The following is a 56,467-nucleotide window of genomic DNA, read 5'->3' on the forward strand; positions in this document are numbered from 1 at the left end:
GCCGCCGCACGGGCGGGCGCCGGGGCGTCCGGGCCGGAGGCGTCGGGCACCGCCGTACCCCGGCCGGCCGACGGTGGCGGCTCGGGTGCCGGACCCGGCGCCGACGCGGACCCGTACGCCGGTCAGGACGCCGGTCAGGACGCCGGACGCGCCGTCGGCGGGCAAGGGGTGGAAGGCGGTACCGGTGGGCACGGTGACGCCCCCGCCGGGGCCGCGGGGCTGGTACCCGGGCAGCCGGACCCGGTCGGGACCGCGGGGCTCGTACCCGGACCGCCGGACCCGGTCGGGACCGCGCGGCGCGAAGGCGACCGGCTGCGGTTCGTGGGTGCGGCGACACGGCGGATCGCGCGGGGCATCGACCTGGACGAGATCGTGCTGGGGCTGTGCCGGGCGACGGTGCCGACGTTCGCCGACGCGATCCTGGTGTACCTCCGCGACCCGCTGCCCGTCGGCGACGAGCGGCCCGTCGACCCGTTCGTACTGCGCCTGCGCCGTACGGACCGGCTGCGGCTGACCGACGACGACACCCAGGACCTGAGCCTGCTCACGTCCGGCCCGGTGGCGGCGCCGGACGCCGCCGACCAGAGCCCGGCCGCCGAGCTCTGCGAGGTCCGCCCCGGCGGCCCGCTCGCGGAGGTGCTGCGCGGGGTCCGGCCGGTGTTCGGCGACTCCGCGGCCGCCCGCGCCGCGCTGCCCGAGCTGCTCGGCGACGGACGCTCCGTACCGTCCGGGCACCGCGCGATCCTCGCGCCGCTCCGCGGCCGCCGCCGGGTCATCGGCGCCGCGGTCTTCCTGCGCCGCCCGGACCGTGCCTCGTTCGAACCGAACGACCTGCTGGTGGCGGCGCAGTTGGCGACGCACACGGCGCTCGGCATCGACAAGGCGGTGCTGTACGGGCGTGAGGCGTACATCGCGGACGAGCTGCAGCGCACGATGCTGCCGGAGAACCTGCCGCAGCCGACCGGTGTGAAGCTGGCGTCCCGCTACCTGCCGGCCGCCGAGACGGCGCGGGTCGGGGGCGACTGGTACGACGCGATCCCGCTGCCCGGCAGCCGGGTCGCCCTCGTCGTGGGCGATGTGATGGGCCACTCCATGACCTCGGCCGCGATCATGGGGCAGCTGCGGACGACCGCGCAGACGCTCGCCGGGCTCGACCTGCCGCCGCAGGAGGTGCTGCACCACCTCGACGAGCAGGCCCAGCGGCTCGGCGAGAACCGCATGGCGACCTGCCTCTACGCGGTGTACGACCCGGTCGCGCACCGCATCACCATCGCCAACGCCGGTCACCCGCCGCCGATACTGCTTCACCTGGGCGGCCGGGCCGAGGTGCTGCGTGTCCCGCCGGGCGCGCCGATCGGCGTGGGCGGCGTGGACTTCGAGGCCGTGGAGCTGGACGCCCCGGCGGGCGCCACGCTGCTCCTGTACACCGACGGGCTCGTCGAGTCGCGGCTGCGGGACGTGTGGACCGGGATAGAGCAGCTGCGCGAGCGCCTCGCGGCGACCGCCCAGCTGACCGGCCCCGACCACTCGCCGCCGCTGGAGGCGCTCTGCGACGACGTGCTGGACATGCTGGGTCCGGGCGACCGGGACGACGACATCGCGCTGCTGGCCGCACGGTTCGACGGGATCACGCCGAGCGACGTGGCGTACTGGTTCCTGGAGCCGGAGGACGCGGCGCCGGGACGGGCGCGCCGGCTGGCCCGCAGGGCGCTGACCCGCTGGGGCCTGGAGGAGCTGACGGACTCGGTGGAGCTGCTCGTCAGCGAGGTGGTGACCAACGCCGTACGGTACGCGTCGCGGCCGGTCACGCTGCGGCTGCTCCGTACGGAGGTGCTGCGCTGCGAGGTCGGTGACGACTCTCCGCAGCTGCCGCGGCAGCGCAGGGCCCGGGACACCGACGAGGGCGGGCGCGGCCTGTTCCTGGTGAACCGGCTCGCACGGCGCTGGGGCGCGACACGGCTGTCGACGGGCAAGGTCGTCTGGTTCGAGCTGCCGACGCCCGTCTGAGCGCCCGCCGCGGAAGAAGGAAGACGAAGAAAGGAAGGTGGCCGGACCCCTCTGCGGGGGTCCGGCCACCTTCCGTTCTCGTGCCGCTGCCTCAGTGCCGCTCTACGGCCCTACGGCCATACCGCTTTACCGCTTTACCGCTGTACGGCTACGGCTGGAGCGGCTTCTCGTTGTTCGTACCGGTCTCCGTGGCCGGGTCCGTTCCCGTGCCGTCGCCGTCGCCCGGGTCCGTGCTGTTCGAGGGCGAGGGCGGCGGCGTCGAGGTGGGCGGGGTCGACGGGCTGGCCGGCGGGCTGGACGAGGACGGGCTGGCCGGCGGCGTCGAGGACGGCTCGTTCGACGGCCCGGACGGCTCGCCGCTGGGCGACGTGGAAGGCGACGCGCTTGTGGACGGCGACGTGCTGGGCTCCGGCTCGGGAGGGGCGACCTCGGCGACGTCGAGGTCGAACTCGGCGTCGGAGCCGCCGCCGAGGGCGTCCAGCGTGTAGTCGGCCCAGATGCGGGCGGGGAAACCGCCGCCGCTGGCGCGGCCGGAGTTGGCCGTACCGGTCAGGGTGACCTGGGTGCCCTTCTCGGCGTCCTCACCGAACAGGGCGACCACGGTGGCCAGTTCGGGCGTGTACCCGGCGAACCAGGCGGACTTGTTGTTCTCGGAGGTGCCGGTCTTGCCCGCCGCCTCGTAGGCCGAGGTGTTGGCCGCGCGCCCGGAGCCGTTTCTGACGACGCCGGTCAGCACGGAGGTGACGGTGTCGGCGGTCTCGCGGCTGACGGCCTGCGGGCCGATCGGATCGGGCAGCTCGACCGTGCGGCTCTTGTGCTCGGCGGACTTCACGATCGACGGCGTGACCTTCTTGCCGTGGCTGTCGAGCGTGGCGTACACGCCGGCCATGTCCCAGGTGGAGGCGCCCATGGTGCCGAGCGACATCGCGGGCTGCTCGACGAACCCGTCGCCGTCCTTCATGCCGAGGTCGAGGGCGGTCTTCTTCACCTTGTCCGGGCCGACGTCGACGATCATCTGGGCGAAGACCGAGTTGATCGACTTGTTCATGGCACGCTGGACGGTCACCGGGCCGTAGCTGACGTCGTCCTCGTTCTCCGGGGCGAACGGGGTGTCGCTGCCCTCGACGGGACGCTTGCTGCGGCCGTCGTAGCGGGTGTTGACGCCGATCCGCCGGCCTTCCTGGGTCTCGGAGCCGTTCTCCAGGGCGGAGGCGAAGACGAGCGGCTTGAAGGTGGAGGCGGGCTGGTAGTCGCGGCGCGTGGCGTTGGACATCCAGTGCTCGGTGGCGCCGACGCCGCCGTACAGCGCGACGACATGGCCGGTCTTGGGGTCCACGGAGGTGGCGCCGGCCTGGACGGTCGAGTCGACCTTGTTGCCCTTGCGGTCGAGCTCGCTCTCCAACTGCTTGTCGACCGCCTCGACGAGCTCCTTCTGCCGCTTCTTGTCGATGTTGAGCGTGATGGTCCAGCCGCCGGCCTTGATGTCCTCCTCCTTGACGCCCTGGCGCATCAGCTCCTGGTTGGCGGCCTCGACGAGGTAGCCGGTCTGGCCCTCCATGCCGGGTGCGGGCTTGGGTGCCTGCGGTTCCTGGAACGTGAGCGTGGCGCGCTTGGCGGGGTCGAGCCAGTTCTCCTCGACCATGTTGTTCAGGACGTAGTTCCAGCGTGCCAGGACGAGCTTGCGGCTCGTGGGGGACGCGGAGGTCCAGTCGTACTGGCTGGGGGCCTGGAGGAGCGCGGCGAGATAGGCGCCCTGCTCGACGGTCAGCTTGCTCGCGTCGACGCCGTAGTAGGCCTGGGCGGCGGCCTGGATGCCGTACGCGCCGCGACCGTAGTAGCTGGTGTTGAGGTACCCGGCGAGGATGTCCTCCTTGCTCTTGCGCTGGTCGACCTTGAGGGCGATGACCAGTTCCTTGAGCTTCCGGGTGACGGTCTGACTCTGGTCCAGGTAGTAGTTCTTGACGTACTGCTGGGTGATGGTCGAGCCGCCCTGCTTGCCCTGGCCGGTGATGGTGTTGACGACGCCGCGGGCGGTGCCCTTGAAGTCAACGCCGGAGTCCTCGTAGAAGGTCTTGTTCTCGGCGGCGACGAATGCCTTCTCGACCGGGTCGGGGATCTTGTCGAGGCCGATGATGGAGCGGTTGACCTTGCCACTGCGGGCGAGGATCGAGCCGTCGCTGTACTTGTAGACGTTGCTCTGCAGCTCCGCCTCGGCGTTGGCGGTGGGGACCGGGACGAGCAGGTAGACGGTGTAGAAGCCGCCCATGGCGAGCAGGCAGAACACGAAGAAGGTGCCCAGCAGCTTCCGCCAGGTGAAGAAGCGGCGTATGCCTCCGCCGTCTCCCTTCGCCCGGCGCGCCCCGCGCTGCCGGGTCCGACGCGCATCCGCTCGGCCCATGGCTCCGTCGCTCCCGTTGGTCGATGTGTCGTCCGTCGTGTTTCGGTCACCTACGTCCGGATCAGCTCAGCAAGCTAACCCGTCAGAGTCGACATAGACCAACGGATCCTGTCTTTTCCGGACGTGACAATGAGCACCCGTCCACAAGGAACCGACTCACCAGGGGTGCGCAAGGTTGCGAGACGCGCTAAAGTGTTATCACTTTGCTTCATCTGAGAGAGCATAGAAACGGGGGAACCATGTCCACGCCCATGTCCAGGACCGGGACCATCACGGCCGTCGACACCACCACCGCCGACGGGGGCGGCGGGCGCGCGGAGGGGGCGGCACCCGAGCCGCCGCGGCCGCAGGTAAGGGAGTTCACGGCGTACAGCGTCGGCGGCGGGCTCGCGCTGCTGTCCGGGCTGCTGGGGGTCGTCGCGGGCGGCGGCCTCGTCGCCGCGGGGATCGGTGTCGCGGCGGACATGTCGGCCGGCGCGCGGGCGGCACTGATCGTGCTCGGCGCACTGGTGGCACTCGCCTCACTGTTCGCGATGTGCGGGCTCAACATGGTCGCGCCGGGCGAGGCCCGGGTCGTCCAGCTGTTCGGCCGCTACCGGGGCACGGTCCGCGCGGACGGGCTGCGCTGGGTGAACCCGCTCACCTCACGGGTGGCGATCTCGACGCGGGTGCGGAACCACGAGACGGCCGTCCTGAAGGTCAACGACGCGTACGGCAACCCGATCGAACTCGCCGCGGTCGTCGTCTGGAGGGTCGAGGACACCGCGCAGGCCATGTTCGAGGTCGACGACTTCGAGCAGTTCGTCTCCACACAGACGGAGGCGGCGGTCCGGCACATCGCGATCGAGTACCCGTACGACTCCCACGACGAGGGTGGTCTGTCGCTGCGCGGCGACGCCGAGGAGATCACCGAGAAGCTGGCCGCCGAGCTGCACGCGCGCGTGGCGGCGGCGGGTGTCCGCATCATCGAGTCCCGCTTCACCCACCTCGCGTACGCTCCGGAGATCGCCTCGGCCATGCTCCAGCGGCAGCAGGCCGGCGCGATGGTGGCGGCACGCCAGAAGATCGTGGAGGGCGCGGTCGGTATGGTCGAGGCCGCGCTGGAGCGGATCGCGGAGCGGGACATAGTGGAGCTGGACCCGGAGCGGAAGGCGGCGATGGTCTCCAACCTGATGGTGGTGCTGTGCGGTGACCGCTCGGCCCAGCCGGTCCTCAACACGGGCACGCTCTACCAGTGACCCCCCGCCGCGAGCGCAAGCAGGCGCTGCTCCGTCTCGACCCCGGGGTGTACGAGGCGCTGGCGCGCTGGGCCTCGGACGAGCTGCGCAGCACCAATTCGCAGATCGAGTTCCTGCTGCGCAAGGCCCTGTCCGACGCGGGGCGGCTGCCGTCGTCGCCGGCACCCCTCCCCCGCCGTGGGCGTCCGCCGAAGCGGCAACCGCCTTCCGAACCCCAGGAGTAGCCGGGAACGGGCCGACGAGGAACCGGGCGGGCGGGACGGCGCGTCACCGTTCGATGTGAACAGAGGTACGACGGTGACGGACGCCGAGGACGAACCCGGCCGCGGTACGCGGTGGGGGCGGGACGCCCGCGGGCGGTCGGCGTGGGCGCGGGGACGGGTCCTCGCCGGGGTCGCCGCACTGGTCGCATGGCTGATCGTGTTCCATGCGGCCGTCCCGGACCTGCCGGGGCGGCCGGGCAGCCTGCTGGAGGCGTTCCTGCCCTGGCTGGGGCTGGCCGTGCCCGTGCTGGTGGCGGCCGCCCTGGTGCGCCGGTCCGCGACCGCGCTGCTCGCCTCGCTGCTGCCGGTCATGGCGTGGCTCGGGCACTTCGGCGTACTCCTGATGCCCGGCCCCGTGGTGCCGCACGACCTGACGGTGGTACAGCACAACGTCAGCGACGAGAACACCGACGCGGCCGGCACGGCCCGGGTGCTGATGGCGGTCCGGCCGGACCTGATCGCGCTTCAGGAGGTGACCGCGGCCGCGCTGCCCGCGTACCGGGCGGCCCTCGCGGAGCGCTACCCGCACCACGAGGTGCGTGGCACGGTCGGGCTCTGGTCGGCGCACCCGCTGACCGATGTGCGGGCGCTGGACATCAGGCCCGACGGGATCGATCCCGGGTGGCAGCGCGGACTGCGCGCGACCGCGGTGACCCCGCGCGGCGACATCGCGGTGTACGTGGCGCACCTGCCCTCCGTACGGCTCACTCCGGCGCGCGGCTTCGACTCGGTCCGCCGGGACGAGAGCGCCGCGATGCTGGGCGGCGCTCTGGCCGCCGAGCGGCTGGACCGGGTGGTGCTGCTCGGCGACCTGAACGGCACCGTGGACGACCGGGGGCTCGGCCCGCTGACCTCCCGTCTCGACACGGCCGCCTCCGGCCTGGCCTTCAGCTGGCCGGCGTCGGCGCCGGTGGCCCGTATCGACCAGGTCATGGCCCGCCGCGCCGAGGTCACCCGCGTCTGGACGCTGCCCAGGACGGGCTCGGACCATCTGCCGGTGGCGGCGCACCTCACATACTGAGCATCTGGAGGCCGATCTCGCCCCTCGTGGGGCGTGTGCACGAACCGGTCCGGGAAGGGCCCCGCCCAGGGGTCCGGGTGCCCGGAGGGTGGCGGCGGCGAGTCAGCTCGCGTCCGGCGGGAGGACGCGTACCGGGAGGGGGGCAAGGGCCTCGCGCAACGCCTCCGCCAGGGTGTGGAACTCGGCGTGGCGGGCCGCGCCCGTGCGCATGGCGAGGGCGATGCGTCGCGACGGGGCCGGGTCGGCGAACTGCCCGGTCACGAGGCTCGGGTTGCGGCCCGTCTCGACCTTGACCGCCGTCCGGGGCAGCAGCGTCACCCCCAGGCCGCCGGCCACCAGCTGCACCAGCGTCGACAGCCCCGCCGCCGTCGTGGTGACCGCGGCACCCTCCGTGCGCCCGGCCTCGCGGCAGATGTCGAGGGCCTGGTCGCGCAGACAGTGGCCCTCGTCCAGGAGCAGGAGGTGCAGTTCGCGCAGCGCGTCGCGCGGGATGCCGGTGCGCCCGCCCAGCCAGTGGTCGTCGGGCGTGACCAGCACGAAGTCCTCGTCGAACAGCGGCAGTTCGGTGACGCCCGGCACACCCAGCGGCACCGCGAGCAGCAGCAGGTCGAGCCGCCCCGCGGCCAGCCCTTCGAGCAGCGAGTACGTCTGCTCCTCGTGGACCTGGAGGTCCAGGTCCGGGTAGCGCTCATGGGCGAGGCGCAGCACGGTCGGCAGCAGATACGGCGCCACCGTCGGGATCACCCCGAGCCGCAGCACTCCCGTGAAGGGCGCCTGGACCGCCTCGGCCTCCTCCATCAGCTCGCCCACCGCGTCCAGCACCGCCTTCGCGCGGACCGCGAGCCGCTCCCCCGCCGGCGAGAGCAGCACCTTCCGCGTCGTACGCTCGAGGAGCTGGACACCGAGCACCTCTTCGAGAGTCGAAACCGCGCCCGAGAGCGCCGGCTGGCTCATCCCGATCGCGGCCGCCGCGTCCCGGAAGTGCAGATGCTCGGCCACCGCCGCGAACGCGCGGAGCTGCGCCAGGCTGGGCTGTTTACCCTTTTGTACGGACTGTACCGGCGAGACCACTGATAACCACCTTCAATCAACACGACCCAGTCTAGCTATTTCACTGATCAATGCACGCCGTGCCATGCTGGCGACCGTCCAACCCCCACGGATGACCCCACAAGGGAAATCCCCGCCACTAGGAGAGCGTGTGCTCACTGTCGGTGACCAGTTCCCCACGTACGACCTGACCGCCTGCGTGTCGCTCGAGAGCGGCAAGGAGTTCGAGCAGATCGACCACAAGTCCTACGAGGGCAAGTGGCGCGTGGTGTTCTTCTGGCCGAAGGACTTCACCTTCGTCTGCCCCACCGAGATCGCCGCGTTCGGCAAGCTGAACGACGAGTTCGAGGACCGCGACGCCCAGATCCTCGGCGTCTCCGGCGACTCGGAGTTCGTCCACCACGCCTGGCGCAAGGACCACGCCGACCTGCGTGACCTGCCCTTCCCGATGCTCGCCGACTCGAAGCACGAGCTGATGCGGGACTGCGGCGTCGAGGGCGAGGACGGCTTCGCGCAGCGCGCCGTCTTCATCGTCGACCCGAACAACGAGATCCAGTTCGCCATGGTGACCGCCGGCTCCGTCGGCCGTAACCCCAAGGAGGTCCTGCGGGTCCTGGACGCCCTGCAGACCGACGAGCTGTGCCCCTGCAACTGGACCAAGGGCGAGGACACCCTCGACCCGGTCAAGCTGCTGTCCGGCGAGTGACCAACCGGAACGAGTGAATCACCATGTCTCTTGACGCCCTGAAGTCCGCCATACCGGACTACGCGAAGGACCTGAAGCTGAACCTCGGCTCGGTCATCGGCAACAGCGACCTCCCGCAGCAACAGCTGTGGGGGACCGTCCTGGCCTGCGCGATCGCCTCGCGTTCGCCGAAGGTGCTGGCGGAGCTGGAGCCGGAGGCGAGGGAGAACCTCAAGCCCGAGGCGTACACCGCGGCCAAGTCCGCCGCCGCCGTCATGGCGATGAACAACGTCTTCTACCGGACGCGCCACCTGCTCTCCGACCCGGAGTACGGCACGATGCGCGCCGGTCTGCGGATGAACGTCATCGGCAACCCGGGCGTGGAGAAGGTCGACTTCGAGCTGTGGTCGCTCGCCGTCTCCGCCATCAACGGCTGCGGCCAGTGCCTGGACTCGCACGAGCAGGTCCTCCGCAAGGCGGGCGTGGACCGCGAGACGATCCAGGAGGCGTTCAAGATCGCCGCAGTGATCCAGGCGGTCGGCGCGACGCTGGACGCGGAAGCGGTGCTCGCCGAGTAGCCGAAGGATCGGCTGTACGCGTACGAAGGGGCCTCCCGGCGGAACCCGCCGGGAGGCCCCTTCTTCGCGTTCAGCCGGACGTGGGCGACGCCGACGGCGAGGGTGGGGACGCCGGCGGCGAGGGGGGCGTCGGCGAGGGCGCCGTCCTGAGCCGCCGCATCAGCGTCTTCATGTCCTCCACCATGAATTCCCGCACCCCGGCCAGCGCCGCGACCGCCGCGTCGTCCGGCCCCTGGGCCTCGTCCGTCGTGTGGTCGTACTCGTAGTACACGTTGACGGACATCGCGAGCACGGCCTGTCCGTCGAGGACGACGAGCTCGGGGTAGATTCCGCCGCCCTGGCTGAAGTACGCCCTCTCGCCCAGCCCCGGCAGCGGGCTCGGCGACGGACCGTCGCCGAGCAGGGGCTCACCCTCACGCGCCTCGAACTCCGCGTCGGGGTCGGTCTTCTTGTGGAGCTCGTAGCGGAGGGCCACCTCGTATGTCGCCGGGCCCTCTCCGAGCTGCACCGAGCAGTACCCCCGGCTGAGCGCGTCGTGGTCGGTGGTGTCGTCGTAGCTCGTCGCGCCCCGCTTGCCGAGGGTGGTGACGAGCGCGGTCAGCGGCGCCTCCGCGCACAAGGCCTCGGTGGTGCGGTAACCGTCCAGGTCGGGGCCGAGCGTCCGGTACGTGGAAAGACCGGCCGCCCACAGGACGGAGGCGCCCAGTGCGCCGCCGAGCGCCCAGAGCCGGCGCCGACGGCCCCACCGGTTCCCGGCACCCGCGGGGACGCCGCCCGTCACATCGCCGCGGTCCCGGCCGTCCCGGCCGTCCCGGCCGTACGCGTTACCCCCGTCGCCCCCGTTGTCCCCGTCGTTCCCGTCGCCGGGGAACCGACCGTCCGGCCGGGCCCCGGTTGCGCCGATGCGTACCGGTTCGCCGTCGTCGCCGATCAGCTCCGGCTCGGATATCACCTGGGCTCCTGCCGTTCGGTGCGGCCGGGCGCGGGCGTGGGCGCGATGGCGTAGGCGGTCGCACCGTGCGGCGGGGGCGTCCGGCGCAGGGCCTGTTCCTCGCTGTACGCGCGCAGATAGCCGACGACCGTGTTGGTGACCGCGACCAGCGGTACGGCGACGACCGCGCCGCCGATGCCCGCGACGAGGCCGCCGGCGGCGACCGTCAGGACGACGGCCAGCGGGTGCACCCGTACGGCCCGGCCGAGGATGAACGGCTGCAGCACATGGCCTTCGATCTGCTGCACGGCCAGCACCACGACGAGCACCATCAGCGCGGTGAACAGCCCGTTCGTGACGAGGGCGACGACGACCGCGAGGGCGCCCGAGATGACCGCGCCGACGAGCGGGATGAAGGCGAACAGGAAGATGAAGACGGCGAGCGGCACCGCCAGCGGCACATCGAGGAAGTAGATGCCGAGCCCGATGAAGATCGCGTCGATGAGGGCGACGATCACCGTGCCGCGTACATAGGCGGTGAGGGTGCGCCAGGCGCGCGGCCCGGCGCCCGCGACGCCCGGCCTGGCCTGGCCGGGCACCAGTTTCAGCCACCACTGCCAGACCTTCTTCCCGTCGTACAGCAGGAAGAGCGTCGAGAACATCGCGAGCAGTATCCCGGTCATCACCTCGACCATGACGGTGACGCCGGTCAGGCCCGCGGAGGTGATCTCTTCGGTGTTGGTGCCGATGGTGTCGCTGAGGTTCTTCGCGATGTCGTTGATCTGGCTCTCGGTCACATGGAACGGACTGTCCAGCGCCCAGCGCTTCAGTTCCTCGATGCCGTCCCGGACGCGCGCCGAGACATTGTCGAGGTTGTCCATGACCTGCCACACCACGAACCAGCCGACCAGTCCAATGACGACGAAGCCGAGGACGGCGGTGACGGCGGTGGCGAGGCCGCGTGGCAGCCCGAGCCGCTTCAGCCGGCTCACGGCGGGCTGCAGCAGGGCGGTGATGAGAAGCGCGGCGACGAAGGCGAGCACCACCAGCTGGACCGCGCTGATGATCTTCATCGCCACCCAGAGCGTCCCGGCCAGGACGAGCAGGCGCCAGCCGGCCTCGGCCGCGACGCGCATGCCCCACGGTACGGCGGCGGCCGGATCGGGCTTGGCGGCGACGGCGGGTGCGTACGCCGGGGGCGCGGGGATGTGGTCGGGCGCCGCGCTCTCAGCGCCCGGCGCGCCCTTCATGGGGGCGGCGGCCGGTTCCGGCCCGGGGGCCGCGGCCGGGGAGGGCTGCCCTGACGGGGGCACCGCGGGGGGTCCGGTCGGGGGTACGCCGACCCCGGCGGCGGCCTCGGCCTCGGCCTCCGCCTGTGCGCGGCGCTCTTCCAGGCGCTGCCCCATCCGGCTCAGTCCGGCTCCCAGCCGGCCCAGCCACCCTGGCACTCTCGACATGCTCTTCCCTCTTCCCCCGCCACTCCTTCCGGAGTTCCGGCCCCCCGAAGGTACACGCACGGAACCCCCCACCGTAGGACGGTGGGGGGCTCCGGAAAGTTGAGCGCGGGGCTCAGTACCACTTGTTGGCCTGCCAGAACGACCAGGCGCCGCAGGGGCTGCCGTACCGCTCGTTCATGTAGTTCAGGCCCCACTTGATCTGGGTGGCCGGGTTGGTCCGCCAGTCGTCGCCCGCGGACGCCATCTTGGAGCCCGGGAGGGCCTGGACCAGGCCGTATGCGCCGGAGGAGGGGTTCTGGGCGCGGTAGTTCCAGCTGGACTCGTGGTCCACTATGTTGCTGAAGCACTGGAACTGGTCGCCCGGCACCATCTGCCGGGCCATCGCCTGTACCTCGGCGACCGAGTACGAGGACTGGGCGGCGAAGCTCGAGGCGTCGCGCACCGCGTTGCGGCTGGCGCGCTCCCGCTCCTTGCGCTCCTGCTCGGCCTTCTCCTCCGCGGCGGCCTTCTTCGCCTCGGCATCCTTGGCCGCCTGGACACGCGCGGCCTCCCAGGCGGACTGCTGGGCAGCCGAATCGGCTGCGGCAGCCTGCGCCTCGGCCTGCTGCGTCAGCGACGCGACCTGCACCTGGGCGTGCTCACCGACGGGTATGTCCGCCAGGAGCGTCGCGTCGGATGCGGTCGCCTCGAACTTCTCGTCCGTCGCCTGCGGATTGCCCGCGGCGACACCGACGACGGCGCCCACAGTGGTGACCGCGGTGGCGGACGCCACCGCGAATCCCCGGACCGAGATCCGGCTCACACGGTTTCCTTCCAGCACCGCCCGCACAGGTGACCTCGCGGGCGCGATCGTGCCCCTGACACTGGTCCCCCCACTCGCTGGGTCACGGGGGACACGGGCCCGGTCGGCAACTCCCCTGCGGGAGCACCGCGTGGTGCTTCGGGCGGCATACGGCGGACGACTGTTGAGTTGTGACTGCCACGGGTCCGTGAGGATGTGGCTCTGCCGCATGCGGGGCCTGACGGAAGCAAGACTCTGCCGGAAGGCGACAGCGCAAGGCAATTCCTGGTTACGTGTGAAAGCTCACACCTCGCCTGTCACAGGAGTTTTGACGAAACAGGCGCGCGACACGACGCCGCCCGGCTAAGCTCTCACGCTTCGCCGGGCGGCACCAACTCCGTTATGCACCTTCTGTTTGGACCGGGCTAGATATGCCCCTCCTCGAGCATTTCGGTCACGAGTGCGGCGATCTGAGAGCGCTCGGAGCGGTTGAGCGTGACGTGTGCGAAGAGCGGATGCCCCTTCAGCTTCTCGACGACCGCGACGACTCCGTCGTACCGCCCCACCCGCAGGTTGTCGCGCTGCGCGACATCATGCGTGAGGACAACTCGGGAATCCGCCCCGATCCTGGACAACACGGTCAGCAGCACATTGCGTTCGAGGGACTGCGACTCGTCGACGATGACGAACGCGTCGTGGAGGGAGCGGCCCCGGATATGGGTGAGCGGGAGGACCTCCAGCATGTTGCGGGCCGTGATCTCCTCGATGACCTCGCGGGACGTGACCGCGGACAGCGTGTCGAACACCGCCTGCGCCCAGGGGTTCATCTTCTCGGCCTCGGTGCCCGGCAGATAGCCGAGCTCCTGGCCGCCCACCGCGTACAGCGGCCGGAACACCATGACCTTCCGGTGCTGGCGGCGCTCGAGTACGGCTTCGAGGCCGGCGCAGAGCGCGAGCGCGGACTTGCCGGTGCCGGCCCGGCCGCCCAGCGACACGATGCCCACGTCCGGGTCGAGCAGCAGGTCCAGCGCGATGCGCTGCTCGGCGCTGCGGCCGCGGATGCCGAACGCCTCCCGGTCGCCGCGCACCAGCCGTACGGTGCCGTCGGGGGTGACCCGGCCGAGGGCCTTGCCGCGCTCGGACTGGAGCACGAGGCCGGTGTGCACCGGCAGGTCGGCCGCCTCCGGTACGTACAGCGTCTCCTCACTGAACAGCAGGTCCACCTGTTCGGCGGAGAGCGGCACCTCGCACATGCCGGTCCAGCCGGACTCGGTGATGGCGAGCTCGGCGCGGTACTCCTCGGCGAGGAGGCCGACGGAGGACGCCTTGATACGGAGCGGCAGGTCCTTGGAGACGACGGTGACGTCGTACCCCTCGGCCTGGAGGTTGCGCGCGACGGCGAGGATGCGCGAGTCGTTGTCGCCGAGGCGGTAGCCCACCGGGAGGACACCCGGGTCCGAGTGGTTGAGCTCCACGCGCAGGGTCCCACCGAGGTCGCCGACGGTGATGGGAGCGTCGAGGCGCCCGTAGCGGACGCGCATGTCGTCCAGCAGACGGAGTGCCTGCCGGGCGAAGTACCCGAGCTCCGGGTGGTGCCTCTTGGCCTCCAGTTCCGTCACCACGACGATGGGCAGCACGACCTCGTGCTCCTCGAAGCGGGTCAGGGCGTTGGGGTCGGCCAGCAGGACGCTGGTGTCGAGAACGTAGGTGCGCCGGTCGTTCATGCGGCGCTTAGTGCTGGTCACCACGGTAGGGACAGACCCCCTCTATGGATGCGCATGAGGTTGGTGTGCGACTGCGACGCCGTCGCGGGGGGATGGACCGGGGTCGGGCTCGATGCGCAGGCCGCGGCACCGGCCCTCCGCTTCGGCCGTACGCCTGTCTCTGCACGGTCGTCCTGGTGCAAAGGGCCTCCCGGGCGAGCGGGCTCCGTACCGCTCACTCTTGAAGGGGGTATGCCCGCGATGACGCACGGCCATGCCCGGAACGCCGATGGCATATGACACCCCGTCGGATGCCCCCGCCCGGACGGCGGGGACGGCATCTTCTCGCGGCGGGGTCCTGGGAGGTGCCCTGGTCAGGTGCCGTAGCGGCGGTGGCGGGCGGCGTAGTCGCGGAGGGCCCGGAGGAAGTCGACCTTACGGAAGGCCGGCCAGTGGACCTCGCAGAAGTAGTACTCCGAGTGCGCGCTCTGCCAGAGCATGAAGCCCGACAGGCGCTGTTCACCGCTCGTGCGGATCACGAGGTCCGGGTCCGGCTGCCCCCGCGTGTACAGGTGTTCGGAGATCAGATCGATGTCGACGACCTCCGCCAGCTCCTCGAAGGTCGTGCCCTTCTCGGCGTGGTCCAGCAGCAGGGAGCGGACCGCGTCCGCGATCTCCTGGCGGCCGCCGTACCCCACGGCCACGTTGACGAGTATCCCGTCGATGTGGCGGGTCGACTCCTCCGCCTCCTTGAGGACCCTCTGGGTGCGCGCGGGCAGCAGGTCGGGGGTGCCCACGTGGTGCACCCGCCAGCGGCCGTCCGCGGCGATGGTCCGGACCGCGTCCTCGATGATGCCGAGGAGCGGGACGAGCTGCTTCTCGGGCCGGTTCAGATTGTCCGTGGAGAGCATCCAGAGCGTGACGACCTCGACGTCCGTCTCCGTGCACCAGCCGAGCATTTCCATGATCTTGCTGGCCCCGGCCTTGTGGCCCTGCTCGGGCGTGCCGCCGGACGCCTTCGCCCAGCGCCGGTTGCCGTCGAGGATGACGCCGATGTGCTTGGGCACCTGGGCGTGGTCGAGGCGGCCCTCCACCCGGCGCGCGTAGAGCCTGTACACCAGGTCGCGCAAGTTCACCGATCTCACCTCTCGCCTTCGGGGCCGCGGCCGTCCCCGAGGCCCGCCACATTACTGGGCCCGGGCGGTGGCGGCCCAACCCGGGATGTCACAGGTCCGTGATAGGGAAAACGGCATGCCTGATTCCCCGATGTCTTCCCTCTACAGCGCCGCCGACGACCGGTACGACTCGATGGAGTACCGCCGTACCGGCCGCAGCGGCCTCAAGCTGCCCGCCATTTCGCTGGGCCTCTGGCACAACTTCGGCGACGACCGCACCCTGTCGTCGCAGCGCGCCATTCTGCGCCGCGCCTTCGATCTGGGCGTGACCCATTTCGACCTGGCGAACAACTACGGCCCGCCGCCCGGCTCCGCCGAGCTGAACTTCGGCAAGATCTTCGCGCAGGACTTCCGGCCCTACCGGGACGAGATGGTCGTATCCACCAAGGCCGGCTATCTGATGCATCCCGGGCCCTACGGCGAGTGGGGGTCCCGCAAGTATCTGCTGTCGTCGCTCGACGCGTCCCTGAAGCGGATGGGCGTCGACTACGTCGACATCTTCTATTCGCACCGCTTCGACCGGAACACCCCGCTCGAGGAGACGATGGGCGCGCTGGCGTCCGCCGTGCGGCAGGGCAAGGCGCTGTACGTGGGCGTGTCGTCGTACAGCAGCGAGCAGACCGCCGAGGCGGCGCGGCTGCTCCGTGAGATGGGCGTCCCGGCGCTGATCCACCAGCCGTCCTACTCGATGATCAACCGGTGGACGGAGGAGGACGCCCTCCTCGACACGCTGGAGGCGGAGGGCATGGGCTGCATCTCCTTCGCGCCGCTCGCCCAGGGCCTGCTCACCGACAAGTACCTGAAGGGCGTCCCGGAGGGCTCGCGGGCCTCGCTGGGCAAGTCGCTGGACCCGAACCTCCTGTCGGAGGACGTCGTACGGCGGCTGCACGGCCTCGACGAGATCGCGCGGCGCCGGGGCCAGTCGCTGGCACAGCTGGCGCTGACGTGGGTGCTGCGGGACGAGCGGATGACATCGGCGCTGATCGGCGCGTCCAGCGTGCGGCAGCTGGAGCAGAACGTCGCCGCGCTGGGCGGATCGCCGCTGACCGAGGAGGAGTTGAAGGAGATCGACACCTTCGCCGTGGACACCGCCGGGACGAACATCTGGGCCGCGCGGAGCTGACCGGCGGGAACGGCTGGAATCCGGCACAGAGAAAACGGGCCGGTCCGTGGGGGGGGATACGGACCGGCCCGAGGGGGGGGTTTCCACCATAACCCTTCGTAAGTGATGCTGGGTGCCACGACATGCCGTCGTTACGCTCCGAAAGTGCGCGACTGCGGTGCGAACACGGATTCCGGCCCCCCGGCGGCCGCGGCGGTGTCCTCCCCAGGAGGGACCCCGGAGCCGAGGCTCAAGGTTGACGCGAGGGGTGGCGGGCGGCTAGGAGCCGGCGAGCGCTCCGAGGAGCAGGCCGAGCAGGGTGCCGCACATCATGAACGGCCCGAACGGGATCACGCTCTTGCGGGTCGCGCGCCGCAGGACGACGAGCCCGAGGCCGTACGCCGCGCCGAACAGGAATCCGGCGAAGGCGCCCACGAGGAGCACACCCCAGCCGTACCAGCCGAGCGCCGCGCCCAGGGAGAGGGCGAGCTTCACGTCGCCGAAGCCCATGCCGTTCGGGTTGACGAGGAAGAGCAGGAAGTAGGCGCCGCCCAGGGCGAGCCCGCCCAGCACGGCGAGCCGCCAGGAGCCGGCGTGCCCGGGAAGAAGCGCGGCGGCGCCCAGCAGGAGCGGGGCCGCGGCGGCGAGCGACAGGGTGAGACGGTCGGGCAGCCGGTGCACACGCCGGTCGACGACCGCGAGGAGCAGTGCCACCGGCGCGAGGAGCAGCCACACGGCCAGTTCGGGGCGGGGGCCGGTGGCAGCGGCGAGTACGGCGCACACGGCCGCACCGAGCAGCGGCACGGCCGCGGCACGGGCGGCGGGCGCGCAGCCGGTACAGCGCGCGGGCCCCAGCCAGCCACGCGCCCCCGGTACGTAGCCGTGACCGGCGGGGCAGGCGTCACGCCACCCCTCCCCCGGTTCCACGGCGAGCCGATACGCGGCCCGCGGCACAAGCGTCCCGGCTGCGGCACCCCAGAGGGCGGCGACGGCGATCAAGGTGACGTACACAGCGCAGACCTTAGGAGGGCACGGCGGGCAGGTCATGGGCCCGGGGGCCCAAAAGCGGGGTGCGGTGGGGCGGGGCAGGCCGGGTGTCGGGGCCAGGCGGGGCGGGAGGTCCGGGGCAGGCGGACCCGGGCCCGGGTAAAGGTGGGGCAAGGAGCGGCGGGCGGACCGTGGGGCGGTCTAGCGTGCCCGGTATGAAGTGGCGGAACGGGATCGGGACACTGAGAGTCGCGGACGGTCGCGACGGCATCCCGGTGGAGGTCGCCGCCTCGTACCGAGCGCGGGCGCGGGGGCTGCTCGGGCGGGACGGGCTCGACGGGGCGATGCTGCTGACGCCGTGCGGGAGTGTGCACACGTTCCGGATGCGGTTCGCGATCGACGTGGCTTACCTGGGCCGGGACTTGACGGTGCTCACGGTCGTACGGGCAATGCGGCCCGGGCGGCTCGGGCTGCCGCGGCCGCGCGCCCGTCATGTGCTGGAGGCGGAGGCCGGGGCGATGGAGCGGTGGGGGGTGCGGCCGGGCGTCCGGCTCGCCGTGGACGTACCGGTCACGGCGGGCCCGGACCGAGGAGCGTGAAGGCCCCGTACGCGGCGGACGCCAGGGCGAGGACGGCGAGTACCACGGCGACGTACCGGTCGCGGAGCCGCGCGAGGGCGGCGGCCGCCGGGAGCAGCAGCGGGAAAGCGGGCATGATCAGCCGGGGCCGGGAGCCGAAGTACGCGGCGCCGACGAGCGACACGGCGACGACACCGAGCGTGTAGACCGACACGGGCAGCGGCGGACGTCGCCGTACGCAGAGCCACACCGCCCAGCCGAGGATGCCGAAGGCGGCGAGGAGCCCCGCCCCGGCGAGCGGCGACGGCCCGGTGAGCTGCGCCCACACGAAGCGGGCGAGGGCCGCGCCGCCGTCGATGCTGTTGCCCCAGGCTGCCTGGACGTCGAAGTACGCGGTGGGGCTGCCCTCGCGCACGGCGACGAACACGACATACCCCAGCCAGCCCAGCGGGGCCAGCAGCGTTCCCGCGGCGACCGGCGCGGTGACCCGCCGCTCCTTCACGACGGTGGCCAGCGCCGCGGCACCGACCGCCGCGACGAGCGCGACGGCGGAGGGCCGGGTGAGCCCGGCGAGTACGCAGAGCGCGCCCGCCGCCGTCCAGCGGCCGCGGAGGACCGCGTACAGGGACCAGGCGGCGAAGGCGGTGAAGAGGCTCTCCGTGTACGCCATCGACTGTACGAACGCGGTCGGGTACACGCCCCACAGCACGGCGAGGACGGTCCCGGTGCGCCGCCCGGCGATCTCCGTGCCGACCGCGTGGATACCCCAGGCGGCGGCGAGCGAGGCCACCCAGGCGACGGCGAGGCCGGCGGTGGCGGCGCTGACGGGCAGGGCTTCGGAGAGCCCGCGCTCAAGGGCGGGGAGAAGGGGGAAGAAGGCGAGGTCGGAGTGGACGGCCCCGTCGGGGAGGGTGACTTCGTACCCGTACCCGTGCTCGGCGACGCGGACGTACCAGACGGCGTCCCAGCGGCCCATGAGCCGGTGCCACGCGTCCTCCCCGGCCGCGGCGGCGGCGACGAGGAGGACGGCGAGGCCGGTGAGGCGTGCCGCCGCGTAGCCGATGAGGGCGGGGGCGGCGGACGCCAGGGCGTGGGGCTCGTCCGTTCGTTCGATTCGGTCCAGGAGCACCGGCTGATTATGTACCGGCTCCGGTCAGGACAGTGCGGTGAGGTACATCCCGGATGTGCCGGAGCCGGGGGTGTTGCGGCAGGCGTGGTGGCCGGTGGGCCTGGCCTGGACGAGGGCGAGGCAGCGGCCCTGGCCGAGCTGGCCGTAGTGGTTGGGGTGCATGGACTCCTGGACGGGGCCCTGGGTCCCGTTGCTGTCGATCCAGCGGGCCCATTCGCTGACCGTGGCGGAGGGCGGCTGCGTGGAGGTGACCAGGCGGCTGGCGGTGGCGCACACCTCGCGGCCCTGGAGCATGTCGCGCAGGTCGAGGAACTGGGCGCCCTTGGCGTCGGCGACCGCGCGGAGGCGGTCGGCGAGCTGCGGGACGAGGGAGTCGCGGGCCCAGTCGGAGTCCTTGTCCCAGAACGGACAGCCGCCGGTGCTGACGCGTGACCAGCCGCTCTCGCTGTAGCGGTTCTCCGCGCCGCGCGGAATGGGCGAGGGGTACGACTGGAGGACGACGCGGTAGGAGGCGGGGCCGTGGCCGGCGGCGGACATGACGGCCCGGATCTCGTCGATGGCCTTGGCGACGTCCGCCATGACGGTGTTGATCTTCGAGTCGACGAGGACCTGCTGGTCGTCGTGGCAGTAGGAGTACCAGACGATGTAGTCCGTGGCGCACTTCCGGATGATCGAGGCGAAGCCGAGGTCGTTGCCGCCGATCGAGAGGGCGATCAGCTTGACGTCGTGGGTGGCGGCGATGGCGGCGAGCTGGTCGGCCTGCGGGGCTTCGCCCTTGTAGGACTGGCCGCCGCTGGAGGCGCGGAAGACATTGCGGGTGGTGGCGCCGGAGCAGGCGATGTTGATGAGCGCGTCGGCGGTGCCGGCGGTGCCGGTGACCTCGGCGGAGTCGGAGCGGTGACAGCCGTTGGCGGCGGTGTCCCCGTACACGAGGGAGGGGTTGTAGGAGTAGCCGGTCCAGGCCCGGTCGGTGCCGTTGCGACTGCCGCTGTTGGTGAGGCTGTTGCCACGCCAGCGGCCGGCTTCGCCGGAGATGTAGCTGTCACCCATGGAGACGACGGCGGTGGGCCCGGAGTCGGGACTGGCGGCGGCGGGGGCGGTACCGGCGGCGGTGACACCGATGAGGGTGGCGAGGGCCAGGGCGGCGGAGGTGAGGGTACGTCTTGGGGTGCGGCGGGCGGTACCGAATCCGGACACGGCGAACTCCATCGTTCGGCCACGCCAAGGACGCGAACAGGACACGTCCCATGGCGCTGTGGCGCGTGGGTGAGGGGTTGGACCGCCGGCCGGTGGCATGCGGGAATGTGGCATGCCGCGACTTGTTACCGCTAGGTAGCGTCGGGTTTCTTTTCGGTCACGGAGAGGGCCGAATTACGCGCCTCACCGCAGCGAAATTGCGCCACGGGAGCACTCCCCATGGGCCGTCGGCTCACCGGCCGGGCCGGGTCTCACCGTGGGCGCGGGCACTGGAGCTGTTCTGACGGTTGATGAGAGTCGCCGACATCATGGCCGGCGTCCACGTCTGCTGGACTCCGCCGGACACCGCCCCGGGCGGCGGGCTCTCGGACCTCCAGGCGCCCACGCACCCGGCGGTCCCCGGGCTCGCCGACGACCCCGGTTCGTGTGCCCGGCCGCTGCGCGAGCGGGCACAGAAGTCGGGGCGGTTCACGCCGCGGTGAGCGGCACCCGCGACACTCTGACCGCGGGCCCTGGGTCATGTGCACCGACGGCCGCCGCCCCTGGGCGGCCGCCACCCCTAGCCGCTCGTGGGGAACGAGACCTCCACTCGGCGGTTCTTCCTGCGGCCCTCTTCCGTGGTGTTGTCCGCGATCGGATACTGCTCGCCGTAGCCGCGGATCTCGTAGGTGATGTTCGACGAGGCCAGGAGCGGGGACAGGACGCCGTGGACCGCGTCCGCGCGCTGCTTGGAGAGGACGTCACCGTGCGCGGCGGAGCCGAGGTTGTCCGTGAAGCCGAAGATACGGATCTTGGTGGCGTTCTGCTTCTTGACCTCCGCGGCGATCACCGCGATACGGGCGTTCGCCTCCGGGGTCAGCTTGGCGCTGTCCTTGCCGAACAGAACCTCCGCCTGGAGCGCGAACTTCAGGCTGGAGCTGGTCTCCTCGCGGCGCTCCTCGCCGCCCTCGGACTCCACGATGGAGACGATGGGCAGCACCTTCGCGGCCGCGAGGGTGGCCCCGTCACGCATCCTGAGACCGGGCGCGTCGGGGTCGATCTCGGGCGGCGGCGCCGTCGACTCCGTGCCGGGCGGCACACTGGGCGTCTCGTCGGCGTACGCGGTGGCGGGGGCGGTGAGGTGGACGCCGGCGAGGAGCACGAGCGCGGCGAGGAGGGTGGTCGCGGGGCGGCGGGCGGGTGTGGTCATGGGGGGCATCACGAGAGCTCGATCGTCGCGACGGGCATGGTCGGGAACTGGATGTCGACCTGCGAGACGTTGGCGGGAGGCGCCGGGAACTGGGCGAAGATCGAGACCGACTCCTCGGCCTTCATGGAGTTGATGCCCGTCGTCGTCAACGGGTGGCCCTCCGTGTCTCGGAGAACGTAGTAGCGCTTCTTCTCCACCTTGTCGACGAGAGTGACCCCGGCGAACGACGGGCCGGTCCTCTGGACCTGGATCTCCTGGCCGCTCCACTGGGGCGGGGTGATGACCAGCTTCGACGTCGTGTTCTTCAGCGTTCCGCTCACGGTGAGGAAGCCGCCCTGCTCGCGCACGGCGCTGTGGATGACGATCTGGAGGCCGTTGCCGCCGTTGATGGTCGCCAGCGTCCTGCTCGTGTCCGGAACGGTCGGGCCGCTTTCCTCCGGGGGCTTGTTCTGGTCGGCAGGCGCCGAGCTGACGCTGCCGGCCTTCTGGGGTTCTTCGCCCTTGGCCTCGTCGCTTCCGCCGTCGCCGCCGCAGGCTGTCAGCAGAGCCGCCAGCGCGGCGGCCGCGGCGGCTACCCGAACCGCGCGTGCGGTCACTCCGTACTGCGTCACCATGCGTGTCATTCCTCTGCGTTCCTTCGCGGTCAGTCCTCGGTCAGCCGGACCTTGAAGAGGTCGGACATGTCCGGGAGGTCGTCTGGATCCAGGTCCAGGTCCGTGCCCTCGCAGTCCAGCGACCCCGGGGACGGCGCGTCTTTGTCGTCGGCGGGCTCGAAGGTGCACCGGGGAACGACGACGGCGGTGGCTGTGGCGACCGCGTGTCGGTCTTCGGTTCCCGGCAGGACGGTGTCACCCACCGGCTTCGTGGACCGAACGGTCACGCGGAAGCCCCACCGGCCGTCGCCCAGCATGACGCAGCCCTCGCCCGCGACCGCGGCGCCGTTGCGGGCGGCGTAGTGCCCGCTCGCCGTACAGCCGTCCTCGCCCATCAGGTCCCCATCGAAGAGGTCCTCCCAGCCGGCGAGGTCGAGGTCGTCCAGCAGGAACCGGTCCCTGGACTCCTTGGCCGCGGCCAACGCCGCCGCGTCCGCCGCCGACTGTGCGCCGTTACGTGTCGCGCCGGCCTGACCGACCGCGAAGAACGCGAGCGCGAGAAAGAGCAGGCTCGCCACCATGAACACATACAGCGGCGAAGCCTGCCCCAAGTCCCGCTCGCGGCCCTCGGTCCCCGTCAGCCGCCCACGATCGCGGTGACACGGGCTACCAGGTTCGTGGCGATGGTCGAGCCCACGCCCGAGCCGACGACGGCGGCGATGATCACGCCGACCAGGATGATCACACCCACGTACTCGACAGCCCCCTGCCCCCCGTCCCCCCGCCGTTTCAGCGCGTCCGCCGTGGTTTTCGCCCAGGTGCCCACGTACACCTTGGCCTGAGTCAGGGCCTTCAGCGCGATGTTCGACATGGCGGTCCCCTCCGGGGTCGGGATCGTTCGAGTCTTCGGTGCCGTGCGCGCGTGGTGGGGCTTGCCCCTCCAGGATCACGCGGGTGGCAGCGTGACCGTACGCAGGGTAAGCCCCCTTCATCATGGGCCCCCGGGCCCAACTGCGGGCCCAAATCGGCAACTGGGGCCCGATTCGATGGTCAGCCATGCCCCGTCCCGCCCCCTTTGCCCTGGCTGTGCCAGATCGCGATCGCCTGGCCGCGGCTCTCCGCGTGCAGTTTGGCGAAGATCCGGTTGATGTGGTTCTTCACGGTCTTCTGGCTGATGAAGCAGGCGGCGGCGATCTGCTGGTTCGTCATGCCCGACGCGATCAGGTCCATCACCTCCACCTCCCGTTGACTCAGCAACGAATGTCCCACATCCGCTTGCGGAAGCGAAGAGGCTTCTGCAAATTCAGGCAGGGCGCATAACGCTTCATTGGGGCGCTGCCGCACGGATGTTGGGGCGTTCACTCTGACGTTCAGCGTTGGATCATATGCGGATGCAGACGGAACCAGCGGCTCCTGGCGGACTCTCGCCAGCAGTGCGTCCGACGCCGTCCGCGTGAAGTGTGCCTTGCCCCGGCGCACGTCCCGGACGGCCGCCGCCAGGTCGTCCGGCGTGAACTCGCCGTGGACCAGGTAGCCGCCCGCGCCGAGCCGCAGCGCCTCGTGGACGACGTCCGGTTCACCGCTGTACGTCGTCATCAGGACCGGGGCGAGCGCGGCCAGGTGGGGCAGGGCCGACAGGCCGTCCACGCCGGGCATGCGGACGTCCAGCAGGATCACGTCCGGGCGGTGCCGTACCGCCGCGTCGTACGCCTCCCGGCCGTCCCGCGCCTCCGCGACCACCTCGATGTCGTCCCGGTCCGACAGCAGCACCGTCAGGCCCGCCCGTACCACCGGGTTGTCGTCCGCGACCAGGACCCGCATGAGCGGCTCCGGCGCCGTTCGGGCGGGTGGTGCCGGTGGGGAGCTCTCTGGCGTCGGGTGCGGTGAGGTGTGCTGGGACGGCTCGTGGGGGTGCTGCTCCATGCTCGATCTCATCGCGGGGTCGCCGCCCGTCGGGGCTGTGCGGGGATCGTCGACAGCGGTTGCTGCGGCTGAGGCGGCTCCAGCGGCTGAGGCGGCTGACGCCGCGGGCCCATGGCGGCGCTCACCGGGAGCTCCACCCGCACCTCCGTGCCCTTCGCCGCCCTCCCCCGACCGATCCTGATCCGTGCCCCGATCAGCGCCGCACGCTCCACCATGCCCACCAGTCCGAAGTGACCCGTCCGCCGCAGGTCCTCCAGGGTCGTGCCGGGCGGCAGGCCCTCGCCGTCGTCGTACACGCTGATCCGGAGGACCTCGCCCACAACGCCCGACGACACGTCCACACAGCTCGCCCTCGCGTGCCGGTGCGCGTTCTCCATCGCCTCCGACGCGATCGTCAGGAGGTGTCTCGCCGGCTCTCCCGGGAGCGGCGGCGGTGCCGTTCCCCCGTCCAGGGGGCGGTACGACGTCCGCAGGCCGGTGCGGTCGCCGAAGCGGTCGGTACGGGAGGCCAGTTCCGACTGTAAGTCCACGACCTCCCCTCCTTCCGCGCGCAGGTCCGCGAGCAGCTCCCGCGACTCCGCCGCCGCCCTGCGTGCCGCCCGGGCAAGCGCCTCCGCCCGGTGCCGGACCGTCTGCGGGTCCATCCGGTCCGCGCCCGCCGCCAGGCCGTCCGCCGCCAGGGCCAGGCCGTGCAGGGTCTTGGCGACCGAGTCGTGCATCTCGCGGGCCAGGCGGGAGCGCTCCGCCCGCACCGCCTCGGCCACCGCCGGCCCGGCACGCACCTCCGTCAGTGCCTGGCTCGCGGCGCCGAAGCCCAGAATCAGGTTCCGCAGCGTCGAGCCGACCGCGCCGGCGATCACGCACAGGCCGACGAACAGCAGCGCCGACGTGTCCAGGCGGGCCTTCGAGCTCACGCCGTACGACAGGAGCAGCAACAGCGACTGCGCCACCGCGAAGAAGGCCGCGCCCCGCCAGCCGTACAGCAGGCCCGCCAGCAGCGGCGTGCAGATCGTGACGTACGCCAGGACCGACTCCGGGGACGCCGTCGCCAGCAGCAGAGCGCCGAACAGCATGTCGCCGGCCAGGACCACCGGGTGGCGCAGGAGCACCGGGCCGAAGCGCTCCCAGTCGCGCAGCAGGACGTACGCCACCATGAAGGTGACCAGCACCGCCGCCCCCACCAGCCATGTGCCGAGGCCGGGCGCGGCGCCGTCCAGGGCGAAGGGCGCCGCCAGCACGACCATCGCCAGGCGGAAGCCGAACACCTGGCGGCCCATGGCCTGGAGGGCGTTGACCTGGAGGGAGAGGGAGGGGTTCGCACCGGGGTGGCCGCCCGGGACCGCCGGGACCGGCCGGGCCGCCGGGACCGGCGGGGCCGGCCGGGCAGCCTCGCCGCCCGCGAGCGTGGCCTGTCTCGCGTGCGCGCCGTGCGTCACGTTCACCCGTCGCCTCCCTAACCGCCCAGCAGGTCCGTCAGGTCGACGCCCGAGCCGTAGTAGAAGCTGAGCGCGATCAGGATCATCGTCGCCGGGAGCATCACCAGCGTCACCACGAGCGTGGTCTTCGGTACCGCCTTGGCCGCGGCGCGACGGGCGTTCTGCGCGTCCGTCCGGCGCATGTCGTTGGCGATCTGTATCAACGTGTCGACGATCGGCGCGCCCAGCTCCTCGCCCTGCTGGAGCGCGGTGACGAACATCGAGACCTGCTCGGAGGCGTTCCGCTTGCGAAGCTGGTCGAACGCCTCCCTGCGGCTGACGCCCACGTCCATCTGGCGGAGTGTGATGCGGAGTTCGTCCGCCCACGGGCCGGAGTACTTCTCCGCCACCCGTTCCAGCGCCTGGCGGAAGCCCAGCCCCGCGGACACGACGACCGCCAGGACGTCCAGGAAGTCCGGCAGCGTGCGCTCGATGTCGTCCCTGCGGCGCCTGATCGCGATACGGAGCAGTACGTCGGTCCAGGTCAGGCCATACGCGAGGACGATCGCCGCCACGACGACCTGGCCGCGCAGCAGCATCGCCAGCGCCGCGAGCACGCCGAGGAAGCCGTACACGGCGCGCCTGGCCGCGTACCGGTCGACGGTCAGGCCACCGGGGTTGCCCGCCATGTCGAGGCGTCGGCGCAGCGCGTCGACCCGCTTGGGGCCCATCATGCGCTGCACGGCCGGGGCGTAGCGCATGCCCAGCCGGTCGACGCCCGAGGCGACGGCGGTGGTGCGTGTGGCGCCCACTTCAAGGGCGACGGCCAGGTCGCCGGGCAGCTTGGCGTCCGCCCGGTACAGGCGTACACCGTGGAAGACGCCGTACACGGCCAGACCCGTCAACAAAGCCAGTACGAGACCCATTTCCGCTTCCCCTCCCCCGTCAGATCCTCATGGCTCATGGCGCATGGCTCATGTCTCATGCTTCAGAACCGCACCCGGGACAGGCGGCGGATGATCACGAAACCCGCCGTGTACAGCGCGAACGCGATCACCGAGCCGACCTGTCCCACGAACGACCCCGTCATCTTGTCCAGGGCTCCCGGATTCATTCCGTTGATCATGAGGAGGAAACCCAGGCCGAGGAGGGGCAGGGCGAAGGCGGTCACCTTCACCTGGGAGAGAAGGGTCGTCACCTCACGCCTTGTCTCCTTGCGCTCGTCGAGCGTGCCTGTGAGGTTGCGGAGGGAGCTGACGACCTGGCCGCCTGCCCGGTTCGACAGCACCAGGGTCGTGACGAGGACGACGAGTTCGCGTGAGGGCAGCCGGTCGGCCAGGTCGCCGAGCGCGTCGTCCAGGCTGTGGCCCACGGCCAGCTGGTCGGCGACCTTGCGGAGTTCCTCGCCCGCCGGGTCGTCCAGCTCGTCGGCGGCCATGGCGATGGCGGTACGGAGGGCGAGGCCGGCCTGGGTGGCGTTGGCCAGGACGCGGGTCAGCTCGGGGAGCTGGTTGATGAACGCCTCGGTACGGCGCTGGCGCTGCCAGTTGAGGAACGCGTCGGCGCCCCACAGTCCGGCCAGGGCCGCGAGGACGCCGAAGAACGGGGCGAAGACGGCGGCGACGGTGAGGTAGAGGGCGAGGAGGGTGGCCAGGGCGTAGACGACGTACTCGGCGGGGGTGACGTCGAGGCCGGTCACGGCCAGCTTCCGTTCGATACGGCGGCCCGGCTTCGTCGTCCGCAGCCGCCGGTCCAGGCCGGCGAACCTGCGGCGCCTGCCGCCCGCGGCCGGTACGTGGCCCGCCCGGGTCATCCGCGCCACGAGCGCCTTCTGCTGTGCCCTGCCCGCGGCGTAGCTGTGCACGCCCACGACGGCCAGGAGGCCGGCCAGGAGGGTGCCGCCGAGCGTCAGGAGCGGGAGGTTGTCCATCGGGTCGTCAATCCGTCGATTCCGGTTCGGGGGGAGGGGGAGGAGGGAGGGGGAGGAGGGAGGGGGAGGGGGATCTGTGAGGGGTGCGAGGGGGGCTTTACGCCGCTGTGCCGCGCAGTGCCAGCTGTGCGTCGCTGTGCGCCACCCCGAACGCCGCCGGTGTCGCCTCGTTGTGCATGTACAGCCGTTCGGCGACCCGCCTCGGCAGCGGGTAGTGGGCGAACGTGCCGTGCACCCTGCCGTCCGGGGTCATCGGCTGGGCGTCGAACCGGCAGACCGTCACGATCCGGTACTCCTCGCGGCCGTGCGAGTCGACGATCGCGATCTCCGTGATCCTGCGGGCGCCGTCGGCGTGCCTGGTGAGCTGGACCATGACGTCGACCGCGCTGTTGATCTGGTCCTTGATGGCCGCGAACGGCACCTCCACCTCCGACATCGACGCCAGGGTCTGGAGGCGCATCAGGGCGTCCTCGGCGCTGTTGGCGTGGACGGTGGCGAGGGAGCCGTCGTGGCCGGTGGACATGGCCTGGAGCATGTCGAGGGTCTCGCCGCCGCGGACCTCGCCGACGACGATGCGGTCGGGGCGCATGCGCAGGGAGTTGCGGACGAGGTCGCGGATGGTGATGCGGCCCTTGCCCTCGACGTTCGCGGGGCGGGACTCCAGGGTGATGACGTGGGACTGCTGGAGCTGGAGTTCCGCGGAGTCCTCGATGGTGACGATGCGCTCACCGTCCGGGATGAGGCCGGAGAGGGCGTTGAGGAGGGTGGTCTTGCCGGTGCCGGTGGCGCCGGAGACGATCACGTTGAACTTGGCGCGGACCAGCCCGGCGAGCAGCATCACCATGTGCTCGTCCAGCGATCCCAGGGCGACCATCTCGTGGAGCGTGAAGGCGCGCGGGAAGCGGCGGATGGTGAGGACCGGGCCGTTGAGGGAGAGCGGCGGGATGATGACGTTGACGCGTTCGCCGGAGGGGAGGCGCGCGTCGACCATCGGGTTCGACTCGTCGACGCGGCGGTTGACCGTGGAGACGATGCGCTCGATGGTCTGCATGAGCTGCTCGGCGGAGGAGAAGCGCATGGGGAGGCGTTCCAGGCGGCCGTGCCGCTCCACGTACACCTGCTCCGGGCCGTTGACCATGATCTCGCTGATCGAGGCGTCCTCCAGGAGGGGTTCGAGGATGCCCAGCCCGAGCGCCTCGTCGACGACGCGGCGGATGAGCTGGGAGCGCTCGGCGGAGGAGAGGACGGGGCCCTCGCGGCTGATGATGTGGCCGAGGACGCGTTCGAGGCGGGCGCGGCGGTCGGCGGCGGCCAGCGCGGACATCTCCGCGAGGTCGATCTCCTCCAGGAGCTTGGCCCGGTAGACGCCGACGAGGTGGTTCTCCTCGCCGCTCCTCCCGCCGGCGGGCTCGGGGTGGTGGATGCGGGCCCGCAGGCTCATGGGGTCCCTCCCTCGCTGGTCGTGACGGGCATGGTGGTGGTCCTGGTGACCGGGTCGAAACTGAGGAGGGGCAGTACGGCGGGGATGCTGACGGTGACGGTGGCCGTGACGTCGTCGGGGCCGGGCGGGGCGCTGACCGTGGCGCCGTCGGCGAGCCAGCCGCTCATGGCGCCGAGGCCGGCGGACTCGCCGTTGCCGCCCTGCGAGGCCACGCGGGCGGCGGCGCGTGAGGCGGTGCCGGCCTGTTGTACCGCGTAGGCGACGATGCCGAGTTGGACGGCCGCGAGGGCGGCGAGGATCAGGACGGCCGCCCAGCCGGCGAACTCGACCGCGGCTTGGCCCTGGTCCGGGCGGCCGCGGCGGAGCCCGGGCGGGGTGCCGTGCTGTTCTTGGCGGGTGCCCGAGGTCCTGGGCGGGGTGCCGTCCCGGTCCTGCCGGGTGCCCGAAGCCCTGGGCGGGGTGCCGTCCCGGTACGGGCCCGTCCCGGAGCCTCTGGACGACGTGCCGTGCCCTCCTGGCCCTGTGACGTCGTGTCCGTACGCGCTCGACATGGTCCTCACTCCCCCCGCTCGTTCGCCGCCGCCGCGTGGGCCTGGACCGTGAAGGGGAGGGTCACGCCCGGGAAGAGGACCGGGACACCCAGGGACACGTCGGCCGTGACGAGGTCGCCGGACCGGGCGCAGGACGCCGTGGCCGTCCAGGCGCCGGACAGCCGGGACTGGGCGGCCGCCTGGCAGTCGCCACCGACCGCGCCCGCGCGGGCGGCCTCGTCCGCGGCGTTGCCGGCGAGGGCGTAGGTGTAGCCGATGAGCGTGGCCTGCCAGAGCAGCAGCAGCGTGCCGAGTACGACCGGGACCAGGCCGGTGAACTCCACGGCCACCTGGCCCCGGTCGTCGCGTGTCCTCATCGCCGGCCCCTCCTCTCCGCTACTTCCTGCGCGCCCGGCGCAGGCCGACCGAGCCGCGGTCTCCCCGGAACCTGCCCTGCCGGTCGCCGCCCGACTCCGTTGCCTTGACGAGGGCCAGTTCGCCCGCGAGCGCCCACAGGGACTGCTTGACGGCCGACTTGGCCTCCAGGTCCTGCATACGGCCCGCGTCGACGGACGGCTGGAGGTCCTTGAAGGCGGCGGGTACGGCGGTGCGGGCGACGTGGGTACCGGTGATCTTCTCCACGAGGGCGGGCTGGATCTCCGTATGGCGGCTGTGGCGGTTGACGACCGTCGTGGTCTCCTCCGCCTTGCGGATCTGGAGGCGGTCCCAGAGGCGGACCTGGCGTTTGGCGGCGCGCACCGCGATCACGTCCGGGGTGACGACGAGCAGAGCGGTGTCGGCCATCTCCACGGCCGCGGCGTTCGCGGAGTTCATCTGCGTGCCGCAGTCGACGACGACGACCTCGTAGCGATGGCGAAGGGCGCTGACGATCTGGCGGGCGGAGCGGTCGGTGACCTCCTCGGCGCGTTCGCCCTCCGCGGGGGCCAGGAGCAGGGCCATGCCGGTGGCGTGCGTGTACAGGACGTCCTGCAGGACGCGTGGCGTGATGTCCTGGATGGCGGCGAGGTCGACGGCGGAGCGCCGGAACTGCACGTCCAGGTAGGAGGCGACGTCGCCGGACTGGAGGTCCAGGTCGACGAGGGCGACGGTGCGGCCGGAGGCGCGGGCGGCGAGAGCGAGTTGTACTGCGGTGACGGTCGTACCGACGCCGCCCTTCGCACCGGTCACCGTGACGACCGTGCCGCCGGGACCGGTGAGGGCGTCGCCGGTCCGGCCGAGGTGCCGGCGGACGCCGGTGGCCCAGGCGGCGGCGGACTGGACGCGGTGGGCGAGCTCCTCGTACGAGAGGGGGAAGCCGACGAGGCCCCTGGCGCCGGAGTCCATGGCGGCCGAGTACAGGCCGGGGCTCGTGTCGGCGGTGACCAGGACGACCCCGACGGCGGGGAAGCGGAGGGCGACCTCCCGGATGAGGTCGAGGGCGGGGACGGGACCGATCCGCTCGTGGACGAGGACGACCTCGGGGAGTTCGTCGACGGACTCGGCGGCGAGCCGGGCGAGGGTGTCGATGAGCGTGGTCGAGTCGCCGGCCGGGGCGGCGGTCGCCGGTTCGGCGTCGGGCAGCTGGCCGAGCAGCGTGGTGATGGCGCGGGCGGCGTCGGGGTCGCCGACGGCGGGGAGGATGCGAGTGGTCATCCTGCTGCCTGTCCCCTCACTTGTCACTTGTCTCTTGTTCCTGTGCTTCTTGTTCCTGTGCTTCTTGTTCCTGTTGCCTGCCGCTTTTCACGTGCCTACTTGTTCTTGTCCTCGTCGAGCGTGTATGTCGATTCCCCGGGTTTCAGGGCGGCCGGTCCGTCCTTGGGCAGCAGCGCGAGGCGTACGTGCTCGGCGAACGACTCGGCGTAGGCGACGCGCTGGGCGTCGGCGGTGGTGAGGGCGAACGTGATGGGCACGGCCTCACGGACGCCGGTGCCTCTGTTGTCGCTCTGCCGCTGGTCGAGCGGGGTCAGCTTGCCCACGTCGAGGACGCGCGCCCCGGCGACGATGAGCCGGGACTCGGCGACGGCGTCCTTGCCGCGTCCCTCGTCGTCGAAGGTGGCGAAGATGTTCACCCGCGCCCCGGCGGTGATCTTGCCGGCGACGCCGGTGGCGGCGTCGATCATGATGGCGATCTCCTGCTCGCCGCTCGCCAGGGCGGGCCGGTCGGCGACCATGTCCTTCTGGAGCAGGGAGCCCTTCTTGAGGTCCGTGACCGCGATCTTGCCCTGGACGGCGGAGAGGTCCGTGACGGCGTTGGCGGACAGCCAGCGCTCCGGCATCGTGATCTTCTCGAACTGGCCGGGCTGAAGGGCCGCGTAGGCCGGTACGTCCGCCTTGACGCGGTACGCCGCGACCTCCGGTCCCACCTTCGCCTGGACGTCGCTGACGACCACGACGACACCGGCGAACGCGCCGAGGGCGCACAGGACGGACAGGACGAGCAGGATGACACCACGGCGCTGGCGTGCGTTCATGGGCGGGAGAACCTCGTGGGGTGGCGGGCGGAGGAGCGGGGGCGACGGGGCAGGGGCCGGGCCCGGGGGCGGTGTCCCGGTCGGGGCGGGGGACGCGGCCGGGTTCTCCTCACGACGCGTGCCGCATCGGTGTTCCCGGGGGCAGGGCGGCCATGGCGCGGCCGTACGCGCGGGGCGCGGCCTGCTGAGGCGGGGCCAGCGGGGCGGAGCAGAAGCCGCAGCGGTCCCCGAGGAGTTCGATCCCGCACCAGGAGCAGGTCTCCCGGCGTACGGACGAGACGAGCTGGTGGAGCACCGGCAGGTCGGGCAGGTACGCGGCGAACTCGACGAGCTTCGCGGTGCCCCACCACGCGGCCGACCCGGCCGGCAGCGGGGCCTCGTCCACTCCTTGGACACGCCAGGCGGGAGCGAGGGTGCCGGTGACCCAGTCGGTGGCGAGCTGGCCGCGGGCGACGACCAGGCGGGTGGCGAAGTCGGGCCCGGGGAGCGGGCGCTCACTCTGGGCGCCGAGCCTGGTCAGCCGGGTTTCGGGGTTGGCGAGCACGGCGAACTGCGAGCCGGGTACCCAGGATTTGGCGTGGGCCTTGAGCGTCACGGGGACGCGGTCGAGGCGGGCGACGGAGTTGAGTACGGCGCCGGCGTGGATGTAGTGGGCGAGCAGCCGGGCAGCGGTGGCGAGGACGCCGGGGCCGAAGTCGCAGACGGAGAGCAGGCGGAGCTGGCGTACGAGGACGGCGACGCCGAGCGGCGGCAGGTCCAGGGGCACCAGGGCGATCCGGTCGCTCTCCAGGAGGGCGCGGACGGTGTGCAGCCGGCGTATGTGGGCGGCGGGCACGGAGGCCGGGTAGAGGGCGATGACGTGGCCGTACTGCTCGACGAGGACCTGGAGGTGGGCGAGCGCGGCGTCCAGGGGCTGTGCGTCGGGCGGTGGGAGTACGGCCGCGGTGGGGGTGTGCTGGTCGGTCGGTGGTAGCACCAGGTCGGCACTGGTGACGGCAATCGCGGTCGGCACGCTGGTTCCCCGTTCGCTCCGGCCACCGGTGTTCCCCGGCGAATCGCAGTCGCCTGCGATACCTGCTGCTCCGTGTGTGCTCCTGACCCCGCACTTTATCGGCGGGAAGGGGACTGGAGAACAGCTTTCGGACTCCTCGTGGTGGAGCATGTGCCGCGCGTGCGCGTCCAAATCGGGCGAAGGGGACAGGAGTTGACTCGCGCCCCGGTTCCGGGCGCGGTGCGGGCCGCCCGGGCTCCCGGCAGCCTTGACAAGAAGATTGGTCTGGACCAGCTTGTACGGACGCAGACCGCGGTGACCACCGTCTCGCACGGTCTCCTCCCCACTCCCCAACCCCCACTCCCCCACTCCCCCACTCCCCCACTGGAGGCAGCAAGTGGACCGCACCAGATCACTCGTCGGCGGCGCCCTCGCGCTCGCCGTCGCGTCCGGGCTCGTCCTGGCCGGCGGCGCGGGCAGCGCGCAGGCCGTCGAGGACCGGAACGTCGCCAGGAACGCCGGGTTCGAGTCGGGCCTGGCCGACTGGACCTGCTCCGCGAACAGCGGCACCACCGTCGCGTCGCCCGTGCACGGCGGCGCCGCCGCGCTGAAGGCCACGCCCGCCGGACTGGACAACGCCAAGTGCGTCCAGACCGTGGCCGTGCTGCCGAACTCCACGTACCAGCTGAGCGCGTGGGTCCAGGGCGGGTACGCCTACCTGGGCGCGACCGGCACGGGCACCACCGACGTGTCGACCTGGACGCCCGGCTCGGGCACCTGGCAGCAGCTCACCACGAGTTTCACCACCGGCCCGAACACCACGTCCGTCACCGTCTACACGCACGGCTGGTACGGGCAGGCCGCCTACCACGCCGACGACGTCTCGGTCTTCGGCCCCGACGACGGCGGGAACGGCGACCCCGACCCTGTCGTGCCCGCACCCCCGTCCGGCCTCGCCGCAGGGGCGGTCACGGCCTCGTCCGTGGCCCTGAGCTGGGGCGCGGTGAGCGGGGCGACCGGCTACCACGTGTACCGGGACGGCACGCGCGTCCAGTCGGTGTCCGGTACGTCGGCGACGGTGACCGGGCTGGCCGCCGACACGTCGTACGGCTTCCAGGTGTCCGCCGCCAACGCCGTCGGCGAGTCCACCAGGTCGGCGCCCGTCACCGCGCGGACCGCGCCGCGCGGCACCGACCCGAACCCGTCGGTACCGAAGCACGCCGTCACCGGCTACTGGCAGAACTTCGACAACGGCGCGACCGTGCAGAAGCTGCGCGACGTCCAGGCGCAGTACGACATCATCGCCGTGTCGTTCGCCGACTCCACGGCCACGCCCGGCGAGATCACCTTCGACCTGGACCCGGCCGTCGGCTACGCCTCGGTCGCCGGCTTCAAGGCCGACATCGCCGCGAAGAAGTCCGCCGGCAAGTCGGTGATCCTCTCCGTGGGCGGCGAGAAGGGCAATGTCACCATCGACAGCGACGCGTCGGCGACGGCCTTCGCGAACAGCGCGTACGCCCTGATGCGGGAGTACGGCTTCAGCGGGATCGACATCGACCTGGAACACGGCATCGACTCCACGTATCTGACGAAGGCACTGCGGCAGCTGTCGGCGCAGGCCGGTCCCGAGATGGTGCTGACCATGGCGCCGCAGACCATCGACATGCAGAACACCGGCACGGAGTACTTCAAGACCGCACTGGCCGTGAAGGACATCCTGACGGTGGTCAACATGCAGTACTACAACAGCGGGTCGATGCTGGGCTGCGACGGCAAGGTGTACGCGCAGGGGTCTGTGGACTTTCTGACCGCGCTGGCCTGCATCCAGCTGGAGGGCGGCCTCGACCCGTCGCAGGTCGGCCTCGGGGTGCCGGCGTCGCCGCGCGGGGCGGGCAGCGGTTACGTCGACCCGTCGGTGGTGAAGAACGCCCTGGACTGCCTGACCCGGGGCACCGGGTGCGGCTCCTTCAAGCCGTCCAGGACGTGGCCGTCGCTGCGGGGCGCGATGACGTGGTCCACCAACTGGGACGCCATGGCGGGCGACACCTGGTCCAACGCGGTCGGACCGCACGTCCACAACCTTCCGTGACCCCTGTCCGCCGCTTTCACCAGGGCAGTTCGCGGACCTGCTCCACACACAGGACCAGGAACAGAACACCCGCCGCGCCCAGCACTCCGTTGCTGAGCCAGCTGTTGCGCCACTCCGCGGGTGTGCGGGAGGAGTTGAGGAGCCACAGCAGCGTCAGGGCCAGGAACGGCATGAAGAAGGCGCCGATCACGCCGTAGACGATCACCAGGCCGAACGGCTTGTCCAGGAACAGCAGGGCCATGGGCGGGAACGTCAGCCACAGGACGTACGCCCGGAACGGGAGCGACTTCTCGGTGGGGCCGGCCTCCCGGCCGGCCCCACCGTCCGTCTTCCGCAGGCGCGCCACGAAGTCCGCGAACAGCAGGCTCACCCCGTGCCATACGCCGATCAGGGAGGTGAAGGACGCGGCGAAGAACCCGACGAGGAACAGCTTCGCGGTGGCCTCCCCGTACCGGTCCTCCAGGATCGCGCCCAGGTCGATCAGGCCCTTGTCACCCTTGGCGAGGGCGACGCCCGAGGAGTGCAGCAGCTCGGCGCCGACGATCAGCATGGCGATCACGAAGATGCCGGTCGTCAGGTACGCGACGCGGTTGTCCAGGCGCATGACCCGCATCCAGCCCGCGTCGCGCCAGCCCTTGGCGTTCACCCAGTAGCCGTACGCGGCGAGGGTGACCGTGCCGCCGACGCCGCCGATCAGGCCGAGGGTGTAGACGAGGGAGCCGTCGGGGAGGACCGGGACGAGCCCGGCGAACGCGTCACCGAGGTGGGGGGTGACGCGCACGGCCAGGTACACGGTGACCAGGAACATGACGCCGACGAGGACCGTCATCGCCTTCTCCAGCACCGCGTACCGGTTGAACCAGACGAACGCCAGGCCCGCCAGCCCGCACAGGATCGCCCACCACTTCAGCCCCATGGCGTCCGGGAACAGCGCGGCCAGCGGCAGGGCGCTGGCGGACATCGCGGCGGCGCCGTAGACGAAACCCCACACCACGACGTACCCGGCGAAGTAGACCGTCGTCCACGGGCCGAGGCTGCGCCAGCCGTCGAAGAGGGTGCGGCCGGTGGCCAGATGCCAGCGCCCGGCGGCCTCCGCGAGGGAGATCTTGATCAGGCAGCCGACGACGGCGGCCCACAGCAGGGTGTAGCCGAACTTGCTGCCCGCGACCAGCGTGGCCACGAGGTCCCCGGCGCCGACGCCGGTCGCCGCGACCACGATGCCGGGGCCGATGTACCGCCAGTCGGCCTTGCGCAGCGCGGGAGTACGCTCCCCGCCGCCGTCTCCGCAACCGCCGTCGCCGCTGCCGCTGCCGCCGCCACTGCCACCGCCGCCCTGAGTGGTGTCCGCGGTGTCTGCCATGAGCCGTCCGCCTTCCCCTCGTCCACTCGTGCGCACGTCACGAAAGCGGGTGTGCGGTGATCGCGCAAGAGGGTAGACCTTCCGGCCGTGACCGAAGAGCCTTCTTGACGCGGTCATGCCATGTGCGCATTCTGCGACGCACGGGGCACCGCCCCCGACCCCCCACCCAGGAGACAGCATGCGACTACGCATCAGAGGCGGACGGTCCGTCACCCTCACGGCCGCTCTCGCCCTCGCCGTCGTGGCACCGCTCACCGCCGCCGCCGCGACCACCCCCGGCGCACCGGCCTCCCCCGCCGCGTCCACCGCCCCGGCCGGCGCGGCCGCCGCGACCGAGGAGGTTATCCGCCAGTACGAGATCCACGGCCCGTCCACCCCCGCCGAGCGCGCCGCCCTCGCCGCCACCGGTGTGTCGATCGACGAGGTGGACGGCCACGCGGTCGTCGTCAGCGCCAACGCCGAACAGGCCCGACGGCTCCGCGCCCTCGGCCACGAGCTGGAGGAACTGCCCGCGCCGCCGGCCCGTGCGAACGGCACGGCCGCGTCGGTGAAGGACTTCCCGCCCGCCGACTCCCGCTACCACAACTACGCGGAGATGACCGCGGAGATCGACCAGCGGCTCCGGCAGTACCCGGCCATCATGAGCAAGCGCGTGATCGGCACGTCGTACCAGGGCCGCGACATCGTCGCGATCAAGATCAGCGACAACGTGGCGACCGACGAGAACGAGCCCGAGGTGCTCTTCACCCACCACCAGCACGCCCGCGAGCACCTCACCGTCGAGATGGCCCTCTACCTGCTGCGCGAGTTCGGCGCGGGGTACGGCTCCGACTCCCGGATCACCGACACCGTCGACAGCCGCGAGATCTGGATCGTGCCCGACCTCAATCCGGACGGCGGCGAGTACGACATCGCCTCCGGCAACTACCGCAGCTGGCGCAAGAACCGGCAGCCCAACCCCGGCTCCTCGTACGTCGGCACCGACATGAACCGCAACTGGGACTACAAGTGGGGCTGCTGCGGCGGCTCCTCCGGCTCGTACGGCTCCGCCACCTACCGCGGCGGCGCGCCGGAGTCGGCCCCCGAGGTCAAGGTCGTCGCCGACTTCGTCCGCTCCCGGATCGTCGGCGGCAAGCAGCAGATCCGGGCGGCCATCGACTTCCACACCTACAGCGAGCTGGTTCTCTGGCCGTTCGGCTACACCTACTCCGACACCGCCCCCGGTATGACCCGGGACGACCGGGACGCGTTCGCGACCGTCGGCCGCAAGATGGCCGCGAGCAACGGCTACACGCCCGAGCAGTCCAGCGACCTGTACGTCACGGACGGCTCGATCGACGACTGGCTCTGGGGCGACCAGCGCATCTTCGGCTACACCTTCGAGATGTACCCGCGCAGCGCGTCCGGCGGCGGCTTCTACCCGCCCGACGAGGTGATCGAGCGCGAGACGGCCAGGAACCGCGACGCGGTGCTCCAGCTCCTGGAGAACGCCGACTGCATGTACCGGTCGATCGGCAAGGAACAGCAGTACTGCGCCGCCTCCTGAGGCGCTGCCGTCCCGGCAGTCGCTGCGGACGCGGTGCCGAATCGTTCCCGCGGTGGCACGGGATTCGTGTCACCGCGGGGACGTGCAACAACTGCTGTCAACGGCTGGGTTGACGGCTACCCTGCTGGCGGGGGCACCGCAGGAGGGGGCGGCGGTATGACGGGGGACGGAACGCGGCTTCGGCCACTGAGTGGCGACGACCCGGCCGTACTCGGCCCGTACCGGCTGCTGGGGCGGCTCGGTTCGGGCGGGATGGGCCGTATCTACCTGGCGCGGGCCCGGCCCGGCGGCCCGCTCGTCGCCGTCAAGACACTGCTCTCCGAGGGCGCGGTCGGCGGCCACGACCGGCGCAGGTTCGCCCGCGAGGTGACGCTCGCGCAACGGGTCGACAACGCGTACACGGCCCGGGTCGTGGACGCGGACCCGGCGGCGGCCGTGCCCTGGATGGCCATCGAGTACATCGCCGCGCCGTCCCTCGCCGAGCTGGTCCGCACGGCCGGGCAGCTGCCCGCGTCGGCCATCCGCTGGATCGCCGCGGGCACGGCGCAGGCGCTGGACGCCCTGCACCGGCAGGGCATCGTGCACCGGGATGTGAAACCGCAGAACATCCTGCTGCCGCTGGACGGGCCCCGGCTCATCGACTTCGGCATCTCGCACGCCCAGGACATCACCCGTACGTCCCTCACACTCGGCACGATCGCTTTCACATCGCCGGAGCAGGCGCGCGGCGAGCCGTCGACGGCGGCGTCCGACGTGTACTCGCTGGGCGCGACCCTGTTCCATCTGGCCGTGGGGCGGCCGCCCTACCCGGAGGGCGAGGACACGCTGCGGCTGCTGGCCCGGGTCTCGCGCGGCGAGCTGGACCTGACGGGGCTGCCCAAGGAACTCGTCCCGCTGATCCGCCCGTGCCTCGCCGTCGACCCGTCGGAGCGGCCGCGGCCGGCGCACGTACTGGACCGGTTCCTGGCCGAGTTGCGCCGCCTGCCGACCTCGCAGAGCGGCACCCGCTGGCTGCCGCCGCGCTGGACAGACCTGATCGGCACGTACGCCCGCCAGGGCGAGGAGTGGAGCCACGCCCTCGGCTTCGACCCGCAGGCGCCCACGGGGGACGTCCGCACCAGCGCCGTGCCCCCGCCGGGCCCGACGCGTGTGGACGGGGAGGCACGGGCCCGGGCGCGGGAGGAGGAGCGGGCCCGGGCGCGGGAAGAAGCACGGGCCCGGGCACAGGAGGAGCAGCGGGCCCGGGCGCGGGAAGAAGCACGGGCCCGGGCGCAGGAGGAGCAGCGGGCCCGGGCGCGGGCCCGTGCGTCGGCCGACGCCCCGCCGCCCGCCCCGCCGGTGAGCCCCGCCCCCACCCCCGCTCCGCACCCACCCCCGAAGAAGAGCGGCCCCGGCAGCTGGCTCGTCCTCATCGCCGCCGCGCTGCTCATGGTGTTCCTCGCCCAGTCCTGCGAGGACCGGGACACCGACACGTCGACCACGGACGGGCGCAGCGGCTCGCTCACCCGCCCGACGTCCACGTACACGCCGCGCCGCCCCACACCCACGGTGCAGGACATGGCCTTCCGTGCCGTACGGACCGGCGACTGCCTCGACGTGTACGCCGACGGCTCCGGGCGGTGGAGCAGGCGCGCCCCGGTGCGCGTGACCTGCGGCTCGGCGAGCGCGTACGTACGCGTGACCCGGGCCGCCGGCTCCGGTGTCTGTGACACCGGGTCCGGCCGGGGCAGGTGGTCGCACTACGCGGCCGACGGGCGGCGGACCGTGCTGTGCGTGTCCCGGCAGTTCCGCTCGGGCCAGTGCTTCACCGCGAAGCTGGACAAGGACGAGCGGGCGACCGCCGACCTGATGGTGGTGTGGAACTGCGCCTCCGGCAGGGTGCCACAGGGCCAGACGCACATCCTCCGGATCACCGGCTACTACCGCATGCCGTCCAGCCGTCGGGTCAAATGCACCAGCGACAACTCCCGGTACTGGTACTGGGAGGTGAACGACGGCAGGAGCGTGGTCTGCGCGAAGATCGCGTGACGCGGCGCCGCGAGCGGGCGGCCCGCCCCACCCGGCCCGCCCCGGACCCTCAGCCCCTCAGCCCCTCAGCCCCTCAGCCCCTCAGCCCAGGACCGCCAGGGCGTCCATCTCGACGAGCAGCCCTGCGGGGAGGCCGACGTACACGGTGGTGCGGGCGGGCGGCACGGCCACGTCCTTCAGGTACTCGTCGTAGAGGGCGTTCATCTCGGCGAAGTGGTCCACGTCCGTGAGGTGGACGCGGATCATCAGCACGTCGTCCCAGGTGCCGCCGCCCTCCCTCAGGACGGCCTCGACGTTGGCGAGGGTCTGGAGTGTCTGCTCGCGCAGGGTGGGCCCGGCGACGGCGGGTGGCCGGCCGTCGACGGCGGGCCGGAAGCCGACCTGCCCCGCGGTCTGCAGGATGTGGCCCTTGCGGACGCCGTGGGAGAAGCGGGCGGGCGGGGCGGCGTGGGTGGGCGGGGTGACGGCGGTCTTCTCGCGGCTCATGCGCTGTCCTTCGTTCCGGAGTAGTCGTGACTGATGGCCTCGGCGGTGCGGCGTACCAGCGGAAGGAGGGCGAGGAGTTCCTCGGCGGTGACGACGACGTTGGGCGCGGACACCGACAGGGCGGCGGCCACGCGGCCGTCGGCGCCCCGGACGGGCGCGGCGACGCAGTTGACGGACTCCTCGTGGCCGCCGAGGTCGGCGGCCCAGCCCTGTTCCCGTACGGTCGCCAGCTCCATGCGGAGGGCGGCGGCGTTCGGGGTCGAACGGGGCGTGTACCGGGGGTAGTCGAGCCGGGCCGTGAGGGCGTGGCGCTCGGCTTCGGGGAGGTCCGCGAGGATGACCTTCGCGACGGCGGCGACGGTGACGGCGACGGGGCGGCCGATCCGCGAGTACATACGGACGGGGTAGCGGCTGTCGACCTTGTCGATGTACAGGACCTCGTCCTCCTCGCGGACCGCCAGGTGCACGGTGTGCCCGGTCCGCTCGTTGAGGCGGACGAGGTGGGGGTGGGCGATCTCGCGGACGTCGAGGTTCTCGGCGGCTTCCTGGGCGAGCGCGAAGAGCCGGGCGCCGAGGCGGTAGCGCTGGTCCCGCTGACGGTGGACGAGGCCGTGCTCGTGCAGGGTGCGCAGCAGGCGCAGGGCGGTCGACTTGTGGACGCCGAGCCGCTCGGCGACCTGCCCGAGGTCGGCGGGGCCCCGGGCCAGCAGCGGCAGGATGCTCAGCGCCCGGTCGACGGTCTGGCTCATCGCGTACGTACCTCCTCGTCGGCCCGCCCGGCTTCCGTCCAGCCGGGACCGAGACGCAGTCTCCCCCAGTCCGCCTCGTCCAGCGCGGCAAGCCGCCCGACGAGCGCGCCGCCCGGCACGGGCCCGAGGTCCCCGGCCGCGGTGAGCGCCCCGGCGGCCAGGAGATGCCCGTACCGGAGCCGCTCACCGAGCGGCAGCCCGCGCAGCGTCGCGGCCAGGAACCCGGCGGCGAACGCGTCCCCGGCCCCGGCGTAAGAGACGACGTCCACGCGCGGGGCGGACACGGACACCCGGGCGTCCCGGGTGAAGGCCGTCGCGCCCTTCGCGCCCCGCTTCACGACCAGCACCGCCGGTTCGGGGAGGGCCTCGCGGACGGCGGCCGGGTCGTGGAGTGCGAGGAGTTCGGCCGCCTCGTCCTCGCCCACGAAGACCAGGTCGGCGCCGCGCGCCAGGCGCAGGAGGGTGTGGCGGGCGGTGGCCGGGTCCGGCCACAGGGGGCGGCGGTGGTTGATGTCGAAGGAGATCAGGGGCCGGCCGGGGCGCCGGCTGGTGAGCGTGGTCAGCAGGGTGCGGCACTCCGGGGAGAGCGCCGCCGTGATGCCGGACAGGTGGAGGACGCGGCCCGCCGTCGTCTCCTGGTACGGGACGGTCCGCACGGACATCGCCGAAGCGGCCGAGCCCGCGCGGTGGTAGACGACCTCGTGCGCGGCGTCGGCCCGGTCGGTGGCCGTGCGGAAGTAGACGCCGGTCGGCCGGTGGGGGTCGCGGCGGACGGCCGAGACGTCGACGCCGTACGCGGCGACGGCGGCGACCAGGTGGTCGCCGAAGCCGTCGGCGCCCACGCGGCTGACCCAGCGGACGCGGTGCCCGGCGGCGGCCAGGGCGCAGGCGACATTGGACTCGGCGCCGCCGACGGCCCGGGTGAAGGACGGCACGTCGGCGAGGCGGCCGGGGCGGGACGGCAGGAAGGCGACCATGGACTCGCCGAGGCACACCACGTCGGGGGCCCGCGTACCCGTCACACTGGGCTCCTCCCGGCTCCGGCCGCCGGGGCCGTTGACCCGGCGCTGGCCGGGATGTTAGACACCGACGAGCGATATACGCAACGGCCGTTGCAGCATACGCAACGCCGGCTCCAACGAAGGAGGCCCCATGGCTGCCGACCGGCAGGGACCCGACGCGCTCGCCGCGCGCCTCGCGGACGAGCGTGTCGACCACCGCTTCAAGGGGCTCCCTCCGGACGCGGACGGCCTGACGGTCGGTGAGCTCGCCGGCCAGCGGCGGAATCTGTTCACGGGAGACTTCACGACCCCGGTGCTGACGCTGTCCGCCGAGGCCCTGGAGCACAACCTCGCGCTCCTGGAGGCGTACTCCGAGCGCCACGGCCTGGCCTTCGCCCCGCACGGCAAGACGACCATGGCGCCGCAGCTGTTCGCCCGTCAGCTGGCGTACGGCGCCTGGGGCATCACCGTCGCCGTCCCGCACCAGGTGCGGGTGTGCCGGGCTTTCGGCGTCCGGCGGGTCTTCCTGGCCAACGAGCTGGTCGACGCGCCCGCCCTGCGCTGGATCGCGAAGCAGCTCGCCGGCGACCCGGACTTCCGTTTCGTCTGCTACGTCGACTCGGTGCGCGGCGTCGAGCTGATGGACCGGGCGCTGGCCGGGTCCGCCCGCCCCGTGGATGTCCCCGTGGACGTCGTCGTGGAGCTGGCCGCGGGCGAGGGCGCGCGGACGGGGGTGCGTACGGATGCGGACGCGGCGGAGGTCGCCGAGGCGGTGTCCCGTGCGGCCTCGCTGCGGCTGGTCGGCGTCGCCGGGTACGAGGCGCAGGTGCCGGGCGCGACCCCGGAGACCGTACGGGCGTGGCTGCGGCGGCTGACCGGGCTCGCCGTCGAGCTGGACCGGGCGGGCCGGTTCGCGGACACGGACGAGATCGTGGTCAGCGCGGGCGGCAGCGAGTGGTTCGACGCCGTCGCCGACGTGTTCGCCGACCTGCCGCCACTGTCGGCGCCGGTGCTGAAGCTGCTGCGCTCGGGGGCGTATGTGTCCCACGACCACGGCCACTACGAGCGGCTGACGCCGTTCAACCGGGTCCCCGAGGAGGGCGCCCTGGAGCCGGCGTTCCTGCTGTGGGCGCAGGTGGTGTCCCGCCCGACGCCGGAGGAGGCGTTCCTCAACGCGGGCAAGCGGGACGTGTCGTACGACCTGGCGCTGCCGGAGGCGCGGCTGGTGCGGTCCGGGCGCGACGGGGCGACCCGAGCGGCGGCCGGGCTGACGGTCACCGCGCTCTCCGACCAGCACGCCTGGGTGCGCACCGAGCCGGGCGGCACCGCGCTGGAGGTGGGTGACTGGGTGGCGCTGGGGCTCGCGCACCCGTGCACGGTGTTCGAGAAATGGCCGCTGATCCCGGTGGTGGACACGGACGGCACGGCGGTCGACTACATCCGTACGTTCTTCTGAGACGGAGGACGGCCGCGGTGGATCTGGTCATCCGGGACGTACGGGTCGTCGACGGCACCGGCGGGCCGTCGTACCGCGCCGACGTGGGCGTCGACGGCGGCCGCGTCGCGGCGCTCCGCCGCGCGGGCGACCGGGCGCTGTCCGGGGCCCGGGTGCTGGACGCGCACGGGCTCGCCCTCTCCCCCGGGTTCGTCGACATGCACGCGCACAGCGACCTGGCGCTGCTGCGGGACCCTGCGCACGAGGCGAAGACCGCGCAGGGCGTGACGCTGGAGGTGCTCGGCCAGGACGGCCTGTCGTACGCGCCGGCCGACGACCGGACCCTGGCCGAGGTGCGGGCGGCGATCAGCGGCTGGAACGGCGACGGCTCGGACGTCGGCCTCGACTGGCGGACCGTCGGCGCCTACCTGGACCGTCTGGACCGGGGCTTCGGCGGCGAGGGCATCGCCGTGAACGCCGCGTACCTGGTGCCGCAGGGCACGGTGCGGGCGTACGCGATGGGCTGGGCGGACCGTCCCGCCACGGACGCCGAGCTGGGCCGGATGCGGCGGCTCGTCGCCGAGGGGCTGGAGCAGGGCGCGGTGGGCATGTCGTCGGGGCTGACGTACCCGCCGGGCATGTACGCGGACGGCGCCGAACTGGCCGCGCTGTGCCGGGTCGTGGCGGCGTACGGCGGCTACTACTGCCCGCACCACCGCTCGTACGGGGCGGGTGCCCTCCAGGCGTACGCGGAGATGCTGGGGCTGGCGCGGGAGACGGGCTGCGCCCTGCATCTGGCGCACGCCACGCTGAACTTCGGCGTGAACGAGGGCCGGGCGCCCGAGCTGCTGGCGCTGCTCGACCAGGCGCTGGCGGACGGTGTGGACGTCTCCCTCGACACCTATCCGTACACCCCGGGCTGTACGACGCTGGCGGCGCTGCTGCCCGGCTGGGCGCACGAGGGCGGACCCGACGCGCTCCTCGCCCGGCTGCGGGACGACGCGGCCGCCGAACGGATCCGCCATGCCCTGGAGGTGACCGGGTCGGACGGCTGCCACGGCGTGCCGGTGGTGTGGGAGACGGTCGAGGTGTCGGGCGTCGCCGACCCGGCCCTGGCACGGTACGTCGGCACGCGGCTGCCCGACTGGGCGGCTGCCCGGCGGCTGCTGCTCGCGGACCGGCTCGGCACGGCGGTGCTCCAGCACGTCGGCCATGAGGAGAACGTGCGCGCGATCATGTGTCACCGGGTGCACACCGGCGGCTCGGACGGCATCCTGCGGGGTGCGAAGCCGCATCCGCGCGCGTACGGCACGTTCCCGCACTACCTGGGGCGGTATGTGCGCGAGCTGGGCGTGCTGTCGCTGGAGGAGGCCGTCGCGCATCTGACGTCCCGCCCCGCCGCCCGGCTGCGGCTGCCCGACCGGGGGCTGGTCCGCGAGGGGTACCGGGCGGACCTGGTGCTGTTCGACCCGGACACGGTCGCGGCGGGCGCCACCTTCGCGGCGCCGCGCACGCCGCCGGCCGGAATCCCGTACGTGCTGATCGACGGGCGGTTCGTGGTGCGGGACGGGCGGCGTACGGACGTACTGGCGGGGCGCTCCGTGCGCCGTATGCCGTGACTCCCGGTTCAGGCGCGGGACGGTTCGCGGTCCTCGGCGCGGCGCGGGGACGGCAGCCAGATCCCGGCGGCGAAGTCGGCGCGGCGCAGTAGCAGCTGGGCGCCTATCGCGCAGGCCACGACGGCCAGGGCGAACCCGTAGGCGGGGGTGCGCCCGTCGGGCGCCGTCACATAGACGAGGCCCGCCGACAGGATGGTGACGGCGCGGCCGGTGCGGCGGTTCCAGGCGGTCGCGGCGAGCAGCGGCACGGCCCACAGCAGGTACCAGGGCTGCACCATCGGCGAGAGGGCGACCAGCGCGAGGAAGGCGAGGCCGAGCGCGTGCGGCGGGTCGAGCAGTCCGCGGGCGGCGCAGGACGCCAGGTATGCGATGAGGGCGATGGCCAGGGTGAGGCCCATGGCCTGGACGGCGCGCTTCACGGGGTCGGGTTCGGCGCCCGACAGGAAGTACATGGACTCGCCGAGGGCGACACCGAGGTCGCTGGTGAGGGAGAGTGCGGTGTGGATGGTGCCGGCGACACTCTGGGTGCGGAGCCAGCCGAAGCCGGTGCCGGCGAGCAGCGTCGCCCCTACGGCGACCGCCCCGGCGACGGCGCCCGGCCCCAGCAGGCCCTTGGCCGCCCGCCGTATCAGCGGGCCGGACGTCTCGCGGCCGACGACGACCCCGATGAAGAGCAGGGCGAGCGCGGCCGGCGACTTGATCATCATGGCGAGGGCGACGAGGGCGCTGCCCGCGACCCAGCGGCCGCCGCGCACGGCGAGCGCGGTGCCCGCGAGGAGCAGCCCGACCATCAGCCCGTCGTTGTGGAGGCCGCCGGCGACATGGACGAGCAGGAGCGGGTTGAGGGCGCCCAGCCACAGGGCGCCTGCCGTGGCGCGGCGCGGCGCGAGCCGGAGCAGGGACCAGAAGACGAGGGCGAGCGCGGCGACCGCGACGAGCCGCATGCCGAGCACGGCGGGCACGATCTGCCCGCCCGTCGCCGAGACGACCGCCTTGGCGAGGAGGAGGAAGACGGGCCCGTACGGGGCCGGGGTGTCGGTCCAGTGACCGCCGACGCTCGCGGCCGCCGCCCCGCCCACGCCGTCGGGCGCGAGGACGTTGGGGCCGGAGCGGTACACGTCGTGGCCCTCGACGACCATGGCGCCCTGCGCGATGTAGCTGTAGACGTCCGCGCTGTACAGCGGCGGGGCGAGGAGGAGGGGCGCCGTCCACCAGCCGAGCGTGGCGGCGGTGGCCCGGACCCGGACGACGGCGCCCTCGGCGATCAGCCGCCCGTACCTCCACCAGGCGACGACCAGCAGGGTGAGTCCGGCGCAGGCGAGGAGGACGCCGGGCCGCGCCGTGTCGGCGCCGCGGGGGAACCAGAGCCCCCACGGGTCCCGCGCGGGCATCGTGCCGGCTGCCCAGCCGCCCAGCGCGACGGCGACCGATCCGGCCGCGCCCAGACGACGGCATCCGGCGACGCTCCTCAAGGACCACATGAGGAGCCAACCTACCGGGGCGTCGCCGGGCAGCGACCGGCCGTGTACGAATCCGACGGGCTTACGGCCTGGGGAGCGTGCAGCCGGGCAGGCTGAGGTCGATCTTGTTGCCGGTGCCGACGCAGGGCGCGATGGTGTGGGTCTGCTGGGCGTAGTTGATGCCCTCGCGGACGGTCACCTCGCCGTTCTCGTCGACCTCGCAGGGGTTGTTGAGGGTGCAGCGGCCGCCGGACTCGTTGCCGGTGTTGTTGACGGCGACGACCTTGCCGGTGGCCGTGTCGATCACGGGTGAGCCGGAGGTGCCGCCGATGGTGTCGCAGGCGGCGGTGTAGCGGATCGAGTCGGTCCAGGTCCAGTCGCTCTCCTTGAGGCGGTGGGCGAAGCCGTCCACGGAGCAGCTGTAGACGCGCTTCCAGTAGCCGGAGACCACCTTGATGGCGGTGCCCCGGGCGGGGCGGGCGGTGTCGAGTTCGAGGGCCTTGACGTGGTAGCGGTTCTCGATCTGGCGGTAGGTGCTGGTGAGTTCGTACAGCGAGACGTCGGTGTCGGTCATCGTCGCGTACGCGATCTTGCTCGCGCGGAGCGTGGCGACGCGGCCGCCGGCGGAGTTCAGCAGGCTGAAGGTGCGGTTCGAGGCCCGGTCGACGAGCACGACGCCGGGACCGGGCATACCGGTCTCGACGCAGTGGCCGTTGGAGAGCACCAGGGCGCGGTCGTCGGGCCGCGACCCGGCCGGCCGGACCACGGAGCCGGAGCAGTTGCTGAGGGCCACGGTCCCGGCGAAGTCGACGGCGGTGACCGCGGGCGCGGAGGCCGGCGACGCGGAGGCGGGAGCGGGTGCCGGGGCGGACCTGGTGGTCGGTGCGGGGCGGTCGGCGGTGGTGGCTGCCGCCGGTGCGGCGCCCAGGCCGAGGAGCGCGAGAGCGAGCAGCGCACCGGCGAGAGGCTTCTTCATGTGGGGGGTCCCCTCTTGCGACGAATGTCATGCGCATTCTCAGAAATGGGCATGTCCTCGACAAGAGGTCCTTTTCGGCCGACCCGGCGGCCCCCACCGCGCCGGATCGGCGTTCGGGTGACCCGCCGCCGCCCAGGCCACGAAAGGACGTGTCCCAAAACACGAGGCGCCCCGGTCGCCACGGCCGTAAGCTCGCGAGCATGCAGGTCATCCAGTCAACGAAGCTCGCCAACGTCTGCTACGAAATCCGTGGCCCGGTGCTCGACGAGGCGATGCGGCTGGAGGCGGCGGGCCACCGCATCCTCAAGCTCAACACCGGCAACCCCGCCGCCTTCGGCTTCGAGTGCCCGCCCGCGATCCTCGAGGACATGCTCCGCAACCTCGGCGACGCGCACGGCTACGGCGACGCGAAGGGCCTGCTGTCGGCGCGGCGCGCGGTGATGAGCCACTACGAGACGAAGGGCATCCCACTCTCGGTCGAGGACATCTACATCGGCAACGGCGTCTCGGAGCTCATCCAGATGGCGATGCAGGCCCTGCTCGACGACGGCGACGAGGTGCTCGTACCGGCCCCGGACTACCCGCTGTGGACGGCCTCCGTGGCCCTCGCGGGCGGCACGCCGGTGCACTACCGGTGCGACGAGCAGTCCGACTGGATGCCCGACCTGGCCGACATCGAGCGCAAGGTCACCGACCGGACCAAGGCCCTCGTCATCATCAACCCGAACAACCCGACGGGCGCGGTCTACGACGACGAGATGCTCCGCGGCCTGACGGAGATCGCCCGCCGCCACAACCTCGTGGTCTGCTCGGACGAGATCTACGACAAGATCCTCTACGACGGCGCGACACACACGCCGACCTCCGCCGTCGCACCCGACCTGCTGTGCCTGACCTTCAACGGCATGTCGAAGAACTACCGGGTGGCGGGCTACCGCAGCGGCTGGCTGGCGGTGTGCGGCCCGAAGACGCACGCCTCCTCGTACATCGAGGGCCTGACGATCCTCGCCAACATGCGTCTCTGCGCCAACATGCCGGCCCAGCACTCCATCGCCGCCGCCCTCCAGGGCCGGCAGTCGATCGAGGCGCTCGTGGCGCCCGGCGGCCGTCTCCTGGAGCAGCGGGACGCGGCGTACGAGCAGCTGATCCGGATCCCGGGCGTCAGCTGTGTGAAGCCGAAGGGCGCGCTGTACCTCTTCCCGCGCCTCGACCCGGCCGTCTACAAGATCAAGGACGACCGGCAGATGGTCCTCGACCTGCTGCGGGCCGAGAAGATCATGGTGGTGCACGGCACGGGCTTCAACTGGCACGAGCCGGACCACTTCCGGATCGTCACCCTGCCGAACGCCACGGACCTGACGGACGCGGTGACCCGGATCGGGAACTTCCTGGACGGCTACAGCCAGCACTGAGCCGGTTTTCTGGGCCAGACTCAACTTTAGACTCAATCCAAGCTAAGATGGTCTCCTGTCAGTGAGCAGGAGGCCATCCCCATGTACGAACCGATCCGCACCAAGTCGGTCCAGCGGATGGCCGACGACGACCGGACCCAGTTCCCGCATCGCTCCCGCGAGGAGGAGCTGGACATCCAGCTCGCCGGACACCTCGCCGCACTTCTGGCCGTCACCGAGGAGCTCGGGGACGGCACCGCCGCCGAACGCATCGCGCAGCAGGTGGCCCGGCTGCGCGGCGCCCCGCCGGCCCGGCACGCCGGACTGACCGGAGCGGACACGTCCGCGCTGCACCGCCGCGCCCACGCGCTCGCGGGGCGCGCCCTGGTCGTCGCGGCCTCCCGTGCCGACACCGCCGTCGCGATCCTCGCCGCCGAGCGGATGGACGCGCACGCCGCCGCCCTGGGCGGGAACCGCCTGGTCGGCACCCCCTGACGGCCCCGGTCCGCGCCCGCGCAGGTGCGCGGACCGGGTGCCACCGCCTCCCGACCGCTCCCGCCGACTGACCGGCCCCGTGCCCCGGGCGCAGCGCCACAGGCGGTGGACCTCCGGCCGCGGCCGGGCCGTCGCACGCCCTTCGGCGCCGCGAGGTCACCTGGATCGCCCCGTCGCCTTCCTCGGCTTTTTCGGCTTCTTCGGCCGCCGACGGCCGGCGGGCGCCCCGGAGGGGGTCCCGAGCACCGCGGAGAGACGCTGAGCCGCGTACTCACGGTTGACCAGCGTCTGCTTGCGATGGACCTCCGGCAGCTCCGGCATGGCGAGCAGCCGGTTGCACGCCTGGTAGGAACCCCGCCAGTCCCCCACCCAGTACGCGGTGATCGAGAACTCCATCAGCAGCCCCCACCTGTACACCCAGGGACTCACGAACAGCAGGTCGTCCGGAACGGGCCGGTTGAGTCCGGCGCAGACGAAGGCGTGCGCGGCCCTGTAGCGCCTCATGGCACGCAGCCGTGAACACAGTTCGTAGCAGGCTTCGAGACGGTGGGGCCGCGTCTCCCAGGCCCGCACGAGCGCGTCCATGGCGCCCGGCCAGTCTCCCGTGTCGGCTCTGAGGATTCCGGTCTGGAGCAGCGAGTAGTAGACCTCCTCCGGCCAGCCGCCCATCGTGGCGCGGCGCTCGTAGAGGGCGACGGCCTCTTCCGCGCGGCCCATGTCACGCATGGTCTGGGCCAGATAGAAGACGGTGCGGGTGTTGTCGGGGTCACGCTCGAGTTCGGCGCTCAGCAGCCGCGCGTCGCGCTCGAACTTGTCCTGACGCGACCCTCCGTCGGCGTGGTCCACGACGACCAGGGCGTCGAGGTTCGCCTGGTCGGTCGGCTCGTCGGTCGTGAGGTACTCGTGGGTGACGCCTTCGTAGCGCCAGGCGATGTCGCCCCTGACCAGCCGCTTGATGCGGTATTCGAGGGCACCTTCGTGCCGGAGCATGTAGCCGGCGGCCGTGAGCGGCGGCAGGGGGCCGTTCTGCCGGATCTCCAGGTCGGCGTCGAGCAGGAGCAGATAGTCGGCCCTGCCCCGCGCATGAGCGATGTTGAGGCTCCGGTTGTGGCCGAAGTCGACCCACGGCTCCTCGCGGAGCTCCCCGGGGATGTCTCTGAGCGCGCTGCGGATCAGCTCCTGCGTGCCGTCCGTGGACCCGGTGTCGGAGATCACCCAGGTGGTGATCAGGTCACGGACCGATGAGAGGCAGCGTTCGATGACCCCGGACTCGTTCTTGACGATCATGCAAAGGCAAATGGTCGGCTTCACGTCATCACTGATCCCCGCGTGGTTGTGTGGGCGACCTTAGGAACCGGCCGGTGCCCGAGCGGTCCGGCACGCCGGTGCCTCCTCCCTTTGGACGGCCTGCGGGCGGCCGCTGCGCTGAATGTCCGGCGCGCCTCCCGCCATGCACCCCAATACGCCCAAATCATGACAAACAGTACGCCCACGCGTATGCGGACGGTACAGACGGCCAACCACAAGGACCGGCTGCCCTCGTCAGGCCTCCGCGCGGTCCCGCCGGCGGTGCAGGCGTCACAGCCTCACCCGCCGGAAGGGACCGCGACCGAACACCTCGGGCGTGAACGGCTCGAACTCAAGAAAGCAGGTCACTTCATGAGTCCTGACCACAGGACTGCATCCCGCCTCGGCCCGCTTCCGAAGCGGCGCAGGTGGCTCGCCGCCGGCACGGCGACATCGCTGGCGCTCGTCATGCTGGGCCTGGCCAGCCCCACCATGGCGATGACGCCCGGCGTCCAGTCGTCTCCCGTCGTGGACGACACGTCCACGACGGACGACAGGTGCATGGTCTCGGCGTCCCCCCTCGCCGCGACCGTGGAAGGCGGGGACCGCTGCAAGGGCAAGGTCGGACCCACAGGCCCGACAGGACCCACGGGTCCGACAGGACCCACAGGCCCGGTCGGCCCCACCGGGGAGACAGGTCCGACCGGACCCACGGGCCCGACGGGTCCCGTGGGCCCCAGTGAGTGCGTCGACATCGACTCCTACGCGCCCAACAACGCCGAAGAGTTCAGCGTGCTGCTGACCACCACCGGGAACTACTACGCCGGCCAGCGGCTCCACGAGGCCGCCGTGGACACGAACGGCAACGGGCTCCCGGACATGGACGAGGACGGCGACGGCTACGACTTCGAGCCGATCGGCGACTACGAATGGACGCTCATCAGCGGTCCGGACAACCCCGACTTCCCCGACAACCCGTGTTCGGTGTCCATCACGTCCCAGGGCAACGCCGCCTACGCCAAGGTGCTCACCCTCGACAACGAGGTGTGGGAGACGCGCGGTGACGTCAATGGCCTGAACTTCATCTGGGACGAGGCCTGGGTCCAACTCACCGACCCCGAGCCTCCGCTCGCCCTGAACTTCCAGGCCGAGAAGAGCCTCGACGGCCTCCCGCAGAACGCCCCGCAGAACACCTCCGCCCCCAGCTCCAAGGCCACCACCAGGGGCAAGGAGGACTGACACCCCCGGCCCTTCCTCTGAAGGCATATCAGCTCTCAAGGACCAGCGTGCGCACCGTGTCCGGGACCGTACGGGCAGGTGCGCACGCCCGGCCGGGGGCGAGCGCCGGCCGGCCGAGCATCTGCCTTCCCGTGCGCCGGCCGAGGGCGTCGACGTGCCGGCAGCGCCCAGAGGCACAGCCCTGAACCGACCCTGTACAGCCAGACCCACCCGAATGGCGGCACGACAGTGCGTCATACGAGCGGACTATTCACGCTGGCCCAATGTGCTGATCGTTCCCTTTGGCATGCAAATTTCCGGCCCAGGCGGGCGAAACATGCCAGAGGGAGGTCATCAGGTCCTCCCCATGCAATCACCCCCCTCAGTTCCACAAGGAGCAATCCATGAGTCCTGAGCACAGGACCCCTTCCGGCCTCGGCCCCCTTCCGCAGCGGAGCAGGCTCGTCGCCCGCGGCGCGATGGCGTCGCTGGCAGCCGTGATGCTGGGCTTCACTCTTCCGGTGATGGCGGCCGGGCCCGTGGCAGCGTCCGAGGCGGACTCGGCGCGTACATCGGCGGCCGGCCCCTGCATCGAGAACGAGAAGGAGCCGAACGGTCCCCGTCTCTCGGTGTCGGGCGACGACTGCGGTGGCGGGAACGGAAAGACCGGACCCACCGGGCCCACCGGCCCCACCGGACCTGCCGGACCCACCGGACCCACCGGACCCACAGGGCCGACCGGACCCGCCGCGTCGTGCATCGAGTGGGACGCTGTCATCGGGAGCGGGTACACGAGCGACACCGTGCCCATCTTCAACTCGTGGCAGTTCGAGGGCCTTCTCCACGAGGGGCGGGTGTTCGCCAAGCAGTCGGAACCCGGCACCCCCGACATCGGCGCCAGCGTGCTGGTCGAAGGCGCGCCGGAGAACGCCTGCAGCCTCGCCATCACCTATGAGCAGGTGCTCCTCGAGGGCGAAACCCCAGTCACCAACGTCTTCGACAACGACAACGTCTACATCAACGTGCTGGACACGGATGGCCGAGGCTGGACGGCGACATGCGACCCGGCGCCCGATCCGGCGGACTTCAGCTGCGAACCCTTCGTCCCCGACGGGTTCCTCCCCCCGGTCGCCTAGACGGGCCTGACGTCGGAGCAGGGTTTCCAGAGAGGTCGACCCGGCCGGAAACCCTGACGACCTGATGTGTGCCGTGCCCGGTTCCAGCCGGGCACGGCAACGGGCGTCTGCTCTGGTCCGGCTCCACACCCCGGTGCCATACGCGTACGCAGACCGGGCCCGCGCCGTTCGGACGGCGCGGGCCCGGACCCGTTCTCACTCAGGGGCTCAGCCCAGGCGGGCCACCAGCGCACGGTACTCGTCCCACAGCTCCTTCGGGGTGTGGTCACCGAAGGTGTTGAGGTGCTCGGGGACCAGGGCGGCCTCCTCCCGCCACACGTCCGTGTCGACCTTCAGCAGGAAGTCCAGGTCCTCGGCGGACATGTCCAGGCCGTCGGTGTCCAGGGCGTCCCTGGTCGGCAGGATGCCGATCGGCGTCTCGACGCCCTCGGCCCTGCCCTCCAGGCGCTCCACGATCCACTTCAGGACGCGGCTGTTCTCGCCGAAGCCCGGCCAGACGAACGTGCCCGCGTCGTTCTTGCGGAACCAGTTGACGTAGTAGATCTTCGGCAGCTTGGACTGGTCCGCGGTCTTGCCGACCTTGATCCAGTGGGCCATGTAGTCGCCCATGTTGTAGCCGCAGAACGGCAGCATCGCGAACGGGTCGCGGCGCAGCTCGCCGACCTTGCCCTCGGCCGCGGCGGTCTTCTCGGACGCCACGTTGGCACCGAGGAACACACCGTGCTGCCAGTTGAACGATTCCGTGACCAGCGGGACGGCCGAGGCACGGCGGCCGCCGAAGAGGATCGCCGAGATCGGCACGCCCTTCGGGTCCTCCCACTCGGGCGCGATGATCGGGCACTGCGAGGCCGGCACCGTGAACCGGGCGTTGGGGTGCGCGGCCGGGGTCCCCGACTCCGGGGTCCAGTCGTTGCCCTTCCAGTCGGTGAGGTGCTTGGGCTCGTCCTCGGTCATGCCCTCCCACCACACGTCGCCCTCGTCGGTGAGCGCGACGTTGGTGAAGACGGCGTTGCCCCAGAGGGTCTTCATGGCGTTGGCGTTGGTGTGCTCGCCGGTGCCGGGCGCGACTCCGAAGAAGCCTGCCTCAGGGTTGATCGCGTGGAGGCGGCCGTCCTCACCGAACCGCATCCAGGCGATGTCGTCGCCGATCGTCTCGACGGTCCAGCCGGGGACGGTGGGCTCCAGCATGGCCAGGTTGGTCTTGCCGCACGCGGACGGGAAGGCCGCGGCGACGTATTTGGGCTCGCCCTGCGGCGGGGTGAGCTTCAGGATGAGCATGTGCTCGGCGAGCCAGCCCTCGTCCCGGGCCATGACGGAGGCGATGCGCAGCGCGTAGCACTTCTTGCCGAGCAGGGCGTTGCCGCCGTAGCCGGAGCCGTACGACCAGATCTCGCGGCTCTCGGGGAAGTGCGAGATGTACTTGGTGCTGTTGCAGGGCCACGGCACGTCCGCCTGGCCGGGCTCCAGCGGGGCGCCCAGGGTGTGCACGGCCTTCACGAAGAAGCCGTCGTCACCGAGCTCGTCGAGAACGGCCTGGCCCATGCGGGTCATGGTGCGCATCGAGACCGCGACGTACGCGGAGTCGGTGATCTCGACGCCGATCGCGGAGAGCTCCGAGCCGAGCGGCCCCATGCAGAAGGGCACGACGTACATCGTGCGGCCCTTCATCGCCCCCCGGAAGATCCCGTTTCCTTCTCCGGTGAAGACGGCCCGCATCTCGGCGGGGGCCTTCCAGTGGTTGGTCGGGCCCGCGTCCTCCTCCTTCTCGGAGCAGATGAAGGTGCGGTCCTCGACCCGCGCCACATCGGTGGGGTCCGAGGCCGCGTAGTAGGAGTTCGGGCGCTTGATCGGGTCCAGCTTCCTGAAGGTGCCCTTGGCGACGAGCTCCTCGCACAGGCGCTCGTACTCGGCCTCGGAACCGTCACACCAGACGACTCTGTCCGGCTGCGTGATCGCTGCGATCTCGTCGACCCAGGCGACCAGCGCCTGGTGGTGGGTGGGGGCGGTGCTGGGAGCCGCGTTCTCGCGCGCCACGGTTGCTCCTTGTTGAGGGGTTTGTGGTTGTCGCCCCGTGGGGGCTGCGACCCGGACGCGGCGCTGTGGGTTTTCCTCGCGCTCATCCGGTGCCGACCGCACTCATTTGATCATCCGACGGGATTGCGCATATGTCCAGAGGGCCTCTCACGTGAGCATCACCACTTGCGTTCCGCCGACTACGGGAGCGTGGGTAGCATTCCGTCATGACTGCCGCCGCCGCGACCGAAGCGACCGACGCCACGACCTCCCACCTCCCCTTGAAGCCCCGGCTGCGCGGCTGGTTGCACGCGGGTATGTTCCCCGCGGTGCTCATTGCCGGGATCGTCCTCACGGCGCTCGCCGACTCGACGCGCGGCCGCATCGCCTGCGGCGTCTACGTCCTCACCGCGTGCCTGCTCTTCGGAGTGAGCGCCCTCTACCACCGGGGCGACTGGGGGCCGCGCGCCACGGCCCTGCTGCGCCGGCTCGACCACGCCAATATCTTTCTGATCATCGCGGGCACTTATACCCCGCTGACGCTGCTCCTGCTCCCCGGCTCCACCGGTCGGGTGCTGCTGTGGGCCGTCTGGGCGGCCGCCGCGGCGGGCATAGCCTTCCGGGTCTTCTGGGTCGGGGCCCCGCGCTGGCTATACACCCCGTGCTATATCGCGATGGGCTGGGCCGCGGTGTTCTTCCTGCCGGACTTCATGCGCACGGGCGGCATCGCCGTCCTCGTCCTGGTGATTGTCGGCGGCGTGCTGTACAGCGTGGGCGGCATGGTCTACGGCCTCAAGCGCCCGAACCCGTCGCCGCGGTGGTTCGGCTTCCACGAGGTGTTCCACTCGTTCACGCTGGCGGCGTTCGTCGTCCACTACGTGGGCATCTCGCTGGTGGCGTACCAGCACTCGTAGCGATTCCCGGGTCCGGGGGCGGAGCCCCCGGACCCGGGAAGGGCGGTGGGCGACTCAGCCGCGCTTCGTGTCACCCCGCCCGCACGCCACCCCGTCGCGGTCGCGGTCCAGCCGCAGCGGATCGGCCCGGCCGTTCAGCTTCAGCTCGCCGTACCCCTGGGTCTTCAGCCACTCGCAGCGGGCACCTGTCGTGGGCTTCACGCCCGCCGGGAACGCCGTCGGCACGCACACGCCGACCGCGCCGTACGCCCGCTCGCAGCCCGCGACGCGCGGGCTCACCGGCACCGACTTCCGCTTGGGCTGCGGCTTCCTCGGTGCCTGGGCCAGGTCGCCCGCGAAGTCATGGACGTGCGGGGACGCGGCCGGCGCCTGGTCGGCACCGCCCACATGCACCCACTCGGCCACCGACGGCACCCCGTTCGCGTCGACCGTGAAGAGCATGTACCAGCCGGGTGGGGCGATGTTCGGGTTGCTGGTGACGTTCAGGTCGATCGTCGTCCC

The 56,467-nt window shown here is 71.9% G+C and carries 52 protein-coding genes (1 of these 52 cut by a window edge); 19 read left to right on the plus strand and 33 right to left on the minus strand.

Annotated features, from left to right (window positions below):
- Positions 1–168 precede the first annotated feature (168 nt).
- Positions 169–2,007 (plus strand): SpoIIE family protein phosphatase, encoded by a 1,839-nt coding sequence (locus tag FVS66_RS27100; RefSeq protein WP_262387242.1) that lies wholly within the window; start codon positions 169–171, stop codon positions 2,005–2,007.
- A gap of 148 nt (positions 2,008–2,155) precedes the next feature.
- Here FVS66_RS27100 and FVS66_RS27105 read toward each other — a convergent pair whose 3' ends face one another.
- On the minus strand, positions 2,156–4,405 hold the full coding sequence (locus FVS66_RS27105; RefSeq protein ID WP_149183859.1) for a transglycosylase domain-containing protein: 2,250 nt from the start codon (positions 4,403–4,405) through the stop codon (positions 2,156–2,158).
- 239 nt (positions 4,406–4,644) lie between these two features.
- On the opposite strand from FVS66_RS27105, the gene FVS66_RS27110 reads away from it, so the two are divergent.
- The 3 genes from FVS66_RS27110 to FVS66_RS27120 all read left to right on the plus strand — a co-directional run bounded on the left by FVS66_RS27110 (position 4,645) and on the right by FVS66_RS27120 (position 6,927).
- Positions 4,645–5,643: an SPFH domain-containing protein gene (locus FVS66_RS27110; RefSeq protein ID WP_262387231.1), complete on the plus strand. Its 999-nt coding sequence runs from the start codon at positions 4,645–4,647 to the stop codon at positions 5,641–5,643.
- The gene (locus FVS66_RS27115; RefSeq protein ID WP_149183860.1) at positions 5,640–5,867 is read left to right on the plus strand and encodes a hypothetical protein; all 228 of its coding nucleotides are present in this window, start codon (positions 5,640–5,642) and stop codon (positions 5,865–5,867) included. Before FVS66_RS27110 ends, FVS66_RS27115 begins: the two co-directional genes overlap by 4 nt.
- A 73-nt stretch (positions 5,868–5,940) precedes the next feature.
- Positions 5,941–6,927, plus strand: coding sequence for an endonuclease/exonuclease/phosphatase family protein (locus FVS66_RS27120; RefSeq protein WP_149183861.1), 987 nt, complete (start codon positions 5,941–5,943; stop codon positions 6,925–6,927).
- A 102-nt stretch (positions 6,928–7,029) separates the two neighbouring features.
- Here the strand turns inward: FVS66_RS27120 and FVS66_RS27125 are convergent, their stop codons facing one another.
- On the minus strand, positions 7,030–7,998 hold the full coding sequence (locus FVS66_RS27125) for a hydrogen peroxide-inducible genes activator (RefSeq protein WP_149183862.1): 969 nt from the start codon (positions 7,996–7,998) through the stop codon (positions 7,030–7,032).
- Between the two features lie 130 nt (positions 7,999–8,128).
- Here FVS66_RS27125 and FVS66_RS27130 point away from each other — a divergent pair, with 130 nt between their 5' ends.
- Positions 8,129–8,683, plus strand: coding sequence for a peroxiredoxin (locus FVS66_RS27130; protein WP_149183863.1), 555 nt, complete (start codon positions 8,129–8,131; stop codon positions 8,681–8,683).
- A 23-nt stretch (positions 8,684–8,706) separates the two neighbouring features.
- Positions 8,707–9,240: an alkyl hydroperoxide reductase gene (locus FVS66_RS27135; RefSeq protein WP_149183864.1), complete on the plus strand. Its 534-nt coding sequence runs from the start codon at positions 8,707–8,709 to the stop codon at positions 9,238–9,240.
- 70 nt (positions 9,241–9,310) lie between these two features.
- Here FVS66_RS27135 and FVS66_RS35245 read toward each other — a convergent pair whose 3' ends face one another.
- The 5 genes from FVS66_RS35245 to FVS66_RS27160 all read right to left on the minus strand — a co-directional run bounded on the left by FVS66_RS35245 (position 9,311) and on the right by FVS66_RS27160 (position 15,248).
- On the minus strand, positions 9,311–10,192 hold the full coding sequence (locus tag FVS66_RS35245; RefSeq protein WP_187645712.1) for a hypothetical protein: 882 nt from the start codon (positions 10,190–10,192) through the stop codon (positions 9,311–9,313).
- Entirely contained in the window at positions 10,189–11,628 is a 1,440-nt protein-coding gene (locus FVS66_RS27145) for an AI-2E family transporter (RefSeq protein ID WP_149183865.1), read from the minus strand. The genes FVS66_RS35245 and FVS66_RS27145 overlap by 4 nt, the downstream gene beginning before the upstream one ends.
- Before the next feature lie 112 nt (positions 11,629–11,740).
- Positions 11,741–12,430, minus strand: coding sequence for a transglycosylase SLT domain-containing protein (locus FVS66_RS27150; RefSeq protein WP_149183866.1), 690 nt, complete (start codon positions 12,428–12,430; stop codon positions 11,741–11,743).
- A gap of 404 nt (positions 12,431–12,834) precedes the next feature.
- Positions 12,835–14,157: a PhoH family protein gene (locus FVS66_RS27155; RefSeq protein ID WP_149183867.1), complete on the minus strand. Its 1,323-nt coding sequence runs from the start codon at positions 14,155–14,157 to the stop codon at positions 12,835–12,837.
- Between the two features lie 329 nt (positions 14,158–14,486).
- Entirely contained in the window at positions 14,487–15,248 is a 762-nt protein-coding gene (locus FVS66_RS27160) for an isoprenyl transferase (protein WP_149183868.1), read from the minus strand.
- A 115-nt stretch (positions 15,249–15,363) separates the two neighbouring features.
- Between FVS66_RS27160 and mgrA the strand changes: the two genes are divergently transcribed.
- Entirely contained in the window at positions 15,364–16,410 is a 1,047-nt protein-coding gene (gene mgrA / locus FVS66_RS27165) for an L-glyceraldehyde 3-phosphate reductase (protein ID WP_149183869.1), read from the plus strand.
- A gap of 258 nt (positions 16,411–16,668) precedes the next feature.
- Here the strand turns inward: mgrA and FVS66_RS27170 are convergent, their stop codons facing one another.
- Entirely contained in the window at positions 16,669–17,400 is a 732-nt protein-coding gene (locus FVS66_RS27170; RefSeq protein ID WP_187645713.1) for an A24 family peptidase, read from the minus strand.
- A gap of 191 nt (positions 17,401–17,591) precedes the next feature.
- Here FVS66_RS27170 and FVS66_RS27175 point away from each other — a divergent pair, with 191 nt between their 5' ends.
- The gene (locus FVS66_RS27175; protein WP_149183871.1) at positions 17,592–17,975 is read left to right on the plus strand and encodes a DUF192 domain-containing protein; all 384 of its coding nucleotides are present in this window, start codon (positions 17,592–17,594) and stop codon (positions 17,973–17,975) included.
- Here the strand turns inward: FVS66_RS27175 and FVS66_RS27180 are convergent.
- Both FVS66_RS27180 and FVS66_RS27185 read right to left on the minus strand, forming a co-directional pair.
- Positions 17,947–19,083 (minus strand): mannosyltransferase family protein, encoded by a 1,137-nt coding sequence (locus tag FVS66_RS27180; RefSeq protein WP_262387232.1) that lies wholly within the window; start codon positions 19,081–19,083, stop codon positions 17,947–17,949. The genes FVS66_RS27175 and FVS66_RS27180 overlap by 29 nt on opposite strands.
- A 24-nt stretch (positions 19,084–19,107) precedes the next feature.
- Complete coding sequence (locus FVS66_RS27185; RefSeq protein WP_262387233.1) at positions 19,108–20,280, minus strand: GDSL-type esterase/lipase family protein; 1,173 nt, start codon at positions 20,278–20,280, stop codon at positions 19,108–19,110.
- A gap of 290 nt (positions 20,281–20,570) precedes the next feature.
- On the opposite strand from FVS66_RS27185, the gene FVS66_RS27190 reads away from it, so the two are divergent.
- Positions 20,571–20,762, plus strand: coding sequence for a hypothetical protein (locus FVS66_RS27190; RefSeq protein ID WP_149183873.1), 192 nt, complete (start codon positions 20,571–20,573; stop codon positions 20,760–20,762).
- Positions 20,763–20,839: 77 nt separating this feature from the next.
- Here the strand turns inward: FVS66_RS27190 and FVS66_RS27195 are convergent, their stop codons facing one another.
- The 14 genes from FVS66_RS27195 to FVS66_RS27260 form a co-directional block, all read right to left on the minus strand.
- Complete coding sequence (locus tag FVS66_RS27195) at positions 20,840–21,478, minus strand: OmpA family protein (protein ID WP_399226398.1); 639 nt, start codon at positions 21,476–21,478, stop codon at positions 20,840–20,842.
- Positions 21,478–22,092: a hypothetical protein gene (locus tag FVS66_RS27200; protein WP_262387234.1), complete on the minus strand. Its 615-nt coding sequence runs from the start codon at positions 22,090–22,092 to the stop codon at positions 21,478–21,480. Before FVS66_RS27200 ends, FVS66_RS27195 begins: the two co-directional genes overlap by 1 nt.
- Before the next feature lie 20 nt (positions 22,093–22,112).
- Positions 22,113–22,673 (minus strand): pilus assembly protein TadG-related protein, encoded by a 561-nt coding sequence (locus FVS66_RS27205; protein ID WP_262387235.1) that lies wholly within the window; start codon positions 22,671–22,673, stop codon positions 22,113–22,115.
- A gap of 26 nt (positions 22,674–22,699) precedes the next feature.
- Positions 22,700–22,933 (minus strand): hypothetical protein, encoded by a 234-nt coding sequence (locus FVS66_RS27210; RefSeq protein ID WP_149183875.1) that lies wholly within the window; start codon positions 22,931–22,933, stop codon positions 22,700–22,702.
- 179 nt (positions 22,934–23,112) lie between these two features.
- Positions 23,113–23,985 (minus strand): response regulator transcription factor, encoded by an 873-nt coding sequence (locus FVS66_RS27215; RefSeq protein WP_149183876.1) that lies wholly within the window; start codon positions 23,983–23,985, stop codon positions 23,113–23,115.
- Positions 23,986–23,993: 8 nt separating this feature from the next.
- A complete protein-coding gene (locus tag FVS66_RS27220) occupies positions 23,994–25,427 on the minus strand; it encodes a sensor histidine kinase (protein ID WP_399226399.1) in 1,434 nt (477 codons plus the stop codon).
- A gap of 11 nt (positions 25,428–25,438) precedes the next feature.
- Complete coding sequence (locus FVS66_RS27225) at positions 25,439–26,326, minus strand: DUF5936 domain-containing protein (RefSeq protein WP_149183877.1); 888 nt, start codon at positions 26,324–26,326, stop codon at positions 25,439–25,441.
- 62 nt (positions 26,327–26,388) lie between these two features.
- Positions 26,389–27,330, minus strand: coding sequence for a type II secretion system F family protein (locus FVS66_RS27230; protein ID WP_149183878.1), 942 nt, complete (start codon positions 27,328–27,330; stop codon positions 26,389–26,391).
- Positions 27,331–27,427: 97 nt separating this feature from the next.
- Positions 27,428–28,771 (minus strand): CpaF family protein, encoded by a 1,344-nt coding sequence (locus FVS66_RS27235; RefSeq protein WP_149183879.1) that lies wholly within the window; start codon positions 28,769–28,771, stop codon positions 27,428–27,430.
- A complete protein-coding gene (locus tag FVS66_RS27240; RefSeq protein WP_149183880.1) occupies positions 28,768–29,322 on the minus strand; it encodes a TadE/TadG family type IV pilus assembly protein in 555 nt (184 codons plus the stop codon). Before FVS66_RS27240 ends, FVS66_RS27235 begins: the two co-directional genes overlap by 4 nt.
- A 5-nt stretch (positions 29,323–29,327) precedes the next feature.
- A complete protein-coding gene (locus tag FVS66_RS27245; protein WP_149183881.1) occupies positions 29,328–29,678 on the minus strand; it encodes a TadE/TadG family type IV pilus assembly protein in 351 nt (116 codons plus the stop codon).
- Positions 29,679–29,697: 19 nt separating this feature from the next.
- A complete protein-coding gene (locus FVS66_RS27250; protein ID WP_149183882.1) occupies positions 29,698–30,954 on the minus strand; it encodes an AAA family ATPase in 1,257 nt (418 codons plus the stop codon).
- Positions 30,955–31,049: 95 nt separating this feature from the next.
- Positions 31,050–31,772: a Flp pilus assembly protein CpaB gene (gene cpaB, locus FVS66_RS27255; RefSeq protein WP_149183883.1), complete on the minus strand. Its 723-nt coding sequence runs from the start codon at positions 31,770–31,772 to the stop codon at positions 31,050–31,052.
- 109 nt (positions 31,773–31,881) lie between these two features.
- Positions 31,882–32,784 (minus strand): hypothetical protein, encoded by a 903-nt coding sequence (locus FVS66_RS27260; RefSeq protein WP_149183884.1) that lies wholly within the window; start codon positions 32,782–32,784, stop codon positions 31,882–31,884.
- Positions 32,785–33,160: 376 nt separating this feature from the next.
- Here FVS66_RS27260 and FVS66_RS27265 point away from each other — a divergent pair, with 376 nt between their 5' ends.
- Complete coding sequence (locus FVS66_RS27265) at positions 33,161–34,852, plus strand: glycoside hydrolase family 18 protein (RefSeq protein ID WP_149183885.1); 1,692 nt, start codon at positions 33,161–33,163, stop codon at positions 34,850–34,852.
- A 16-nt stretch (positions 34,853–34,868) separates the two neighbouring features.
- Here FVS66_RS27265 and FVS66_RS27270 read toward each other — a convergent pair whose 3' ends face one another.
- Positions 34,869–36,212 carry an Nramp family divalent metal transporter gene (locus tag FVS66_RS27270; RefSeq protein ID WP_149183886.1) on the minus strand — a complete coding sequence of 448 codons (1,344 nt, stop codon included), beginning with the start codon at positions 36,210–36,212 and terminating at the stop codon, positions 34,869–34,871.
- Positions 36,213–36,390: 178 nt separating this feature from the next.
- On the opposite strand from FVS66_RS27270, the gene FVS66_RS27275 reads away from it, so the two are divergent.
- A complete protein-coding gene (locus tag FVS66_RS27275; protein ID WP_149183887.1) occupies positions 36,391–37,758 on the plus strand; it encodes a M14 family metallopeptidase in 1,368 nt (455 codons plus the stop codon).
- 156 nt (positions 37,759–37,914) lie between these two features.
- Entirely contained in the window at positions 37,915–39,786 is a 1,872-nt protein-coding gene (locus FVS66_RS27280; RefSeq protein WP_149183888.1) for a serine/threonine-protein kinase, read from the plus strand.
- Positions 39,787–39,867: 81 nt separating this feature from the next.
- Here the strand turns inward: FVS66_RS27280 and FVS66_RS27285 are convergent, their stop codons facing one another.
- From FVS66_RS27285 to FVS66_RS27295, 3 genes are read right to left on the minus strand one after another with little or no spacing between them, the layout of a single operon-like run.
- On the minus strand, positions 39,868–40,272 hold the full coding sequence (locus FVS66_RS27285; protein ID WP_149183889.1) for a RidA family protein: 405 nt from the start codon (positions 40,270–40,272) through the stop codon (positions 39,868–39,870).
- Positions 40,269–41,021: an IclR family transcriptional regulator gene (locus FVS66_RS27290; RefSeq protein WP_149183890.1), complete on the minus strand. Its 753-nt coding sequence runs from the start codon at positions 41,019–41,021 to the stop codon at positions 40,269–40,271. Before FVS66_RS27290 ends, FVS66_RS27285 begins: the two co-directional genes overlap by 4 nt.
- Positions 41,018–41,998, minus strand: a complete 981-nt coding sequence (locus tag FVS66_RS27295) for a sugar kinase (RefSeq protein WP_149183929.1) — start codon at positions 41,996–41,998, stop codon at positions 41,018–41,020. Before FVS66_RS27295 ends, FVS66_RS27290 begins: the two co-directional genes overlap by 4 nt.
- Positions 41,999–42,173: 175 nt before the next feature.
- Between FVS66_RS27295 and FVS66_RS27300 the strand changes: the two genes are divergently transcribed.
- Both FVS66_RS27300 and FVS66_RS27305 read left to right on the plus strand, forming a co-directional pair.
- A complete protein-coding gene (locus tag FVS66_RS27300; protein ID WP_149183891.1) occupies positions 42,174–43,478 on the plus strand; it encodes an alanine racemase in 1,305 nt (434 codons plus the stop codon).
- A gap of 17 nt (positions 43,479–43,495) precedes the next feature.
- Complete coding sequence (locus FVS66_RS27305) at positions 43,496–45,076, plus strand: D-aminoacylase (RefSeq protein ID WP_149183892.1); 1,581 nt, start codon at positions 43,496–43,498, stop codon at positions 45,074–45,076.
- 8 nt (positions 45,077–45,084) lie between these two features.
- On the opposite strand, the gene mptB is transcribed toward FVS66_RS27305, so the two are convergent.
- On the minus strand, positions 45,085–46,557 hold the full coding sequence (gene mptB / locus FVS66_RS27310; protein WP_149183893.1) for a polyprenol phosphomannose-dependent alpha 1,6 mannosyltransferase MptB: 1,473 nt from the start codon (positions 46,555–46,557) through the stop codon (positions 45,085–45,087).
- A gap of 61 nt (positions 46,558–46,618) precedes the next feature.
- A complete protein-coding gene (locus FVS66_RS27315; RefSeq protein WP_149183894.1) occupies positions 46,619–47,512 on the minus strand; it encodes a serine protease in 894 nt (297 codons plus the stop codon).
- Between the two features lie 200 nt (positions 47,513–47,712).
- Between FVS66_RS27315 and FVS66_RS27320 the strand changes: the two genes are divergently transcribed.
- Together FVS66_RS27320 and FVS66_RS27325 are read left to right on the plus strand one after the other, a co-directional pair.
- The gene (locus tag FVS66_RS27320) at positions 47,713–48,924 is read left to right on the plus strand and encodes a pyridoxal phosphate-dependent aminotransferase (protein WP_149183895.1); all 1,212 of its coding nucleotides are present in this window, start codon (positions 47,713–47,715) and stop codon (positions 48,922–48,924) included.
- Positions 48,925–49,005: 81 nt separating this feature from the next.
- Positions 49,006–49,398: a hypothetical protein gene (locus tag FVS66_RS27325; RefSeq protein ID WP_149183896.1), complete on the plus strand. Its 393-nt coding sequence runs from the start codon at positions 49,006–49,008 to the stop codon at positions 49,396–49,398.
- 156 nt (positions 49,399–49,554) lie between these two features.
- Here the strand turns inward: FVS66_RS27325 and FVS66_RS27330 are convergent, their stop codons facing one another.
- Positions 49,555–50,685: a glycosyltransferase gene (locus FVS66_RS27330; RefSeq protein WP_149183897.1), complete on the minus strand. Its 1,131-nt coding sequence runs from the start codon at positions 50,683–50,685 to the stop codon at positions 49,555–49,557.
- A 372-nt stretch (positions 50,686–51,057) separates the two neighbouring features.
- Between FVS66_RS27330 and FVS66_RS35250 the strand changes: the two genes are divergently transcribed.
- Both FVS66_RS35250 and FVS66_RS27340 read left to right on the plus strand, forming a co-directional pair.
- Positions 51,058–51,924 carry a hypothetical protein gene (locus tag FVS66_RS35250; RefSeq protein WP_187645714.1) on the plus strand — a complete coding sequence of 289 codons (867 nt, stop codon included), beginning with the start codon at positions 51,058–51,060 and terminating at the stop codon, positions 51,922–51,924.
- 383 nt (positions 51,925–52,307) lie between these two features.
- Complete coding sequence (locus tag FVS66_RS27340; RefSeq protein WP_149183898.1) at positions 52,308–53,039, plus strand: hypothetical protein; 732 nt, start codon at positions 52,308–52,310, stop codon at positions 53,037–53,039.
- A gap of 207 nt (positions 53,040–53,246) precedes the next feature.
- Here FVS66_RS27340 and FVS66_RS27345 read toward each other — a convergent pair whose 3' ends face one another.
- Positions 53,247–55,073, minus strand: coding sequence for a phosphoenolpyruvate carboxykinase (GTP) (locus FVS66_RS27345; RefSeq protein ID WP_149183899.1), 1,827 nt, complete (start codon positions 55,071–55,073; stop codon positions 53,247–53,249).
- Positions 55,074–55,279: 206 nt separating this feature from the next.
- On the opposite strand from FVS66_RS27345, the gene FVS66_RS27350 reads away from it, so the two are divergent.
- A complete protein-coding gene (locus tag FVS66_RS27350) occupies positions 55,280–55,966 on the plus strand; it encodes a hemolysin III family protein (protein ID WP_149183900.1) in 687 nt (228 codons plus the stop codon).
- Between the two features lie 54 nt (positions 55,967–56,020).
- On the opposite strand, the gene FVS66_RS27355 is transcribed toward FVS66_RS27350, so the two are convergent.
- Positions 56,021–56,467 carry the final stretch of a galactose oxidase-like domain-containing protein gene (locus FVS66_RS27355; protein ID WP_149183901.1) on the minus strand. It continues 1,977 nt past the right edge of the window, so the window shows 447 of its 2,424 coding nt (coding positions 1,978–2,424); its start codon lies beyond the right edge, outside the window — the gene reads right to left on this strand; the stop codon is at positions 56,021–56,023.

Source organism: Streptomyces sp. TRM49041 (assembly GCF_008271805.1).
GTDB lineage: Bacteria > Actinomycetota > Actinomycetes > Streptomycetales > Streptomycetaceae > Streptomyces.

Excerpts from the sequence above, each read along its gene's own strand:
- FVS66_RS27135 (WP_149183864.1), top strand. The coding sequence starts at position 8,707 with ATGTCTCTTGACGCCCTGAAGTCCGCCATACCGGACTACGCGAAGGAC.
- FVS66_RS27210 (WP_149183875.1), bottom strand. The coding sequence starts at position 22,933 with ATGTCGAACATCGCGCTGAAGGCCCTGACTCAGGCCAAGGTGTACGTG.
- FVS66_RS27250 (WP_149183882.1), bottom strand. The coding sequence starts at position 30,954 with ATGACCACTCGCATCCTCCCCGCCGTCGGCGACCCCGACGCCGCCCGC.
- FVS66_RS27225 (WP_149183877.1), bottom strand. The coding sequence starts at position 26,326 with ATGGGTCTCGTACTGGCTTTGTTGACGGGTCTGGCCGTGTACGGCGTC.
- FVS66_RS27275 (WP_149183887.1), top strand. The coding sequence starts at position 36,391 with ATGCGACTACGCATCAGAGGCGGACGGTCCGTCACCCTCACGGCCGCT.
- FVS66_RS27290 (WP_149183890.1), bottom strand. The coding sequence starts at position 41,021 with ATGAGCCAGACCGTCGACCGGGCGCTGAGCATCCTGCCGCTGCTGGCC.
- FVS66_RS27230 (WP_149183878.1), bottom strand. The coding sequence starts at position 27,330 with ATGGACAACCTCCCGCTCCTGACGCTCGGCGGCACCCTCCTGGCCGGC.
- FVS66_RS27315 (WP_149183894.1), bottom strand. The coding sequence starts at position 47,512 with ATGAAGAAGCCTCTCGCCGGTGCGCTGCTCGCTCTCGCGCTCCTCGGC.
- FVS66_RS35250 (WP_187645714.1), top strand. The coding sequence starts at position 51,058 with ATGAGTCCTGACCACAGGACTGCATCCCGCCTCGGCCCGCTTCCGAAG.
- FVS66_RS27240 (WP_149183880.1), bottom strand. The coding sequence starts at position 29,322 with ATGTCGAGCGCGTACGGACACGACGTCACAGGGCCAGGAGGGCACGGC.
- FVS66_RS27285 (WP_149183889.1), bottom strand. The coding sequence starts at position 40,272 with ATGAGCCGCGAGAAGACCGCCGTCACCCCGCCCACCCACGCCGCCCCG.
- FVS66_RS27300 (WP_149183891.1), top strand. The coding sequence starts at position 42,174 with ATGGCTGCCGACCGGCAGGGACCCGACGCGCTCGCCGCGCGCCTCGCG.
- FVS66_RS27175 (WP_149183871.1), top strand. The coding sequence starts at position 17,592 with ATGAAGTGGCGGAACGGGATCGGGACACTGAGAGTCGCGGACGGTCGC.
- FVS66_RS27245 (WP_149183881.1), bottom strand. The coding sequence starts at position 29,678 with ATGAGGACACGCGACGACCGGGGCCAGGTGGCCGTGGAGTTCACCGGC.
- FVS66_RS27145 (WP_149183865.1), bottom strand. The coding sequence starts at position 11,628 with ATGTCGAGAGTGCCAGGGTGGCTGGGCCGGCTGGGAGCCGGACTGAGC.
- FVS66_RS27105 (WP_149183859.1), bottom strand. The coding sequence starts at position 4,405 with ATGGGCCGAGCGGATGCGCGTCGGACCCGGCAGCGCGGGGCGCGCCGG.
- FVS66_RS27195 (WP_399226398.1), bottom strand. The coding sequence starts at position 21,478 with ATGCCCCCCATGACCACACCCGCCCGCCGCCCCGCGACCACCCTCCTC.
- FVS66_RS27215 (WP_149183876.1), bottom strand. The coding sequence starts at position 23,985 with ATGGAGCAGCACCCCCACGAGCCGTCCCAGCACACCTCACCGCACCCG.
- FVS66_RS27110 (WP_262387231.1), top strand. The coding sequence starts at position 4,645 with ATGTCCACGCCCATGTCCAGGACCGGGACCATCACGGCCGTCGACACC.
- cpaB (WP_149183883.1), bottom strand. The coding sequence starts at position 31,772 with ATGAACGCACGCCAGCGCCGTGGTGTCATCCTGCTCGTCCTGTCCGTC.
- FVS66_RS27350 (WP_149183900.1), top strand. The coding sequence starts at position 55,280 with ATGACTGCCGCCGCCGCGACCGAAGCGACCGACGCCACGACCTCCCAC.
- FVS66_RS27320 (WP_149183895.1), top strand. The coding sequence starts at position 47,713 with ATGCAGGTCATCCAGTCAACGAAGCTCGCCAACGTCTGCTACGAAATC.
- FVS66_RS27235 (WP_149183879.1), bottom strand. The coding sequence starts at position 28,771 with ATGAGCCTGCGGGCCCGCATCCACCACCCCGAGCCCGCCGGCGGGAGG.
- mptB (WP_149183893.1), bottom strand. The coding sequence starts at position 46,557 with ATGTGGTCCTTGAGGAGCGTCGCCGGATGCCGTCGTCTGGGCGCGGCC.
- FVS66_RS27270 (WP_149183886.1), bottom strand. The coding sequence starts at position 36,212 with ATGGCAGACACCGCGGACACCACTCAGGGCGGCGGTGGCAGTGGCGGC.
- FVS66_RS27340 (WP_149183898.1), top strand. The coding sequence starts at position 52,308 with ATGAGTCCTGAGCACAGGACCCCTTCCGGCCTCGGCCCCCTTCCGCAG.
- FVS66_RS27200 (WP_262387234.1), bottom strand. The coding sequence starts at position 22,092 with ATGACACGCATGGTGACGCAGTACGGAGTGACCGCACGCGCGGTTCGG.
- FVS66_RS27295 (WP_149183929.1), bottom strand. The coding sequence starts at position 41,998 with ATGGTCGCCTTCCTGCCGTCCCGCCCCGGCCGCCTCGCCGACGTGCCG.
- FVS66_RS27190 (WP_149183873.1), top strand. The coding sequence starts at position 20,571 with ATGAGAGTCGCCGACATCATGGCCGGCGTCCACGTCTGCTGGACTCCG.
- FVS66_RS27325 (WP_149183896.1), top strand. The coding sequence starts at position 49,006 with ATGTACGAACCGATCCGCACCAAGTCGGTCCAGCGGATGGCCGACGAC.
- FVS66_RS27280 (WP_149183888.1), top strand. The coding sequence starts at position 37,915 with ATGACGGGGGACGGAACGCGGCTTCGGCCACTGAGTGGCGACGACCCG.
- FVS66_RS27330 (WP_149183897.1), bottom strand. The coding sequence starts at position 50,685 with ATGATCGTCAAGAACGAGTCCGGGGTCATCGAACGCTGCCTCTCATCG.
- mgrA (WP_149183869.1), top strand. The coding sequence starts at position 15,364 with ATGCCTGATTCCCCGATGTCTTCCCTCTACAGCGCCGCCGACGACCGG.